Origin of the sequence: Actinoplanes sp. NPDC049599, assembly GCF_044465625.1 — a bacterium.
Lineage (GTDB): Bacteria > Actinomycetota > Actinomycetes > Mycobacteriales > Micromonosporaceae > Actinoplanes.
Window position 1 is genome coordinate 1 of sequence record NZ_JBITLX010000018.1, and the last position, 57,671, is coordinate 57,671.

General features: G+C 70.7%; 41 protein-coding genes (1 of these 41 running past the window's edge). 20 read left to right on the plus strand and 21 right to left on the minus strand.

The annotated features are described in order from the left end of the window. From ACIBQZ_RS27470 to ACIBQZ_RS27500, 7 genes are all read right to left on the minus strand, one after another. Positions 1 to 2,877: amino acid adenylation domain-containing protein (locus ACIBQZ_RS27470; RefSeq protein ID WP_396091673.1), on the minus strand; the 2,877-nt coding region annotated here is incomplete at its 3' end. A gap of 256 nt (positions 2,878 to 3,133) precedes the next feature. Continuing rightward, complete coding sequence (locus ACIBQZ_RS27475; RefSeq protein WP_396091674.1) at positions 3,134 to 4,327, minus strand: FAD-dependent oxidoreductase; 1,194 nt, start codon at positions 4,325 to 4,327, stop codon at positions 3,134 to 3,136. A gap of 12 nt (positions 4,328 to 4,339) precedes the next feature. Continuing rightward, positions 4,340 to 10,696, minus strand: a complete 6,357-nt coding sequence (locus ACIBQZ_RS27480; protein ID WP_396091675.1) for an amino acid adenylation domain-containing protein — start codon at positions 10,694 to 10,696, stop codon at positions 4,340 to 4,342. A 213-nt stretch (positions 10,697 to 10,909) separates the two neighbouring features. Beyond that, positions 10,910 to 12,514 carry an ABC transporter permease gene (locus ACIBQZ_RS27485; protein WP_396091676.1) on the minus strand — a complete coding sequence of 535 codons (1,605 nt, stop codon included), beginning with the start codon at positions 12,512 to 12,514 and terminating at the stop codon, positions 10,910 to 10,912. Next, entirely contained in the window at positions 12,511 to 13,428 is a 918-nt protein-coding gene (locus ACIBQZ_RS27490; protein ID WP_396091677.1) for an ATP-binding cassette domain-containing protein, read from the minus strand. The genes ACIBQZ_RS27485 and ACIBQZ_RS27490 overlap by 4 nt, the downstream gene beginning before the upstream one ends. A 43-nt stretch (positions 13,429 to 13,471) precedes the next feature. Next, positions 13,472 to 14,260, minus strand: coding sequence for an ABC transporter permease (locus ACIBQZ_RS27495; RefSeq protein WP_396091678.1), 789 nt, complete (start codon positions 14,258 to 14,260; stop codon positions 13,472 to 13,474). Next, positions 14,257 to 15,213, minus strand: coding sequence for an ATP-binding cassette domain-containing protein (locus tag ACIBQZ_RS27500; RefSeq protein ID WP_396091679.1), 957 nt, complete (start codon positions 15,211 to 15,213; stop codon positions 14,257 to 14,259). The genes ACIBQZ_RS27495 and ACIBQZ_RS27500 overlap by 4 nt, the downstream gene beginning before the upstream one ends. 240 nt (positions 15,214 to 15,453) lie before the next feature. Between ACIBQZ_RS27500 and ACIBQZ_RS27505 the strand changes: the two genes are divergently transcribed. Genes ACIBQZ_RS27505 through ACIBQZ_RS27515 form a run of 3 tightly spaced genes read left to right on the plus strand, consistent with a single transcriptional unit; the run spans position 15,454 to position 17,922 of the window. Next, entirely contained in the window at positions 15,454 to 16,401 is a 948-nt protein-coding gene (locus ACIBQZ_RS27505) for an ACP S-malonyltransferase (RefSeq protein WP_396091680.1), read from the plus strand. Between the two features lie 43 nt (positions 16,402 to 16,444). Continuing rightward, positions 16,445 to 16,690 (plus strand): acyl carrier protein, encoded by a 246-nt coding sequence (locus ACIBQZ_RS27510; protein ID WP_396091681.1) that lies wholly within the window; start codon positions 16,445 to 16,447, stop codon positions 16,688 to 16,690. After that, positions 16,687 to 17,922, plus strand: coding sequence for a beta-ketoacyl-[acyl-carrier-protein] synthase family protein (locus ACIBQZ_RS27515; RefSeq protein ID WP_396091682.1), 1,236 nt, complete (start codon positions 16,687 to 16,689; stop codon positions 17,920 to 17,922). The genes ACIBQZ_RS27510 and ACIBQZ_RS27515 overlap by 4 nt, the downstream gene beginning before the upstream one ends. A 61-nt stretch (positions 17,923 to 17,983) precedes the next feature. Here the strand turns inward: ACIBQZ_RS27515 and ACIBQZ_RS27520 are convergent, their stop codons facing one another. From ACIBQZ_RS27520 to ACIBQZ_RS27530, 3 genes are all read right to left on the minus strand, one after another. Further along, positions 17,984 to 18,598 carry an LmbU family transcriptional regulator gene (locus tag ACIBQZ_RS27520; protein ID WP_396091683.1) on the minus strand — a complete coding sequence of 205 codons (615 nt, stop codon included), beginning with the start codon at positions 18,596 to 18,598 and terminating at the stop codon, positions 17,984 to 17,986. A 299-nt stretch (positions 18,599 to 18,897) separates the two neighbouring features. After that, a complete protein-coding gene (locus ACIBQZ_RS27525; RefSeq protein WP_396091821.1) occupies positions 18,898 to 19,590 on the minus strand; it encodes a response regulator in 693 nt (230 codons plus the stop codon). Positions 19,591 to 19,820: 230 nt separating this feature from the next. Further along, positions 19,821 to 19,991: a type II toxin-antitoxin system Phd/YefM family antitoxin gene (locus ACIBQZ_RS27530; RefSeq protein WP_396091684.1), complete on the minus strand. Its 171-nt coding sequence runs from the start codon at positions 19,989 to 19,991 to the stop codon at positions 19,821 to 19,823. Between the two features lie 31 nt (positions 19,992 to 20,022). Between ACIBQZ_RS27530 and ACIBQZ_RS27535 the strand changes: the two genes are divergently transcribed. Together ACIBQZ_RS27535 and ACIBQZ_RS27540 are read left to right on the plus strand one after the other, a co-directional pair. Then, positions 20,023 to 20,724 (plus strand): RNA-guided endonuclease InsQ/TnpB family protein, encoded by a 702-nt coding sequence (locus ACIBQZ_RS27535; RefSeq protein ID WP_396091685.1) that lies wholly within the window; start codon positions 20,023 to 20,025, stop codon positions 20,722 to 20,724. A 141-nt stretch (positions 20,725 to 20,865) separates the two neighbouring features. Next, the gene (locus tag ACIBQZ_RS27540; protein WP_396091686.1) at positions 20,866 to 21,120 is read left to right on the plus strand and encodes a zinc ribbon domain-containing protein; all 255 of its coding nucleotides are present in this window, start codon (positions 20,866 to 20,868) and stop codon (positions 21,118 to 21,120) included. A gap of 182 nt (positions 21,121 to 21,302) precedes the next feature. Here ACIBQZ_RS27540 and ACIBQZ_RS27545 read toward each other — a convergent pair whose 3' ends face one another. Together ACIBQZ_RS27545 and ACIBQZ_RS27550 are read right to left on the minus strand one after the other, a co-directional pair. Continuing rightward, the gene (locus ACIBQZ_RS27545) at positions 21,303 to 23,690 is read right to left on the minus strand and encodes a non-reducing end alpha-L-arabinofuranosidase family hydrolase (RefSeq protein WP_396091687.1); all 2,388 of its coding nucleotides are present in this window, start codon (positions 23,688 to 23,690) and stop codon (positions 21,303 to 21,305) included. Positions 23,691 to 24,159: 469 nt separating this feature from the next. Then, entirely contained in the window at positions 24,160 to 25,305 is a 1,146-nt protein-coding gene (locus tag ACIBQZ_RS27550; RefSeq protein WP_396091688.1) for an acyl-CoA dehydrogenase family protein, read from the minus strand. A 113-nt stretch (positions 25,306 to 25,418) separates the two neighbouring features. Here ACIBQZ_RS27550 and ACIBQZ_RS27555 point away from each other — a divergent pair, with 113 nt between their 5' ends. Beyond that, entirely contained in the window at positions 25,419 to 26,915 is a 1,497-nt protein-coding gene (locus ACIBQZ_RS27555) for an aldehyde dehydrogenase family protein (RefSeq protein WP_396091689.1), read from the plus strand. Positions 26,916 to 26,923: 8 nt separating this feature from the next. Here ACIBQZ_RS27555 and ACIBQZ_RS27560 read toward each other — a convergent pair whose 3' ends face one another. Further along, complete coding sequence (locus ACIBQZ_RS27560; RefSeq protein ID WP_396091690.1) at positions 26,924 to 27,586, minus strand: GntR family transcriptional regulator; 663 nt, start codon at positions 27,584 to 27,586, stop codon at positions 26,924 to 26,926. 35 nt (positions 27,587 to 27,621) lie between these two features. Here ACIBQZ_RS27560 and ACIBQZ_RS27565 point away from each other — a divergent pair, with 35 nt between their 5' ends. From ACIBQZ_RS27565 to ACIBQZ_RS27575, 3 genes are read left to right on the plus strand one after another with little or no spacing between them, the layout of a single operon-like run. After that, positions 27,622 to 28,773, plus strand: a complete 1,152-nt coding sequence (locus ACIBQZ_RS27565) for a CaiB/BaiF CoA transferase family protein (RefSeq protein WP_396091691.1) — start codon at positions 27,622 to 27,624, stop codon at positions 28,771 to 28,773. Continuing rightward, entirely contained in the window at positions 28,773 to 29,801 is a 1,029-nt protein-coding gene (locus tag ACIBQZ_RS27570) for an LLM class F420-dependent oxidoreductase (protein ID WP_396091692.1), read from the plus strand. Before ACIBQZ_RS27565 ends, ACIBQZ_RS27570 begins: the two co-directional genes overlap by 1 nt. Beyond that, the gene (locus ACIBQZ_RS27575; protein ID WP_396091693.1) at positions 29,801 to 30,745 is read left to right on the plus strand and encodes an oxygenase MpaB family protein; all 945 of its coding nucleotides are present in this window, start codon (positions 29,801 to 29,803) and stop codon (positions 30,743 to 30,745) included. The genes ACIBQZ_RS27570 and ACIBQZ_RS27575 overlap by 1 nt, the downstream gene beginning before the upstream one ends. Here the strand turns inward: ACIBQZ_RS27575 and ACIBQZ_RS27580 are convergent. After that, positions 30,696 to 32,525, minus strand: a complete 1,830-nt coding sequence (locus ACIBQZ_RS27580) for an AMP-dependent synthetase/ligase (protein ID WP_396091694.1) — start codon at positions 32,523 to 32,525, stop codon at positions 30,696 to 30,698. The two genes, ACIBQZ_RS27575 and ACIBQZ_RS27580, sit on opposite strands and share 50 nt — an antisense overlap. Positions 32,526 to 32,662: 137 nt before the next feature. Continuing rightward, positions 32,663 to 33,868 carry a TetR/AcrR family transcriptional regulator gene (locus tag ACIBQZ_RS27585; RefSeq protein WP_396091695.1) on the minus strand — a complete coding sequence of 402 codons (1,206 nt, stop codon included), beginning with the start codon at positions 33,866 to 33,868 and terminating at the stop codon, positions 32,663 to 32,665. A 120-nt stretch (positions 33,869 to 33,988) separates the two neighbouring features. Here ACIBQZ_RS27585 and ACIBQZ_RS27590 point away from each other — a divergent pair, with 120 nt between their 5' ends. The 3 genes from ACIBQZ_RS27590 to ACIBQZ_RS27600 are packed head-to-tail and all read left to right on the plus strand — an operon-like array spanning position 33,989 to position 38,610. Beyond that, the gene (locus ACIBQZ_RS27590) at positions 33,989 to 35,203 is read left to right on the plus strand and encodes an acetyl-CoA C-acetyltransferase (protein ID WP_396091696.1); all 1,215 of its coding nucleotides are present in this window, start codon (positions 33,989 to 33,991) and stop codon (positions 35,201 to 35,203) included. A 16-nt stretch (positions 35,204 to 35,219) separates the two neighbouring features. Beyond that, entirely contained in the window at positions 35,220 to 37,361 is a 2,142-nt protein-coding gene (locus tag ACIBQZ_RS27595) for a 3-hydroxyacyl-CoA dehydrogenase NAD-binding domain-containing protein (RefSeq protein ID WP_396091697.1), read from the plus strand. A gap of 34 nt (positions 37,362 to 37,395) precedes the next feature. Then, positions 37,396 to 38,610, plus strand: coding sequence for an oxygenase MpaB family protein (locus ACIBQZ_RS27600; protein ID WP_396091698.1), 1,215 nt, complete (start codon positions 37,396 to 37,398; stop codon positions 38,608 to 38,610). Between the two features lie 15 nt (positions 38,611 to 38,625). Here ACIBQZ_RS27600 and ACIBQZ_RS27605 read toward each other — a convergent pair whose 3' ends face one another. Together ACIBQZ_RS27605 and ACIBQZ_RS27610 are read right to left on the minus strand one after the other, a co-directional pair. Further along, a complete protein-coding gene (locus ACIBQZ_RS27605) occupies positions 38,626 to 39,789 on the minus strand; it encodes a TetR/AcrR family transcriptional regulator (protein WP_396091699.1) in 1,164 nt (387 codons plus the stop codon). Between the two features lie 43 nt (positions 39,790 to 39,832). Further along, positions 39,833 to 40,882, minus strand: coding sequence for a LacI family DNA-binding transcriptional regulator (locus ACIBQZ_RS27610; protein ID WP_396091700.1), 1,050 nt, complete (start codon positions 40,880 to 40,882; stop codon positions 39,833 to 39,835). A gap of 236 nt (positions 40,883 to 41,118) precedes the next feature. Here ACIBQZ_RS27610 and ACIBQZ_RS27615 point away from each other — a divergent pair, with 236 nt between their 5' ends. From ACIBQZ_RS27615 to ACIBQZ_RS27635, 5 genes are read left to right on the plus strand one after another with little or no spacing between them, the layout of a single operon-like run. Beyond that, positions 41,119 to 44,415: a discoidin domain-containing protein gene (locus tag ACIBQZ_RS27615; protein ID WP_396091701.1), complete on the plus strand. Its 3,297-nt coding sequence runs from the start codon at positions 41,119 to 41,121 to the stop codon at positions 44,413 to 44,415. Beyond that, positions 44,412 to 46,901: a beta-L-arabinofuranosidase domain-containing protein gene (locus ACIBQZ_RS27620; RefSeq protein WP_396091702.1), complete on the plus strand. Its 2,490-nt coding sequence runs from the start codon at positions 44,412 to 44,414 to the stop codon at positions 46,899 to 46,901. Before ACIBQZ_RS27615 ends, ACIBQZ_RS27620 begins: the two co-directional genes overlap by 4 nt. Next, positions 46,901 to 48,304 carry a glycoside hydrolase family 43 protein gene (locus ACIBQZ_RS27625; protein WP_396091703.1) on the plus strand — a complete coding sequence of 468 codons (1,404 nt, stop codon included), beginning with the start codon at positions 46,901 to 46,903 and terminating at the stop codon, positions 48,302 to 48,304. Before ACIBQZ_RS27620 ends, ACIBQZ_RS27625 begins: the two co-directional genes overlap by 1 nt. Further along, positions 48,301 to 49,569 (plus strand): cellulose-binding protein, encoded by a 1,269-nt coding sequence (locus ACIBQZ_RS27630; protein ID WP_396091704.1) that lies wholly within the window; start codon positions 48,301 to 48,303, stop codon positions 49,567 to 49,569. The genes ACIBQZ_RS27625 and ACIBQZ_RS27630 overlap by 4 nt, the downstream gene beginning before the upstream one ends. A 26-nt stretch (positions 49,570 to 49,595) precedes the next feature. Next, a complete protein-coding gene (locus ACIBQZ_RS27635) occupies positions 49,596 to 50,645 on the plus strand; it encodes a cellulose binding domain-containing protein (protein ID WP_396091705.1) in 1,050 nt (349 codons plus the stop codon). Positions 50,646 to 50,656: 11 nt separating this feature from the next. Here ACIBQZ_RS27635 and ACIBQZ_RS27640 read toward each other — a convergent pair whose 3' ends face one another. Genes ACIBQZ_RS27640 through ACIBQZ_RS27655 form a run of 4 tightly spaced genes read right to left on the minus strand, consistent with a single transcriptional unit; the run spans position 50,657 to position 55,480 of the window. After that, positions 50,657 to 52,561, minus strand: coding sequence for a glycoside hydrolase family 127 protein (locus tag ACIBQZ_RS27640; protein ID WP_396091706.1), 1,905 nt, complete (start codon positions 52,559 to 52,561; stop codon positions 50,657 to 50,659). Positions 52,562 to 52,566: 5 nt separating this feature from the next. Then, positions 52,567 to 53,373 carry a carbohydrate ABC transporter permease gene (locus tag ACIBQZ_RS27645; RefSeq protein ID WP_396091707.1) on the minus strand — a complete coding sequence of 269 codons (807 nt, stop codon included), beginning with the start codon at positions 53,371 to 53,373 and terminating at the stop codon, positions 52,567 to 52,569. Beyond that, positions 53,373 to 54,233, minus strand: a complete 861-nt coding sequence (locus ACIBQZ_RS27650) for a carbohydrate ABC transporter permease (RefSeq protein WP_396091708.1) — start codon at positions 54,231 to 54,233, stop codon at positions 53,373 to 53,375. The genes ACIBQZ_RS27645 and ACIBQZ_RS27650 overlap by 1 nt, the downstream gene beginning before the upstream one ends. Further along, positions 54,230 to 55,480: an ABC transporter substrate-binding protein gene (locus tag ACIBQZ_RS27655; RefSeq protein ID WP_396091709.1), complete on the minus strand. Its 1,251-nt coding sequence runs from the start codon at positions 55,478 to 55,480 to the stop codon at positions 54,230 to 54,232. The genes ACIBQZ_RS27650 and ACIBQZ_RS27655 overlap by 4 nt, the downstream gene beginning before the upstream one ends. 292 nt (positions 55,481 to 55,772) lie before the next feature. Here ACIBQZ_RS27655 and ACIBQZ_RS27660 point away from each other — a divergent pair, with 292 nt between their 5' ends. The 3 genes from ACIBQZ_RS27660 to ACIBQZ_RS27670 form a co-directional block, all read left to right on the plus strand. Then, positions 55,773 to 56,762: a LacI family DNA-binding transcriptional regulator gene (locus ACIBQZ_RS27660; protein ID WP_396091822.1), complete on the plus strand. Its 990-nt coding sequence runs from the start codon at positions 55,773 to 55,775 to the stop codon at positions 56,760 to 56,762. 376 nt (positions 56,763 to 57,138) lie between these two features. Further along, positions 57,139 to 57,276 carry a hypothetical protein gene (locus tag ACIBQZ_RS27665; RefSeq protein WP_396091710.1) on the plus strand — a complete coding sequence of 46 codons (138 nt, stop codon included), beginning with the start codon at positions 57,139 to 57,141 and terminating at the stop codon, positions 57,274 to 57,276. Positions 57,277 to 57,378: 102 nt separating this feature from the next. Continuing rightward, positions 57,379 to 57,671: the 5' portion of a VIT family protein gene (locus ACIBQZ_RS27670; protein ID WP_396091711.1), read on the plus strand. It continues 412 nt past the right edge of the window; the window shows 293 of its 705 coding nt (coding positions 1-293); its start codon is at positions 57,379 to 57,381; its stop codon lies off the right edge, out of view.

A 57,671-nucleotide genomic window follows, 5' to 3' on the forward strand; every position in this document is an offset into this window, starting at 1 on the left:
CCCCGAAAACTCCGGCTCCGGCAACGCCAACCGATCCACCTTCCCGTTACCCAACAACGGCAACCGCTCCAACACCACAAACACCGACGGCACCAAATAATCCGGCAGGCGCTCGGCGGCAAACTCGCGGAGGTCGGCATTGGACAGACCGCCGTGCAGTCCCACCTCGAGGTGCTCCCCGTCGGCAAGGACCGACGGCTCCACTGTGGTCACATAGGCGACGAGCCGCGTGCCGCCCGCTCTGCCGCCGCGGGCTGTCACCACGGTCTGATCGACGGCGGGATGCGTGGCCAGAACCGCCTCGATCTCCGCCGGCTCCACCCTGATTCCACGGATCTTGACCTGGGCGTCGGCCCGGCCGACGAACTCCAGCTGCCCCTCGCGGTTCCACCGCACCAGATCACCGGTGCGATACATCCGCCCGCCCGGCTGGAACGGGTCCGCGACGAACCGGGAAGCGGTCAGGCCGGCCAGCCCCGCATAACCACGGCCCACCAGACCACCGACATACAACTCACCGACCACACCGGCCGGCACCAGCTGCAGGCCCGCACCCAGCACATAGGCCCGCATGCCGCCCAACGGCCGGCCCACCGGCACCGCGCCGGCGCCCGTCCAGGCCACCGGCACTTCGAACGCGGAGGCATAGAAGCTTTCCGTCTGCCCGTATGCATTGACGACTCGTACCTCGGGTATCACCCGGCGCAGCCTGCCGACCACATCGGAGCTCAGACTCTCGCCCGCGAACACCACCGTGCCCACATCCAGCTTCGCGCCGACCTCGGACAGCACCGCCGCGAACGCCGACGGCACCGTCGAGATCACCTCACCCGACCAGCCACCACGCTCTACCACCTGCAGAACGTCGGGCACGACCTCGACCACGCCACCGGAGATCAGCGTCGTGAAGAACTCAAAAACCGACACGTCGAACGACACCGACGTCGACCCGAGGACCCGCGCGCCTTCGGTGATGCCGGCCACCGGTGCCAGCTGCAGCACACCGTTGACGAGCCCGGCGTGGGTGATCTGCACACCCTTCGGCGTTCCGGTCGAACCGGACGTGTACATCACGTACGCCACGTTGCCGGGCCGAGCCGGATGTGAGTCTGTCGGCGTGCTGAGCTCGGTGTCGGACAGCAGCAGCGTCGGCGTGCCGGCCGGGGGAAGGCCGGCGCGGATGCCGTGCTCGGTGAGCAGGAGCACGGGGCGGGCGTCGGCCAGGACCGCGTTGATGCGCTCCGCCGGGTGGGCCGGGTCGATGGGCAGAAACCCGGCGCCCGAGGCGAGGACGCCGAGCAGGGCGACGGCAAGATCGGCCGAGCGCGGCAGGGCCACCGCGACAAGGGTTTCGGGGTGGGCGCCGTGCGCTCGCAGCGACGCGGCGAGCCGGCTCGCGCGCTGGTCGAGTTCCCGATAGGTGAGCCGGGTGTCCCCGCCGATGACGGCGAGCGCGTCCGGGGTGGCGGCGGCCTGCCGGGCGACGAGCCGGTCGACGGTCAGCCCGTCGGAGGGGACCGCGGTGAGGGTGGGCGCCTGGCGCATCCGACGGTGTTCGTCCGGGCTCAGCAGGTCGATCGACGCCACGTGCAGGTCCGGGTCGCCGGCCACCCGGCGCAGGACGCGGACGAAGCGCTCGGCGATGGCCTCGGCGGTTTCGTGCTCGTAGAGGTCGGTGGCGTATTCGAGGCGACCGTCCGCGCCGCCGTCGTGGCGGGAGATCATGTTGAAGAACAGGTCGAACTTGGCGGTGCCGGTGAACACGGGCCGGAAGGCGACCCGGAGGCCGGGCAGGTCGAGCACCGGCCACGGGATCTGCCAGGCGCACATGACCTGGAACAACGGGTGATACGCCGTCGACCGATCCGGATTCAACACCTCCACCAACCGCTCGAACGGCACATCCTGCCGGTCATACGCAGCCAACGCATCACCACGCACCCGACCCACCACATCACCGAACGACGGACCCCCCGACAAATCCACCCGCAACACCCACGTATTAACGAAAAACCCCACCAACCCCGCCAACGCCTCATCCGTACGACCCGCGATCGGACCCCCGATCGCCACGTCCTCACCCGCACCCAACCCCGACAACAACACCGCCAACGCCGCCTGCACCACCATCGACACCGTGGCACCCCGCTGCGAGGCAACCCCCTCCAAGGCATCAACCAGATCGGCATCGAGACGGAACTCGACGAGACCACCCCGATGGCTCGCCTCGGCCGGCCGCGGTCGGTCGGCAGGCAGGGTGATCGGCTGGGGAAGGCCGGCGAGCTTGCGGCGCCAGTAGTCGGTCTGGGCGCTGGCGATGCTGCCGGGACTGTCATCGGCGAGCATGTCCCGTTGCCAGAGGGTGTAGTCGGCGTACTGGACCGGCAGGTCGTCCCACTGCGGGGTGAGCCCGTCGCGCCGGGCGGTGTAGGCCTGGACGAAGTCGGTGGCGAAGGGACCGGCCGATTCGCCGTCGCAGGCGATGTGATGGACGGTGAGCACAAGATGGTGGTGGCGTTCGTCCTGGCGCAGCAGCACACCGTGCAGGGGAATGTCGTGGGCCAGATCGAACGGCTCGGTCACGGCGGCCGTGATGGCGGCCGGCACACCTGCCGGTTCGACGTCGCGGGTGGTGATGTCGAAGGAGACGTCGGTCAGGGGGAGCACAAGCTGGTGGGCGATGCCGTCGTCGTCCTGGACGATGACGGTCCGCAGGGTTTCGTGACGTCCGATGACGTCGCGCAGGGCCAGCGCCACGGCGGCCGGGTCGACGGTGCCGTCCAGCTGCAGGACGAAGGGCACGTGGTAGGTGGCCGACGGGCCTTCGAGCTCGTGCAGGAACCAGAGCCTGCGCTGCGCGAACGACAACGGAATCATGGGCGGCGGCTCTTTCCATGGTCATGGTGCGGGAGGTCGTTCACGAGGGGACCGCGCACGCCTTGTTCGGACGTCGGGGTGGAGGTCGCGGATCGGGTCCACGGCGCTCGGAGGCTGCCGGAATCAGTCCTGCGCCCGGATCGTAAGCAGCCGGTGAGGCCGGACTCCAGGATCGTGCGGGCGGTCCCGCCGGCGGGACATCATCGGGGCGCCGGCTAAGTTTGCGGGTCTTGACACCGGTGGCGCCGCGGGCCTGTTATCGGTCGGCGGCGACCAGGTCGAGAAGCTCTTTGTTGTAGAACTCCTCCAGCGTGCAGGCGCCCGAAAGGGTGCCGAAGTAGCGGTCGGTCAGGGTCTGGTCGGTGGAGATCGCCCGCAGCAGAGCGGTGCGGTTCTCGGGCAGGCGCAGCTCAGCAACGGTGAGGGTGCTGCGGTAGTAGTCGAAGAAGTAGTCATCGACATCGCGGCCGTAGCGGCGTAACGCCGCCGTGAGTGCCTTCTGATCGTGCAGCCGTGGTCCGATCCGGTCGGCCAGCGACTGCGCCTGCAGGAAGGCGTCGGTGATGCCCCGGGCGGTGATGGAGTCCTTGTGGTGCAGTGCATCGCCGACCAGGACCCACCCGGGACCGGTCGCCTGGCGGAAGAAGTTGCGCTGGTCGCCGGTGCCGTAGAGCCGTTCAACCTGCCGTGCGGCAGCCATCCGCTGGTGCAGGTGCGGAGCGGTGGTGCGGACGGCCTCCTGAAAGGACGCGGCGGCTGCCGTACGCATCCGGGGAAACTCGTTCTGCGGGAAGTAGGCCATCACCAGGGTGAGTGCGTCGTTGGTGGGGATGACGCCGATCCAGCGGCCGGGACGTTCGTACAGTTCGAAGCCGGCCGGGAGGCCCTCCCAGTAGCTGTAGTAGGTGCATGTGAGGTTCGGGTCCTCGATGACGGTGCGGGCATCGGCGAGGCGGGCCACAAGCGACCGCATCCCGTCGGCCCCGACCACGAGGGTCGCCTGCTCGGTGTGTTCCGGGCCGGCGCCGGTGCGGTAGCGCACGCCGGTGACCCGGTCGCCCTCCCGGAGCAGGCCGGTGACCGTGACGCCCTCACGCAGCTCGGCGCCGGCGTCGACGGCGGCCGCGGCCAGCACCGGATCGAGCCGATAGCGGCGCGGCGCGTATCCCGCCCGGTGCCCGTCGGCTGGTGGGGAGCAACCCGCCAGCCGGATGCCGGGAGCTTCGTAGCTGACGTGCGTCAACGGGGGGCAGCCGGTGTCCACGACTGCGTCGAGCACACCCCAGCGGCTCATCAGCGCCACGCCCGGCTGGTGGATGTAGTGCGAGGACAGGGTGTCCTGCGGGAAGCGGGCCTTTTCGAGAATGAGCACTCGATAGCCGGCGCGGGCCAGCAGCATGGCCGTCGGGGATCCGGCGCAGCGGGCGCCCACCACGATGATGTCGTACACGAAGTGTTCCTCTCAACCGGCGTTCGGGCCGCCGATGGTCGTCGTGTCCACCGTGCCGTCGCGGGTGAGCCTGCGCAGTGCGGGCCGGCGGGTCGGGGTGCGGTCCGCCCGTTCGCGGGACAACCCGGCGATGGTTCCGGCCTCGAACAGCCGGCGGATCGGCAGCTCGATGCCGAGCTCGCCGCGGATCTTGGCGACGAGCCGGATCGCGAACAGCGAATTGCCGCCGAGATCGAAGAAGCTGTCGTCGATGCCGACCCGTTCGACGCCGAGCACCTCGGCGAACATCCGGCACAGTGCCCTCTCGTGTTCGTCGCGGGGGGCGCGGTAGGGCGTGCGGCCGGGCTCGGCGCTGCGCGGTGCGTAGGTGCCGAGCAGGGGAAGGTCCGCGAGTTCCTGATCGGCCAGTTGGTCCAGGGTCACGGCCGGGTCGTCCGCGATCCGGTGCAGCAGCCGGGCCAGAGCCTTGGCGAGGACCGCCGCGTGGACGGGCCCGGCCGGACCGCCCCGGACACCGATGATGATCAAAAGCCGGGGTACGGCCTGCGCGACGATCGTCACCGGGTAGTGCGAATCGAGGAACGGCTCGTGACCGGCGAGGGCGAGTCCCTCGGTGGCGGCAGCGGCGGTGATGGCGGCCGGATCGACGGGATAGGACTCGTAGACGACCAGGCTGTCGAAGAGCGTTCCGAGCCCGGCGGCGTGCTGGATGTCCGCGAGTCCGCAGTGGTGGTGGTCGAGCAGGGCGGCCTGCCGATGTTGCAGTCGTCGCAGCACATCAGCCGTGCTGTCGCCCGGCTCGAGCCGAGCCCGGACCGGCATCGTGCTGATGAACAGCCCCGCCATGTCGCCGGAGCCGGGGAGGGTGGCGGGACGGCCGGACACGGTGGTCCCGAAGGTCACGTCGCCGGCGCCGGTGAGAGCGGCGAGCACCAGGGCCCAGGCGCCTTGCACCACGGTGTTCATCGTGATGCCCAGCGCAGCCGCGCGCTGCCGCAGCCGTTGTTCCGCTCCCGTGGGCAAGGGGACCTCGGCGCGCTCCAGTTCGGCCGCACCGGCCGGAGGCAGACCGCCGGGGTACACGAGGGTGGGTTGTTTCAGTCCGGCCAGTTCGGCCGCCCAGCGGCGTACGGCGTCGTCGGTGTTCTGAGCCTTCAGCCAGGTGAGATAGCGCTGGTACGGGGCGGCGACGGCGAGGGCACCGGCGTTGCCGTTGTGGTGGTACAGGTCCAGCAGGTCACGGAGCAGGATGGGGAGCGACCAGCCGTCGAAGAGGGCGTGGTGCGCGGTGAGCACGAGATCGGCGTGCTCGCGGTCGAGGGTGATCAGGGCCAGGCGCAGCAGCGGCGGTGCGGTCAGGTCAAAACGGTCGGCACTGTCGGCGGCCCGGAAGGCATCAACGGCCGCAGCCCGGTCGGCGCCGGTCAACCCGGTCAGGTCGAGGTGCTGCCAGGGTAGACGGACATCGGTGGGCACCACCTGAACCAGGTCGGCGTCGCCGCGCGACACGAAGACGGCCCGGAGGTTCGGATGACGGCTCAGCAACGCCTGGCCGGCGGCGCGCAATCGTTGCGGGTCGAGGTGGCCGCGCAGGTGGAACGTCAGCTGCATCTGGTAGGCGTCGAAGGAGCTGTCCGCAAGCATCGAATGGAACAGCAGCCCGGACTGGGTAGCGGTCACCGGCCACACCGCGCTGATCCGGCCGTACCGCGATTCCCAGTTCTCCAGGTCTCGCTGGGTCACCGTCACCAGCGGGGCGTCGGACGGGGTCAGGCCGCCGGTTCCAGGTTGCTGCGCATGCTTGGCCAGGGCTCGCAGCGCTGACTGCCACAGGGCGATCAGGTCGTGTGCCCGGTCGGCGGACAGCACACCGGAGGCGTACGAGAAAAGGCCGTTGATCTGCGGGCCGCTCTCGTCGCCGGTGACCATGACGTTGATGTCCAGGGCGGCCGGGGCCGGCATGGCCTTGTCCGGTGGGGTCAGCAAATCGGTGATGCCGCGCTGCGGGGACCAGCCGTCCGTTCCCGGTCGTGAGCCGCCTGATGAGGCGAACCAGCCCAGATAGTTGAAGCCGATCTGGGGTACGGCGCCGGCCGCCAGTTCCGGCCCGGTGCGGTCGTTCAGGTAACGCAGCAATCCGTACCCGATGCCCTTGTCCGGGATCGAGCGCACGTGTTGCTTGACGCGCTTGAGCGCCCGCCCGGCCGACGCCCCGCCGGCGAAGGCGTCGGCCAGATCCACGCCCTGCACGTCGAGCCGCACCGGGAACATGCTGGTGAACCAGCCCACCGTCCGGGACAGGTCGGCGCCGGGCAGCAGTTCCTCCTGCCGCCCATGTCCTTCGAGCCGGATCAGGGACGGCGCGGGACGTCCCAGATCCGCGCTCCACCGCGCCAGGGCCAGCACCAACGCTGTCAGCAGCACCTCGTCGACACCGCAGCGGAAGCGTTCGGTGACTGCGCCGATCACGGTGGCGGTCACGTCGGCCGGCACCCGTACCGGCGCCGGCACCATGGTGCCCATCGTGTCGACGGCCGGATCGAAGCGCCGCGCGCCGAGAACCGGATCCTCGGCGTTCTGCGCGGCACGCCAGAAGGCGAACTCCGCCACCCGCGCGGGATGGGTGGCTTCCTGCTGCAGGCCGAAAGCCCAGCGACGGACCGAGGTGCCCACGGCGGGCAGCGCAGCGACCTGGCCCTGCGAGATCTGCTCCCAGGCGGTCGCCAGGTCGGACAGCAGAATCCGCCACGAGACCCCATCGACCACCAGATGATGCAGGACCACGGCCAGGCGTCCCGGCCGGGTGCTCTCCCCGGTGTCGAACCACACGAACTGCGCCATCACCCCGCCGACCGGGTCAAGCCGCGCGGCGGCCGCCCGCATCTCGAGCGGCACCTGCCTCCCGTCGTCCCGGTCGCCGGCCCTGTCCGTGTCCGGCACCCGGCGCAGGAGTGAGGCCGCCGAGACCGTGCCGGGCTCGACCACCTCCATCGCGTCGGCGCCGGGCAGCAGTCGCGAGCGCAGCCCGTCGTGGCATTCCAGCACCGCGGCGATGGTGGCGATCAGACCTGCCTCGTCCACGTTCGGCGGCAGCCCCACCAGCATCGACATCGCGAACCTGGAGATCGGGCCGCCGGCGTCGGTCAGCCAGTGGGCGGCCGGCAGCAGCGGAGCGTGACCCAGCCCTCCCCCGGCCAGCTCTGCGGCGGGCCCGGCGGTGCCGGTGGCGGTGCCCGCCACGACGGCCAGTGCGGCGACCGTACGGTGCTGGAAGATGTCGCGGGCACCGACCTCGACGCCTCGCGCCCGGGCGCGGGCCACCACCTGGATCGAACGGATACTGTCGCCACCGACGGTGAAGAAGTCGTCATCGGCGCCGATCCGGTCGAGGCCCAGGACGTCGGCGAACACCTCCGCCAGCACGGTCTCCGTGGCGGTTGACGGCGGCCGGTAGACGACCTCGGCGATCTCGGGCTCGGGAAGGGCCGCACGGTCCACCTTGCCGTTGGCCATCAGCGGCAGCCGGGCCAGCACGGTCAGCGCCGCGGGCACCATGAACTCGGGCAGCCGGGCGGCCAGGTAGCCGCGCAGTTCACCGGGGGTCGGCCAGAGGTCGTCGTCGGCGCCGGCCGGAACCACGTACGCGGCCAGCCGGGCTGTCCCGGTCCCGCGACGTGCGACGACGACGGCCTGCGACACCCGCGGATGGGCGGTCAGCACGATCTCGATCTCGGCGGGCTCGATACGGAAGCCACGCACCTTGACCTGCGTGTCGGCGCGGCCGAGGTATTCAAGGTCGCTGTCGGCGTTCCACCGGGCCAGGTCGCCGGTGCGATACATGCGTTCGCCCCCGGCGCCGAACGGGCTCGCGACGAAGCGTTCGGCGGTGAGCGCGGGCGCGTGCAGGTAACCACGGGCGAGGCCCTCACCGGCGAGGTAGAGCTCACCCGGCGCCCCGGGCGCGACCGGAGCCAGGCCGGGACCGAGCACGTACGCGCGCATGTTGTCCATCGGTCGCCCGATGGGGACGGTCAGGCCGAGCCGGCCGTCCGGCTCGACCCGGTGCCGGGTGGCGAAGACCGTCGTCTCCGTCGGGCCGTAACCGTTCACCACGGTGATGCCGGGGCACGCCTGACGCACCCTCTCGACCGCTGTCGCGGGCACCACGTCTCCGCCGGCCCACACTTCTTGGAGCCCGGCAAGGCAGCCGGGGCGCTCATCGGCGATGACGGCGAACAGGCCGGCCGTGAGCCAGATCGCGGTGAGGTCGTGCACGGTGATCAGGTCGTGGAGCCGGTCGGGGTCGAGTTCCGCCTCGGGGGCCACGACGACGCGGCCGCCGTTGAGCAGCGGCGTCCACAGCTCGTAGGTGGAGGCGTCGAAGGTGTGCGGAGAGTGCAGCAGCACGCGGTCGTGGGCGCCGGTGCGGTAGTCGCGGGCCAGTGCCAGGGTGGCCACGTTGCGGTGGGTGACTTCGATGCCTTTGGGGAGGCCTTGCGAACCCGAGGTGTACATCACGTAGGCCACATCATCGGGGTGGCCGAGCGACGACGGTGGACAGGTGACACCGGTGGCGGCCTCGTCGGCGAGAGCATCGAACCTGAGCACGGCGGCGTCGGTCGCGGCGGGGAGTGCTGCCTCGGCGCCGGCGTCGGTGAGCACCAGGGCGGGTCGGGTGCCGGCGAGCATGAGGGCGACCCGGTCGCGCGGGTAGCGCGGGTCCACCGGCTGGTAGACCGCGCCCGCCCGGACCACGGCGAGAATCGCGGTGACCAGCTCGATGGAGCGGGCAAGCAGCAACGCCACGGTGTCGCCGGGCCGGACGCCGTGGGCTGCCAGCCGACCGGCCAGCGTTTCGGCCCGCCGATGCAGCTCGCGGTACGAGACGGTGCGGTCCCCGGCAGTCACGGCGGGCGCCTCGGGAACGGCCAACGCCCGCCGCCCGAACAAGGCGAACAGGCCCGTTCGGGGAACCGGCGCCGCCGTCTGGTTGGGTTCGTCGAGCACCGTGCGGCGTTGCTGCTCGGTCAGGACATCAACCGCGCCGATCCGGCTCTGCGGGTCACGCAGCAGCGCACGGATGTAGGAGAGCAGCCGCTCCGAGAAGAAGCGCAACTCGGCCATGCTGTACGCGTGCCGCGGCGCATCGATGCGGATGTTGAGGTCGCCGTCACGCCCGGTGGTCAGCACGGTGATCATCAACTCGTCCAGCGTCGGGAAGCACCCGCCGGCGACCCAGGCGGACGCCTCACCGAAGCGCAGCTCGCCCACGTCGGGGATGAAGTTGACGATGACTCCGACGGGGCTGCGCATCAGGTCCGGCAGGCCCATGCTGCGCCGGATGTCGGAGATCTGGTGCTGGGCGTGCCGGAAGATCTTGTACTTCTCCGTGGTGACGGCCTCTGCCAGGGCCGCGAACGTCATGTCGTCGGTGGTGGCCAGCCGCATCGGCACGAAGTTGGCGGCCAGGCCCGAGACCCGCCGGGCCGTACCGACCCGGTTGTTGACCACGACGGAGAACATGAACTCGGAGCCGCTGCCGAGGTGACGCAGGAAAACGGCGGTGGCGGCGGTCAGTGCGGTGGTGACCGGGACGCCGAGCTGCTCGGCCGCGGCCTGCCAGCGATGTGCCTCGGCCGCCGGCACCCGGGCGCCGACGTGGTGCACTCCGACCGCCTCCGCGACCTGCGACCATCCGGCGGGCTCGTCGGGCCGGGCGGAACGGTCAGCGGTGGTGCCGAGCCCGGCGGGCAGGCGGGTCACGTCGGGAGCGTGCTCGAGATACTCCTGCCAGAACCGGGCATCCTTCACGAACCGCTGCGAGGCCCGATATTTCTTGTCGTGCCGGGCGACGAGGTCGGCGCCGGCGTCCGGCCACGGTTGCGGGCTCTCCCCCGCGGCGAGGGCCGTACAGGTCTCGGCGACGGTGCGGGCCAACGTGATGAGGCCGACCCCGTCGATGACGATGTGGTGGACGCAGACCACGAACAACGAACGGCCCGGGCCTATGCTGATCAGGCCGAACCGGAACAGGGCATCGTGCTCGAGGTCGAAGGGACGCCCGACGATATCGGCGACGACCTCGTTCGCGGCGGCCTCGGCATCGGCGGCTCCACCGACGTCCCTCAGCTCCAGCGCGATGTCGCCCGGCTGACGGTCCAGCACGGCCAGGCCGTCCTCGGCCTCCCGGAAATTGATCAGAAGCCCACTGCTGTGCGCGAGGACGTGCTCGAGCGCGGACGTCAGCACCTCGGCATCGAGCCGGCCGTCGACGGCCCACCAGCCCGCGATGTTGTTCCGCACCTCGGGCGCCAGCTTCTGGGCGAGCCAGAGTCCCACCTGCATCGAGGTGGCCATCGCTGCAGACAAGGCACTCACCTTCCGGGATGTCCGGTACCGGTCGAACGCTGGAACGTCCGCTCCGGCGACCTGGTCACCCAAACACAGGGGCCCGACGCGGGTGAATGTCCGAGCCCGCGCGCGGTCACCATGTCCCGCCGGCGGGACGGACCGGCCGGTCCAGGACGTACTCACGGCCCGGTGACGGGGGTGCACCGGGCCATGAGCGTTTCGGCGACCGGATCAGCCGGTGGAGCTCAGGTCACGCCGCCGGAACAGCGCCAGACCCAGTCCCGTTGCGACCAGCGCGGCGAGCACCATGCCGGTGAGCACAACCGGCTCGACAGGCTTGAGCGGCACCAGGGCGGGCAGGTTGAACAGCGACAGTTTGCTGACCCAGGCCGGCAACTCGGCGAAGCCGCTGAACAGCGTGATGAACAACCCGCCGGCGAAGGCGATCCACGCCGCCCGCGCTGCCGCGGCCGACAGGCCGAACAGCAACGCGGACAGGGCCGCGAACAGCAGCGGAATCGGCAGATAGTTGAAGGTCGCAGCCGTCAGCTGACCGGCCAGGGACGGGTCGCCCAGCGCCGACGAGCTGGTCAGGGCCAGCGCCATGCCGCCGGCGACCTGGGCAATCGAGGCCGACACCGCGGCGACGCCGAAGGCCGCGCCCATCCAGCGGAGCCTGCTGACCGCGGTGGCGAGCACGAGCTCTCCCCGGCCGGATCTCTCCTCGCTGCGCATTCTCGACACCGAGCTGATGGCGAGGACCGAAGCCAGGATCGACACGTAGACCAGCATGGTGGCCAGGAAGCCATCGACCACGTTGAGCTGGTCGTTGCCGATGGCCTTGACGGTGTCGGGGTTCTCCCGCACCATGCGTTCCACCTGGCCGCCGAGCGAGCCGTAGAACAGCCCGAGGAGCACGGCCGCCAGGGTCCAGGCGATGATCAGGCCGCGTTGCATCCGCAGGGTGAGCGCCAGCGGGCTGCGCAGGCTCGTTCTGGCGTCGGCCGGCCCGCGCCGGGGCGCCACCAGTCCTGCGCCGACGTCGCGGCGGGCGGCCAGGGCGTAGGCCAGGGGCACGAGCACCGCGACGGTGACCAGCGGGATGAGCAATGGCCACCACCTCAGGTCGACGAAGGGTCGGGTCTGGAAGAACCAGGTCGTGGGTGACACCCAGGACGGCGGGGTCCCACCGGCCGCGGCGACGTCGCCGCTGACCCGGGTCAGGTAGAGCGCCGCGATGACGAGCACGGTGAGCCCGGTGGCGGTCCGCGCGTTCTCGGTGATCTGAGCGAAGACTGCCGCGATAGCGGCGAACACCATGGCCGTCAGGGTGATGCCGACGCCGACGGCGATCGAGTCGACGGCGGCCAGGCCGCGCAGGACGAGCACCAGGGCGACCGCGGCGCCGGTGAGCGCGTCGGCGATCAGGCAGGTGAGCATCGCCGCGGTGATCGGGGCGCGCCGGCCGACCGCGTTGGCTCGCACGAGCTCGGCCCGACCGGTCTGCTCCTCGGTGCGGGTGTGCCGCAGGATCATGAGAACGTTGACCACAGCCAGCACGAGCAGCAGCGCGGGGAGGATCTCGTTGACCACCATCGGTCCGATGGTGTAATCGCGCAGCCCGTAGCCGGGGCCGCCGAAGAAGACCCCTACCGGGGTTCGCATGAGGTCGGCTCGCTGCTGCCGCTGGGCGTCGTTGGTGTAGGTCTCGGCGAAGGTGGGCAGCGCCAGCGCGGTCACCCCGGCGAGGGCGACGACGCAGAGCAGCAGGCGGGTGCGGTCGCGGCGCAGCGCGAACCGGGTCAGCACACCGGTGGCCGCGAAGGTCCGGCTCATCGGGCAGCCGCCGGCACGTTCTCGCGCTGGTCGCCGTATTCGCGCAGGAACAGCTCCTCCAGTGAGGGAGGGTTGCTGACCAGCGAGACGACGCCGTACCCGGCGAGCCTGCTCAGCACCTCGGGCAGGCTCGTGTTGTCCACCGTGAAGTGCAGCTGGTCGCCATCGAGGGTCAAATCGTGGACCCCGGGCTCACCGCTGAGCGCCCTGGCGTCGCGCTGGGTGGTGGCGACGATCGTCGAGCGGGTCAGGTGGCGCAGATCGGCGAGAGTGCCGGACTGTACGACTTGGCCGCGCCGGATGATCGTGACGGTGTCGCACAGCTTCTCGACCTCGGCGAGGATGTGGCTGGACAGCAGCACCGACCGGCCCTGGTGTTTGACCTCCTCGATGCATCGGGTGAAGACGGCCTCCATGAGCGGGTCGAGGCCCGAGGTCGGCTCGTCGAGGATGAGCAGCTCGGCGTTCGACGAGAGCGCCGCGACCAGCGCGACCTTCTGCCGGTTTCCCTTGGAGTAGGTGCGCGTCTTCTTGGTGGGATCGAGCTCGAAGAGCTCGAGCATTCTTCGCTTGGCCGCCTGGTCGGCGCGACCGCGCAGCCGGGCGAGCAGGTCGATGGCCTCGCCCCCGGTCAGGCCGGGCCAGAGGGTGACCTCGCCGGGCATGTAGGCGATCCGGCGGTGCAGGTCGACGGCGTCGATCCACGGATCGCCGCCCAGCACGCGGGCCTGGCCGCTGTCGGCGCGCAGCAGGCCGAGGAGCACCCGGACCGTGGTGGACTTGCCGGCTCCGTTGGGGCCGAGGAATCCGGCCACCTCGCCGGGTCGGACGGTGAGGTCCAGCTGGTCGAGGGCCTTGACCGAGCCGAACGTCTTGGTGACGGAACGCATCTCGACCACCGGCTGCGATGTCATGGTGTTCATTCCTTCTTCGTGGGGTGTCAGGTCAGTGGCGGGGTCAGCGCACGGACTTGCGCCGGTAGAGCGATCGGGACCAGACATAGCCGACTACCGCTATGCCGACCGACCAGCCGATCGCCAGCCAGACGTCCGTGCTGTCGGGGGTGCCGGCGAGCAGGTCACGGACGGAGTTGATGATCGGGGTGAACGGTTGGTACTCGGCGAACCAGCGGATGCCCACCGGCAGCGATTCGACGGGGACGAAGCCGCTGCTGAGCACCGGGAGCAGCATGAGGAACATCGGCAGGTTGCTCGCCGTCTCGACTGTCTTGGTGACCAGTCCGAACGCGACCGCGAGCCAGGCCAGGGCCAGCGAGACGAGCACCAGCAGGCCGAGAAGGGCCAGCCAGTTCAAGAAGGTGGCCTGCGGCCGGAAGCCGATGAGCACTGCGACGGCGAGCACGGCCGCCATCGCGAGGATCGCCTGGATCACCCCGCCGTAGACGTGTCCGGCCAGCACGGAGGCACGGCTGATCGACATCGTGCGGAACCGGGCGATGATGCCCTCGGTCATGTCCATGGCGACCGAGATGGAGATCGCCTGCGCGGTGGCGGCGCCCGACATCAGGACGATGGCGGGCGCGATGTAGGAGAGGTATTCGCCGCGGCCGCCACCACCGCCGAGGCCGGCACCCAGGGTGCCGCCGAAGACGTAGACGAACAGCAGCAGGATCACGATGGGGGTGCCGATGATCAGCATCGTCATGCTCGGGTTACGCCGCATGTGCAGCAGATTGCGGCGCAGCATCGTGGTGGAGTCGGCCACCGCATAGGTCATCGAGCTCATCGGGTGGCCTCCTTGCGGGCCTCGGGACCGGTCAGGGCGAGGAACACGTCGTCGAGGTCGGGGGTGGTCAGCGACAGCCGCTGTGCCGGGATCCGCGCCTGCTCCAGACGGTTGAGCACCTCACGCAGAGCGGCGATGTCACCGTTGCTGGGAACGCTCAGCGTCAGATCGGCGTCGTTGCGGATCGCGCCCGGCAGCGTCGCGGCGGCGGCATCGAGCGCCGCCACGTCGGGCAGTTCGAGTTGGATGTGGCCACCGGGCACCAACCGCTTGAGTTCCTCCGGGGTGCCCTCGGCCACGATCCGCCCGTCGTCGAGGACTGCCACGCGATCGGCGAGTTGATCCGCCTCTTCGAGATATTGGGTGGTCAGCATGATGGTGACGCCGTCGGCCAGCAGGCTGCGAACGATGTCCCACATGGTGCGCCGGCCGCGCGGGTCGAGTCCGGTGGTGGGCTCGTCCAGGAAGATGATGCTGGGCCGGCCGACCAGGGTCATCGCCAGGTCGAGCCGGCGCCGCATGCCACCGGAGTAGGTCGAGGCAGGCTTCTTGGCCGCGTCGGTGAGGTCGAAACGGTCGAGCAGCTCGGCCGTACGCGCGCGGCCGTCCCGGCGAGGCTGGTGTTGCAGGTCGGCCATCAGCATGAGGTTCTCCTCGCCGGTCATGAGCTGGTCGACGGCGGAGAACTGCCCGGTGACGCCGATGGCGGCGCGCACCTTGTCGGGCTCGCGCAGCACGTCGTGGCCGGCCACGCGCACCTGCCCGGAGCCGGGGGTGAGCAGGGTGGACAGGATGTTGACGGTGGTCGTCTTGCCCGCCCCGTTGGGACCGAGCAGGGCGAAGACGGTGCCGGTGGGCACGGTGATGTCGACGCCGTCGAGGACGGTGTGGTCCCCGAAGGACATCCGCAGGTCAGCGGTCTCGATGGCGGGCGACATGGGCGACCCGGGCATGGCGCCCTCCTTTGGTCGGTGCCGGGAAGGGACGAGCGCGGCTCGCCCTCTACTAATATGTATACGTATACCCTACACAGATGGCGAAATGTCGCAAGTCCGGTTCACCCTCAGCGATTAGGCCTTCACCGATCTACGGGTCAAGGTGGACGACGGCGTCCCGCCGGCGGGACGGCGGGACGCGCCGCTGACCCCTCGCGCGCCTTGTCACAGCGGACAGGCGCCACCGATGCTCGATCGGTGCTTGCCATCGTTGCCCCAGGACAAGGCAGCCAGGTCCCCGGATTCCTCTCGACATGGATGGCCGTTGCGCCGTTCGCCGACCGGATGAGGTGGTACTCCGCGGTCTGCGGACTCGACCTGGCTCAGTTCGGCACCACCGCCGATGCCGCCACCATCAGAGACACCGCCATCGCACAGCCCCTCCTGGTGGCCGCCGGCCTCGCCGCGTGGCGGACCCTGTGTCACGCCGCCGCGGGTCCGTTGCGCGCCGAGCTCATCGCTGGACACAGTGCGGGCGAGCTCACCGCAGCCGCGGTAGCCGAGGTGATCAGCCCGGAACAGGCGATGATCCTCGCTCGCGAACGAGCCCGCGGCATGGCGGAGACCGCCGCCCGGATCGATTCCGGCATGGCCGCCGTGGTCGGCGGCGACCCCGACGAGGTGGCGGCCGCCATCAACCGGTGCGGCCTGTCGGCGGTGACCTACAACGGCCCGGGCCAGATCGTGGCGTCGGGTGCCCGGCCCGGCATCGAGCGCCTGCTGGCCACCCCACCGCCGCACACGCGGGTGGTACGCCTGGAGATCTCCGGCGGCTTCCACAGCGCGCACGTCGCGCACGTCGGTGATCGGCTTCGGGCCCTGGCGCACGGCATGGAGACCCGCGATCCCGGCACCGTTCTGCTGTCCAACCGTGACGGCCGCATCGTCAGCACCGGGCCGGAGGCGCTGCAGCTCATCGCCGACCAGGTCAGCGCGCCGGTGCGCTGGGACCTCTGCATGCGCCGGATGGACGAGCTGGGCGTGACCGGCATGCTCGAACTGACTCCGGCCGGCACCCTCACCAAGATCGCGCGACGGGCTCTCCCCCGGGTGGACACGTTCGCGCTGCGCAGCGTCGACCGGCTGGACGACGCGTGTGCATTCGCACTGCACCACACCCGCACAGCCTCGGGACTTGTGCCCTGACAAACCGTCCGACCGCATCCACTCCACCGAAACGGAGGCCGCCATGGCCACTCTGGCCGAGATCAGCATCGAACTGCCGAAGATCGTTCATGACGTCGCCGGCGTGCCGATCGAAGACATCCAGCCCGCCAAGAGCTTCACCGAGGACCTTGACATCGACTCACTGTCGATGGTCGAGATCATGGTCGCCGCCGAGGAACGCTTCGGCGTCACGATCCCCGACGAGGATGCCCGGGAGCTCACGACCGTCGGCGAAGTGGTCGCCTACATCGAGCGCAGCCAGCAGTGAACCGCCAGGTCGTCGTCACCGGACTCGGCGCGGTGACCCCGCTCGGGCCGGACGTCGCCTCCACCTGGGAGGCCCTGCTCGCGGGACGATCCGCGACCACGGCACTGCACGACGAGCGATTCGAGGGCCTGCCCGTACGCATCGCGGCGCCGGTGCCGGGCGATCCGGGCGCCGACCTGTCGCGGGTCAGCGCACGGCGCCTCGACCGATACGAGCAGTTCGCCATGCGCGCCGCCCTGGAGGCCTGGGCGGACGCGGGCCTCGCCTCCGGGACGGTGGCCGCAGACCGGCTGGCTGTCACCATCGGCTCCTGCATCGGCGGCCTGCACACCACTTTGGACACCTACGACCGGCTCAAGGCCGCCGGCCCCCGCCTGGTGTCGCCCTTCACCATCGGCAAGATGATCCCGGACGGGGCCGCCTCCTGGGTCGCTCTGGAGCTCGGGGCCAAGGCCGGCATTCAGACTCCGGTCGCGGCGTGCGCAACCGGCAACGACGCCCTGCGCGACGGAGCCGCGCTCATCCGCTCGGGTAAGGCCGACGTGGTGGTGGCCGGCGGCGCTGAGGCAGCGATCCACCCCCTGGTGCTGGCGGCCTTCAGCGCCATGCGCGCGCTCTCGCCGTCCAACGACGAGCCCGCACGCGCTTCCCGCCCCTTCGACAAGGGCAGAGACGGATTCGTGCTCGGCGAGGGCGCGGCGGTCATGGTTCTCGAATCGGCCGATCATGCGGCAGCTCGGGGGGCACGCGTCTATGCACGCCTTGCCGGTGCGGGCTCGTCGGCCGACGGCCACGACTTCGCCCAGCCCGATCCGAGCGGCGCGGGACAGGCCGACGCGATCCGCGAAGCCATGACCGACGCCGGCCTCGACGCCGCCGCGATCAAGCACGTCAACGCCCACGCGGCGAGCACCCCACAGGGCGATCTGACGGAGTCGGTGGCGATCAGCTCCGTGCTGGGGCGGCGTGCCGGCGGCGCCGTGGTCACCGCGTCGAAGTCCGCGTTGGGGCACCTCATGGGCGCGGCGGGAGCCGCGGAGTCGATCGCCACGGTGCTGGCCCTGCATCACCGGGTCGTCCCGCCGACGATCAACCTCACCGACCTCGACGACGAGATCGATCTGGACGTCGCACGCGAACCACGGAGCTTGCCGGAGGGGCCGCTGGCCGCCTTGAGCAACTCATTCGGGCTGGGCGGCCACAACGTCGTCGTGGCGTTCAGCACCACCTGAGGGCGCCGCGGACCCGGGACCGGTGAGGGCATCGACGCGGATGCCCTCACCCCGTCTGCCGCTATTGCGCCACGACGCGCAGGTCCGGGGCGAAGTCGTGAGTCGCCGACCGCAACACGTGGGCCACCCACTCATTGACGCTGAGCCCGTAGGAGTCCGCGATGCGGACGCAGGAGTCGAACTGCTCGGGCGCGAGTTCAACGTGGATGGCCGCGGCCTGCTCCGAGCCCGCGGACGGCTCCTGCGTGCCGCCCTCGGCCGCCTCCCGCTCGGCCAGGCTTGCGCGCACTTCCCGGCGCAGCCGGTTCCGGGACCAGTGCTCCTCGGCCGCCTTGCGCAGCCAGTAGTCCTGCTCGGGCCCGGCCAGGCCGGCCACCTCGGCGTGATGGGCGATGCTGAGTGACTCCACCCGGCGCTCGTGCGGGAACTTGCGAGCGATCCAGGCATAGTTGCGCAGGGTCTGATAGTCCAGACCCGTGCGGCTGATCGCTTCCCGATAGCGGCCGCTGAACGCGGTCTCGCCGAAGATGAGCCAGTCGGCGAGCCACCAGGCCGACGAGTTGGAGGCCTCATGGAGCTGCATCCCGATCTTCTCCCACACGTGCTGGGAGAGGCCGCGAGGAAAGCTGATGCCGGACTTGAGCAGAGTCACCGGACCGGCGAGTTGCAGCACCATCGCCGATCGCCCGTCCGGTAGTCGTCCGGTGCGAACCGGATCAAGGTGACTCTCCACTGCTCGAACCATTGACGCCCCCATACGATTGTCCGTTTTACCCGGCGCGGGTGCGAAGATGAACTCACCACGCTCGCGCGGAGCCGAAGCTCACATCGCCACTCAACAGCAGTTCGGGTCGAAGGCTATCAATCATCGCGCTCGGAAAGAAGCGAGCCTCAACCCCTATAGCATCTATAGTTTGTTAATGCGCTCGAGGCGCACTCATCCACAAAAAGACACCGGACCGCGGGGCATGCTCGTCAGGATTGGAAGCGATACCCCACACCGGATTCCGTCAGGAAGTGCCGTGGACGTGCCGGGTCCGCCTCCAGTTTGTGCCGCAACCGGGCCATGTACTGACGCAGGTAGCCCGCTTCCTGCGCATACTGCGGACCCCACACCTCGGTCAGCAGGCGACGATGCCCGAGGACACGGCCGGGCTGCCGCAGGAAGGACTCCAGGAGCCGCCACTCGGTGCGCGTCAGCCGGACGTCGCCGGAAGAGGCGCTGACAATCCGAGCATCGAGGTCGACGCGATATTTCCCGACAAAGAGCACGCGCGACTCTTTCCGCGCCGGACGGGGCCTGCGAACAATCGCTCGAATGCGCGCGAGCAATTCGTCGTCGACAAACGGCTTGGTCAGATAGTCGTCGGCCCCGGCGTCCAGGGCGCGGACTTTGTCCTGCGCATCTTCCCGGCCGGACAGAACAATGATCGCGGCGTGATCGCCGAGCCGCGGGATGAGATCGACGCCCCCGACATCGGGAAGCCCGGGATCAAGGAGCACCACCTCGGGACGGAAGTCAGCCGCAGCAGTCAGGGCCGAAGGACCATCGCCGGCCGTCGTCACGTCATACCCGCGCGCCCGCAGGACGATGCTCAGCGTGCGCGCCATGAGGCGTTCATCAACGACAAGGATGCGTCTCGCCGGTGATCGACCACCCGCCTGCAAAGCGCGCGGGTACGCGATTGTCGGCCAATAGCGACGACTGAACACGGGTCCGTCAGCGGCATACCGCATGGCCCTCCCCCGAGAACGCCCCGATACACGTATACCTATAACATACTCGTGCGTAGGGGGTCACGCTAGTCGGGTGCTACCGGGATGCGGGCCGGTGCTCCGGCCTTCCGGCCGGGGGTGAAGGCCTGCACTGGGAGGGCCGCCAAGGCCCGAGCAGTGCCTTAAACCGGGCGGTTCTGCTGCTCGATGTACCACTGGTAGGGCACGAGCACAGCGCGCGGTTCGTCGTTCTTCGCCAGGATCGTGTGCTGGCCCGCGTAATGGGCCGCGTCGATCAACTTGCCGATCTCCTTGCGGGCGTCGCTCACCGCGACCTGGGGTGTCTCGCTCATCCTGCTATCGTATATTTGGTACGTTTTGTACGTGCGGCTCCGTTACAACTACCGGGTGTACCCGGACGCCGTCCAGCGCGAGGCGCTGGCTCGGTCGTTCGGGTGCGCGCCCGGGTGGTGTTCAACGACGGGCTGCGTCTGCGTCAGCAGGCCCGCGAGAACGGCGAGAAGTAACGTCTCGGACGCAGAGCTGTCCCGGCGCCTGATCACCGAGGCGAAGACCACCCCGGAACGGGCGTGGCTGGGCGAGGTCTCCTGCGTCGTGTTGCAGCAGGCCCTCGCCGATCTGAACACCGCGTACCGCAACTTCTTCGCCTCGATCACCGGCAAACGCGAGGGTCGCAAGGTGGCCCCACCCCGGTACCGGTCCCGCATGGACAACCGGCAGGCCATCCGGTTCACCAGGAACAGCCGGTTCAAGGTGCTCGACAACGGACGGCTGCGGCTGCCGAAGTTCGGCGATGTTCCGGTCCGCTGGTCGCGGAGCCTGCCGTCCGAGGCCGGCTCGGTCACGGTGATCCGGGACGCGGCCGGGCGGTACTTCGCCTCGTTGGTCGTGCAGACCACCGAGGACGAGACACTGCCGCCGGTCGGCTCCGAGGTCGGGATCGACCTGGGGCTGACCCACTTCGCGGTCATGTCCGAGGGCACGAAGGTCACGGCGCCGAAGTTCCTGCGCCGGGCGGCCCGCAAACTCAAGCGGCTGCAACAGGCACTCTCCCGCAAGCGGTAGGGCAGCAACCGTCGCAAGAAGGCCGTCGTGCAGGTCGCTCGCGCTCATGCGCGGGTGGCCGACACCCGGCGGGACTGGCAGCACAAGCTCTCGACACGGATCATCCGCGACAACCATGCGGTGTAGGTCGAGGAGCTGTGCGTGGCCGGTCTCGGCCGGACCCGGCTCGCCAAGAGCGTGCACGACGCCGGGTGGGCGAGCTTCACCGGCATGCTGGAGGACAAGGCCGCCCGGTACGGCAGGGCGTTCGGCCGGGTGGACCGGTTCTTCCCGTCCACCCGGATGTGCTCGGCGTGTGGCCGGATCAACGAGAAGATGCCGCTCGAGGTCCGGGCGTTCCCGGCGGCAGATCAGCCGGGTGCCGGCCAGCAGGCATCGGGTCGAGGCAGTCGGTGAGTCCGACGGGTTCCGCGCCGTCGCGCAGGCTGCCGTCGCCGTCCAGCGCCGCCACCCCAGTCGCGGGCGGCGACGATCACGACACCGAGCGAGAACCCGATGTCGATTCGTTGACAGAACCGGCGGTCGTCCTCACGGGACGACCGCCGGTCACGGATGAAGGTAGCTACGGGGACAACGGCCTAGCGCTGCAGGGTGAGCAGGCCCGGTCGCCACGGCAGGTTGTTGTAATCGCCGCCGGCGTTGGGGTCCTTGCCCTGGTACAGCAGTTGCAGGTTGCAGGGATCGACGGTCTTGGTCTGGTCGGGGTTGCTGCGCACCAGGTCACCGTGACTGATGTCGTTGGTCCAGGTCGCACCGCTGTTCGCCTTGCCCGCGAACGGGTTGCTCTCGGTCGCCGCCTGCGGGGTCCACGTGCCGCCCAGGCTGCTGGAGGTGAAGGACCGGAAGTACCGGCCCTGGCTCCCGATCGCCTCGACCAGCATCAGGTACTGGTTCTGGCCCTGGACCTTGTAGACCTCGACGCCCTCGAACAGGTTGTTCGTCGAGTCACTCATGATCGTGGTGTACGACGAACCGAAGCTGCCCGGGAAGTTCCCGATCGGCATGCTCTGCCGGTAGATCTTGCCGTTGTCGCCGGCGAAGAACAGGTACATGTTCTGGCCGTCGCCGATCAGCGTCTGGTCGATCACGCCGTACGGAGCGTCGGTGAGGGAAGCGGTCGACAGGGTCTGCGCCGAGGACCAGCCGTTCGCGTTGGCCGGGTCGCTGGAGGTCTTGTAGCTGAACGCGGTCGGACCCCACTGGTAGGCGAGCACCCAGATGTTCTTCGGGGCGAAGTACAACAGGGTGGGCGCCACCGTGCCCTGGCTCATCCCGTTCTGGCTGGCCGAGGCCATGTCGGACCAGTTGGTGAACAGGCCGAAGTTCATCGAGCCGTACGAGCCGTTGTTGACGTTCGACGCGTAGACCAGGTGCTGGCCGTTGTAGACGACGTTGGTGAAGTCCTTCAACGAGGTCCACCCGTTCTTCGGGGCGGCCAGCGAACCGGTCGACGTCCAGCGATAGCTCGACGGCAGCGTGCAGGTGCCACCGGTCGGCGGCGGCGTGGTCGGCGTGGTGGTGCCGCCCCCGAGGGAGACGAGCTGGAACTGCTGGTTCGCTTGACCGTTGCAGTCGTACAGCTGGACCTGCTGGCCGTTGCCGGTGCCCCAGACGTCCAGGCACCGCCCGGACTGCACGCCGGTGATGGTGCCGTTGGCGTTGACGTTCCACTGCTGGTTCGCCTGCCCGTTGCAGCTGTAGATCTGAATGGCCGCGGAGTTGCCGGAACCGGCGGCGTCCAGGCATCTGGTGCCGTACACAGTCAGCTGTTTGCTGGCGGTGTACGTCCATTGCTGGTTGGCCTGGCGGTTGCAGTCGTACAACGTCACGCGCGTGCCGTTGTTCTGCGTGGCGTTCGGCACGTCGATACACCGGCCCGACTGCGTACCCCTGATCTCGTTGGCGCCGGTCCCGGGGGCGGGCGTCGATCCGGAGGGTGTCGGGCCGCTGGGGGTGGGGGTGACGGCGTTGAGCGCGTTGAGGACCGACGAGTAGGCGGCCTTCTTGTTGCCCGAGCCGTCGAACAGCAAGGGGCTCTCCCCCGAGCGCCACGAGTCGCTGTCGCGCACTCCCCACACGGTGATGCCCAGGCAGCGGGGCACGTTCAGGCAGGCCTGGGTCAGGCCGGCGTACTGGGTGGTGGAGGCGTTGGTGACGTCGACCTCGGTCAGCGCCACGTCCACGCCGGCGTTGGCGAAGTTGGTCAGCGTGGTCTGGAAGTTGCCGGGCAGCGAGCTGCCACCGGTGAAGTGGGTCTGCAGCCCCACACAGTCGATGGGTACGCCGCGGGCCTTGAAGTCCTTGATCATGTTGAGCACGCCCACGGTCTTGGCGTACGTCGCGTTCTCGATGTTGTAGTCGTTGTAGCAGAGCTTGACCGACGGGTCGGCGGCGCGCGCGGTGCGGAACGCCACCTCGATCCAGTCGTTGCCGGTGTTCTGCAGGTTGGAGTTGCGCCGGCTGCCGTCCTCGTTGAACGCCTCGTTGACGACGTCCCAGGCGGCCAGCTTGCCCTTGTAGTGGGCCATCACCCCGTTGATGTGATCGATCATCGCCTGGCGCAGGGCGCTGCCGCTGATGCTCTGCCACCAGCTCGGCTGCTGGGCGTGCCACGCGAGGGTGTGGCCGCGCACCTTCATGCCGCGCTGGGTCGCCCAGTTGTAGATCTGGTCGCCGGAGCTGAAATTGAACTGTCCGCGCTGAGGTTCGGTCGCGTCCGGCTTCATCTCGTTCTCGGCCGTGATCATGTTGAACTCGCGCCCGGCGACCGTGGTGTACGTCGAGTCACCCAACCGACCCGCCGCGATCGCGGTGCCGAAGTAGCGGCCCGACTGGGCTGCGGCGGCACCCAATGTGCCGGCCGCCGCGTCCGCGGCCGGGATGAGGACCGCCGTGCCGGCCGCCGCCAGCAGACCCGTCGCGGCGGCCAGCCCGACCCGGTACCAGTTGGATCTCTTCAAGCTCATGGCACTCCCTCTTGACCTCGCGCTCGGACGGACCATCCACGCCCTCCGCCGCGCACGCGCCGACCCGCAGCCGGGGTGCGGCCGCCTTCTTGATATGGGGTGTTCCAGTTGCCGGCGTCGGACGCGCGCATGGCTCGCGGGGCGGTGAACAGCCGCCCTGGGCGCGACGTCGCGACGTCGCGCTCGCGAGGTTGCGACCAGGTGCGGCGAGCCGATCGCGGACGTCCGGAGTGACGCAGCCGCGAACCGCAATCTTCCGAAATCTTCCGGTAACTTTCGGCGAACGCTACTCGGGAGAATGCCATTGGTCAATGTCTTGTGAAGCCTTGCCATTCACCATTGCCGTGAACCGTCGGGGCGTAGCGGTGCATTTATTGGCAAAAGCATCGGTCCACAGATTGGCCGAGAGGAGAACCGCAAAAAGTGTTACGACCGGAACTATCGAGGAGTCGCGAAAGTTTCGACCCGGTCAGAGCCCGTAGGTCTTGCCGATGATGTCCCGCTGGATCTCGCTCGTGCCACCGTAGACAGTGGAGATCAGCGTCGCGCGGACGTGCCTCTCCATGTCGTACTCGGTGGCATAGCCGTACCCGCCCATCATCTGCATGCCCGCCAGCGCCACCTCGCGGGCGACCTCGGTGGTCTTGAGCTTCACCATCGAGCTCTCCCGCGGCAGGACCCGGGACGGATCACGGTCGATCTGCCGCGCGGTGTGGTACACGAGCAGCCGACAGCATTCGATCTCGGTGGCCAGGTCGGCGATGCGATGACGCAGCACCTGGAACGTGCCGATCGGGCGGCCGAACTGCTTGCGCTCGCGGACGTAGCCGAGCGTGTCGTCGAACGCCCGCCGGGCGGTGCCGAGCATCAACCCGGCCAGGATGAGCCGTTCCAGGTTGAGCCCGGCCATCAGTTGCCGCCAGCCGGCGTCCACCTGCCCGACGACCGCATCGGCGCTCACTGAGCAGTCGGTGAAGTACAGGTCGTTGACCTCCCGGCCGCCCATCGTGTTGATGCCGTTGATGCGCAGGCCGGCGGCGTCCGCGGGCACCAGGAACATGGACAGCCCGTCGTGGTCGCCGGGTTTGCCGGCGGTGCGGGCGACGAGCAGGATCGCGTCGGCGATGTGCGCGTTCGAGCACCAGGTCTTCTGCCCGTTGATCACGAAGCCGCCGTCCGGGCCGGGCGCGGCCCGGCAGGCGAGCGCGGCGACATCGGAGCCGGCACCGGGCTCGGACATCGCGATCGCGTACGTGCGGCCCATGGCCACGCCACCGAGCACAGTCTGCCGCTGGGCCGCGGTGCCGAACCGCTCCACCGCCCCGGCCACGATGGCCGACGTGGCGAAACCGCCGACCGGGACCAGCCCGTATCCGATGTGTTCCAGCAGCAGGCAGGTGTCGACCATGCCGCCGCCCGCACCGCCGTACTGCTCGGGGATGGTCACGCCGAGCCAGCCCAGGTCGGCCATCTTCTGGTAGAGGCCCTGGTGGTGCGCATGCCGGCCGCCGTCGGTGAGTTCGTCGCGCTGCTGCCGGGTGCCGGTCTCGCGCTTGCAGAAGTCGGCAAGGGCCGAGGCGAAGGCCCGCTGCTCCTCGCTGAGATCGATAGTCATGCCTGACCTTTCGAGCGTCCACTCAGGTGGTGGCGGGTATTGACAGAGAAAGTAACATATCAAATATCAAATCGAGACCGCGTTTTCGGCGGCCCTGCACGACGGGAAGCGCCATGGCAACCACCACGGATCGGCCCGCCCACCTGCGCTCGCTGTCCCCCACGACGGCCGAGGTGCTCGGCGAGTACGAGATCGCCGACGACAACGCGGTGCGGGCCGCTGTCGCCCGGGCTCGCGCCGCCACCGAGGGCTGGACCGGGCTGGGCTTCCGCGGCCGCCGGGCCCGCCTGCTGGCCTGGAAACACACCATCGCCGCCGGCCTCGAGGAGCTGGCCGCGCTGATCGCCGCCGAGACCGGCAAACCCGTCGGCGACGCGGTCCTGGAGGTGATGCTCGCCGTCGAGCATCTGCACTGGGCCGCCCGCAACGCCGGACGGGTGCTACGCCGGCGGCGGGTCCGCAGCGGCCTGCTCGCCGCCAATCAGGCCGCCACCCTGGAGTACCGGCCCCTCGGCGTCGTCGGTGCGATCGGCCCGTGGAACTACCCCGTCTACACCCCGCTCGGCTCCGTCACCTTCGCGCTGGCCGCGGGGAACGCCGTGGTTTTCAAGCCGAGCGAGCACACCCCGGGCACCGGGGCCTGGCTGGGCGCCGCCTGGGCCCGGGCGGTGCCGGATCAGCCCGTGCTGCAGATCGTGATCGGTGCCGCCGAGACCGGCGCGGCGCTGTGCCGCTCGGGCGTGGACAAGGTGGCCTTCACCGGCTCGGCGGCGACCGCCCGCCGGGTGCTGGCCGCCTGCGCGGAGACGCTGACGCCGGTGGTCGTGGAGGGCGGCGGCAAGGACGCAATGATCGTCGCCGAGGACGCGGACCTGGCCGCCGCCGCCCGCGCGGCAGCCTTCGGCGGCTTCGGCAACGCCGGCCAGACCTGCGCGGGCGTCGAGCGGGTGTACGTCGTTCGCGGCGTGTACCAGGACTTCCTGGCACGGCTGAGCGCGCTGGCCCAGGCCGCCGAGCCCGGCGCGCGGGAGCCGGCGGCGTACGGCCCGATGACCACGCCCGCCCAGATCGACATCGTTCGCCGGCACGTCGAGGACGCCGTGGCCCGGGGCGCACAGGCGGTGGTGGGTGGACCGGCCTCGGTCCGGCCGCCGTACGTGTTCCCGGTGATCCTGACCGAGGTGCCGGAGGAGAGCCCGGCGATGACCGACGAGACGTTCGGCCCCGTGCTCGTGGTCAACCCGGTGGACAGCCTGGACGAGGCCGTCAGCCGCGCCAACGCCTCCCGGTACGGCCTGGCCGCCTCGGTGTTCTCCGCCGACCGGCGCACGGCGACCGCGGTGGCCCGGCGGCTGCGCACCGGTGCCGCCTCGATCAACTCGGTGCTGGGCTTCGCGGCCGTACCGTCGCTGCCCTTCGGCGGGGTGGGCGACTCCGGCTTCGGGCGGGTGCACGGCGCCGACGGGCTGCGCGAGTTCAGCCGGGCGCAGTCGCTGACCCGGCAGCGCTTTGCCCCGCCGCTCGATCTGATGCGCCTGGACCGCGACCCGGCCGTGCTGGCCCGCGCGCGCAAGCTCTTCCTCCTGCGGCACGCCGGACGGGCGCGGTGAGGCGCCCGCTATCCCCAGATGCCGAGGTCGTCGAGGTGCTTGACCAGACGCTCCGCGCCGTCGGTGAAGTGCCTGGTCATCGCGGCCCGGGCGGCGGCCGGGTCGGCTGCCGCGAAGGCCGCCAGCAGCTCCTCGTGCGCGGCCCGTGTGCCCGCCCGCCAGTCCGGGTCCGCGGAGTAGAAGCGGGCCGGCGTGTACCGGGTCGCGGTGTGCAGGAACCAGCTCAGCTTGCGGGCCTGGGCCATCCGGTTGACCAGGCGGTGGAACTCGTACTCCGCCCGCTCGATGTCGGCCACCCGGCGGGCGCGGATGGCCCGCGCCAGCGCCCGGTCCGCGAGGACCAGCTCGGCCAGTTGCGCCTCGGTGATCCGGGCGGCGACCCGGGCGGCCAGCTCGCCGGCGATGTCGCCCTGCAGCTGGAAGACGTCGAGGATGTCCTGCTGGGAGAGCGGCGCGACGACGTACCCCTTGCGGGGCTCCAGCTCCACCATGTCCTCGCCGCGCAGGGTCAGCAGCGCCTCCCGCACCGGCGTGATGCTCACGCCGAGCTGGGCGGCGACCTCCTCCAGCCGGATCCGCGTGCCGGGGCGCAGGTCACCCGACATGATCCGGCCGCGCAACGCGGCGGCGACCTCCTCGGAGAGCTGCGGTCGTTCCGCCGGCAAGACCATGGCCACACCGTATCAAATATCAAAAACGCGGAGGAATGGTGACCGGTCCGCTGCACGGGCTGCGGGTGGTCGAGCTGGCCGGCATCGGGCCGGCCCCGTTCGGCGCGATGCTGCTGGCCGACCTCGGCGCCGACGTGGTCCGGGTGGACCGGATCGGCCCCGGTTCACCGATCTCCGGCGACCCCCGCACCGATCTGCTCAACCGCGGCAAGCGGTCGATCGCGGTCGACCTGAAACGACCGGCCGGGGTGGCCACCGTGCTCGCGCTGGCCGGGCGGGCCGACGCGCTCATCGAGGGCTGGCGCCCGGGGGTGGCCGAACGCCTCGGCGTCGGCCCCGGCCCGGTGCTGGCCGGCAACCCCAGCCTGGTGTACGGCCGGATGACCGGGTGGGGCCAGGACGGGCCGCTGGCGCGCCGGGCCGGCCACGACATCGGTTACCTCGCGCTGGCCGGCGGGCTGCACCCGATCGGGCGCTCGGGTGGGCCGCCCCAGGTGCCGCTCAACCTGGTCGGCGACTTCGGTGGCGGCTCCCTCTATCTGGTCGTGGGGTTGCTGGCCGCCCTGCGCGAGGCGGCACGCACCGGGCGGGGCCAGGTGGTCGACGCGGCCGTGGTGGACGGCGTCGCGCACCTGACCACCATGTACTCCGGGCTGCTGGCCGGCGGTGGCTGGCGGCCCGAGCGCGGGCGCAACCTGCTGGACACCGGCGCCCCGTTCTACGACGTGTACGAGACCGCGGACGGCGAGCACATGGCGGTGGGCGCGCTCGAGCCGCAGTTCTACGCCGAGTTCCTCCGGTTGCTGGGCCTGCCCGCGGACTCCGGCACCGACCGGCACGACCCGGTGCGGTGGCCCCGGTTGCGGCGCCGGATCGCGGCGGCGTTCGCCACCCGCACCCGGGCGCAGTGGTGGGCGGTCTTCGCGGAGACCGACGCCTGCGTCGCGCCTGTGCTGTCGCTGACCGAGGCGCCGCACGACGCGCACCTGACGGCGCGCGGCACCTTCACCGACCGGTACGGCGTCCGGCAGCCGACGCCGGCGCCCCGCTTCTCGGCCACTCCCGCCGAACTCGGCGGGCCACCGCCCGTGCCCGGTCAGCACACCGACGAGGTCCTCGCCGACTGGGGAGTACCGGCGGCCGCGGACAGCGCGGCCGTTCAGCAGGCGACGATGGGAGAGCACTGATGCGACTGGGTACCGCGATGACGTACGCCGGCGACGCGCGCGCGGCCGCGGACGAGGTGGCCGGCTGGGAGCAGGCCGGGCTCGACGTCATCTGGGTCGCCGAGGCGTACGGCTTCGACGCACCGACGATCATGGGCTACCTCGCCGCGAGGACGGAACGGGTCGAGATCGGCTCGTCGATCCTGCCGGTCCACTCGCGTACCCCCGCCCTGCTGGCGCAGACCGCCGCGGGTCTGGACGCCGTCTCGGGCGGCCGGGCCATCCTCGGCATCGGCGCCTCCGGCCCGCAGGTCGTCGAGGGCTGGCACGGTGTGCCGTACGACCGGCCGGTGGCCCGCACCCGGGAGATCATCGAGATCTGCCGCGCGGCCTGGCGCCGCGAGGTGCTGGTGCACGACGGCATCTACACCCTGCCGTTGCCGGCCGCGCAGGGCACCGGACTGGGCAAACCGTTGAAGATGCTCACCCGCCCGGTCCGCGAGCGCATCCCGATCCATGTGGCCGCGCTGGGCGAGCGGAACGTCCGGTTGGCCGCCGAGCTGGCCGACGGCTGGATGCCGTTCCTGTACGTGCCGGAGAAGGCCGCCGCCACCTGGGGCGACGCCCTGGCCGCCGGCGCCGCTCAGCGGCCGGCCGGGCTGGGTCCGCTGGACGTGGTGGCCGGGGGTCCGCTGGCGATCGGCGACGACGTGACCTCCTTGCGGGAGCTGGCCCGCCCGCTCGTCGCGTTGTACGTGGGCGGGATGGGCGCGCGCGGCCGCAACTTCTACCACGACCTGGTCAGCCGATACGGCTGGGCCGCCGAGGCCGACAAGATCCAGGAGCTCTACCTGTCCGGCCGCAAGCAGGAGGCGGCCGCGGCCGTCCCCGCCGAGTTGCTGGAGCTGACCAGCCTCATCGGTCCGGCCTCCTATGTGCGGGAAAGAATCGCGGCGTTCGCCGAGTCCGGCGTCACCGTGCTCAACGTGACGCCGGTCGGCGGCGATCCCCGTCGCCAGCTGGCCCTGGTCAAGGAGATGATGCCCTGATGACCGCCGGGCGACGCCGCTGTCACCGCTTGCACCGGATCGCCGCTCTCGACCCGGAGCGCGACCACCTGGAGATCTATCAGCTGTCGGCCGGCCTCGAGTTCCCCTGGGACTACACCCGGGCGCTGGAGTTCGCCTTGTTCCGCACGTACTGCGTGCCGAGCATCTCGCGGCTGCTGGCGGCGACCGGGAAGTTCCGGGAGCGCCCGCAGCGACGCTACGACGACACGGCGCTGCTGATGGCCGAGATCGCGGCGCACGGCTACGACTCGCCGCGCGGCCGGGAAGCGCTGCGGGTGGTGAACCAGGCGCACGGCCGGTACGCGATCAGCAACGACGACATGCGGTACGTGCTCTCCACGTTCATCTACGATCCGATCGACTGGCTCGACCGGTACGGCTGGCGGGCGCCGCACGACCACGAACGGCTCGCGGCGTTCCACTACTACCGCGAGGTGGGCAGGCGCATGGGCATCCGGGACATCCCGGCGGACTACGCCGAGTTCCAGGCGTTCAAGCGGGAGTACGAACGGCGCACCTTCGTCTTCTCGCCGGCCAACCGCGAGATCGGCGAGTACACAGTGGAGCTGTTCGCCTCCTGGTTCCCGCGGTTCCTGCGGCCCGCCGCCCGGCTGGGGGTGCGCGGTCTGCTCGACGAGCCGATGCTGCGCGCGTTCGGCTTCGATCCGGCCCCGCGCTGGGTGTCCGCGCTGGCCCGGACCGGCCTTCGAGCCCGGGCCCGCGCCCTGCGGTTCGCGCCGCCCCGCCGTCGTTCGGTGCTCGGGGAAGCGCCGCACAACCGCAGCTATCCGGGGTATCCCGCCGGCTACCGCCCGGCCGACCTCGGCGCGCCCGCTCCCCCGGCGGACCTGCCGGCCGAGTTGCAGCGGCCTGCTAACCGTCGTACAGCGCCTCGATCGTGTCCGAGTACCGATCCCGGATGATGCGCCGGCGCAGCTTCAGGGTGGGGGTCAGTTCGCCGGATTCGGGCGTCCAGGCGGACGGCAGGATGCGGAACGCCTTCACCTGCTCCGGCCGGGAGAGCGAGGCGTTGGCGGCCTCGACCGCCGCGCTGATCTCGGCGACCAGGAGCGGATCGGCCGCCACCGACGGCAGGTGCGCGTCGGCGACACCCCGCCCGGCTGCCCAGGCCGGCACGGTCTCCTCGTCGAGCACGATGAGCGCGGTCACGCACGGCCGGCCGTCGCCGACCGCCACGGCCTGGGCGATCAGCGGGTGCGCCCGCAGCAGGCTCTCGATCCGGGCGGGCGAGATGTTCTTCCCGCCGGAGGTGATGATCAGTTCCTTCTTGCGGTCGGTGATGGTGAGGTAGCCGTCGTCGTCCAGCGTGCCGACGTCGCCGGTGGCCAGCCAGCCGTCCGCGTCGGTGACCGGCTCGACACCGCCGTCCGCGCGCAGATAGCCGGTGCAGACCAGGGGTCCGCGGACCAGGATCTCGCCGTCCTCGGCGATGGCGAGTTCCATGCCCGCGTTGACCCGGCCGACCGTGCCGGTGCGGAAGTGGTCCGGCGTGTTGATGGTGGCCGTGCCGGTCGTCTCGGTCATCCCCCACACCTCGAACACGTCGATGCCGAGGCTCGCCAGGAACAGCAGCACCTCCACCGGGATCGGCGCGGCCCCGCTGCCCGCCCAGAGCACGTTGTCCAGGCCGAGCCGCGCCCGGATCGGCCGCAGCACGGCGCTGTCGAGCGTGGCGAGCCTGGCGGCCAGCTCGGGCGGGACCGGCTGCTCCGCCGCGCGCAACCGGTACGCCTGCTGGGCGACGGACCGGGCCATGTCGATCGTGGTCCGCACCGACGGGTCCGCGCCCGCCAGTTGCGCCTGCACACCGGCGGCCATCTTCTCCCAGACGCGGGGCACCCCGAAGAACGAGACGGGCCGCAGGGCCGCCAGCCCGGCCAGCAGCTGCGCCGGATCCGGGCAGATGGTCACGTGCCCGGCCCGGTAGACCGGTTGGTAGATGCCGAGGATGCGTTCGGCGATGTGCGCCAACGGCAGGTACGCCAGCGAGGCGGCGTGGTCCGGGGTCACGACGGTGGCTTCCAGCACCACCGACTGGTAGATCACGTTGTGGTGGCTGAGCAGCACACCCTTCGGATCCCCGGTGGTGCCGGAGGTGTAGAGCAGGGTCACCGGCTGGTCCGGCCGGACCTCCCGCCAGCGTTTCTCGAAGGCCGCCGGGTCGGCCCGGTGCGCCGCCGCGCCCCGGCCGGCGACCTGGCCCAACGCCACGACCCGGCCGTCGTCGCCCACCCCGGCGTCGTCCACGACGACCACGTGGCGCACCTGGGGCAGCTCGGCCAGGATCGGGGCCCAGCGGGCGAGCTCGGCCGCGCCCTCCAGCACGATGATCTCCGCCCGGCTGTGCCGGGCCAGGTAGTGGAGTTGCCCGCCGGCGAGCGTGGCGTACACGGTCGAGGGCACCGCGCCGAGGTGCGTGGCGGCCAGATCGACCAGCCAGTGCTCGGGCCGGGCGGACATCATGATCAGCATGCGGTCACCCGTCCGCAGGCCGAGTTCGGCCAGCCCGGCCGCGAGCGCCGCCACCTCGTCGCGCAGCTCCCGCCAGGTCAGCGTCCCCGGCTTGCCGAGCGTGCTGAGTGCCGGCAGGTCGGGAAACTCGGTCGCATTGCGGTGCAGCAGCGCGGGAACGGTCAGTCCCCGGGCGGTGTCGGCGCACCGCCGCGCGAGAGGGGTGTCCATGACATTGACCTCCTTCAGCCGTCGACCGACTGTAAACGCCGGTTAACTTCACGGGAAGAGGAGTTCGTTCAGATGGCGCATAGCCACAGCTCGGCCCGCAGACGTTGTGCGAATCCCGGATAACTTCTTGGCCCGCGTCAGGCGGCGAGCACGGTCTGGACGAGCCGGACCAGGTGCCGGTCCATCCCCGAGCGCCGATCGAAGCGGACCCATCGGCTCAGGTCGGTCACCACGTTGAGCGCGGCGTGCACCAGCACCCGCGTCTCCGCGGCGGGCAGGTCGGGCCGCACCGCCCCGAGCAGGCGCACCCACTCCTCGACGTGCAGCCGCTGCACCTTGCGCAGTTCGTGGCGGTCGGCCTCCGGCAAGTTGTTGTTCTCGGCCAGATACACCGAGACCAGGTCGCTGCGCTCGAAGGTCAGATCGACGTACGACTCGCTCATCCGGCGCAGGGCGTCGGCGTTGTCGGCCGCGCCCGCCAGCGCCGCCGCGGTGGCCTCGGCGACCCGCTCGGAGGCGCGGTAGAAGGCCGCGGCCAGGATGTCGGCCTTGCCGGGGAAGGAGCGGTAGACACTGGACGCGGTGATCCCCGCGGCGCGCCCGATGTCCTCGATGCTGACGGCGTGGTAGCCGTACCGCCGGAAGAGCCGGATGGACTCGGCCAGCAGGACCTCCCGGCGGGCCCCCACGCGCACCGCCGGCCGGCTCGGGGCCGGATCCGGCGGCAGCGCCGCCGGGGTGGGCGGCTCGCCGCGCAGCACCGCCCAGGCGACCCGGCACAATGCCTGCTCGGCGCGGCCCTTGGCGATCGCGGCCCGGTGCGTGCCGAGGCTGCCGAAGACGCTGAGCGCGGCCCGGACGAGTGCGTCCGCCTCCGGCTCGGCGAGTTCGGTGCGAACGGCCGTCAGCGGGCGGGCCAGTCGCTGGACCAGCACACCGAGATCGGACCCGAACTCCCGGCGGTGCTCGTCGGTGAGATAACGCCATTCCCACTGGTAGAGACCGGCGGCGCGGCGACTCTCCACGGCCAGCCGGGCGAGCGCGCCGAGCAGCGCGTCCAGCCTGGCCTCCGGGTCCCGGCCGGCCGGCTCACCGGTGGCCGCGAGCGCCGCCGCCATGAGCCGGCGGGTGGCGAGGACCAGGATCGCGTACTTGTTCGGGAAGTGGCGGTAGATCGCCGGGCCGCTGATCCCCACCGCGGTGGCGATCTCGCCGAGGCTCACCCCGTGGTAGCCGCGCTCGCAGAAGAGCTCCGCCGCGGCCAGGGCGAGCTGGTCCTTGCGGTTCCTCGGCCGCTTCCGGCCATCGGCGTCCGCCGGCTGGTTCACCGCTGCGATGGGCACCGCCCCAGCGTACCGGTCGGCGCAGTGATCGATGATTCGCTGACGTGCTCGCTCCACAACCTTGACACAAAGCGGAAACGTCGGCAAAAGTTAATCGTAATTCGCATCCAGGAGGTGGCGATGACGACCGAGGCATTCCTCTACGACGCGGTACGCACCCCCCGGGGGCGCGGCCGGCAGACCGGGGCGCTGCACGGCGTCAAGCCGATCTCGCTGGTCGTCGGCCTCGTTGCTGAACTGCTCCGCCGGTTTCCCACGATGGATCCGCGGGAGATCGAGGACCTCGTGCTCGGCGTGGTCTCCCCGCTGGGCGAGCAGGGCGCGGACCTCGCCAGGACCGCGGCGATCGCGGCCGGGCTGCCGCACGAGGTCGCGGGCGTGCAGCTCAACCGCTTCTGCGGCTCGGGCCTCGAGGCGGTGAACATCGCCGCGCAGAAGGTCCGCTCCGGCTGGGAGGACCTCGTGCTGGCCGGCGGCGTCGAGTCGATGTCACGGGTGCCGATGGGCGCCGACGGCGGCGCCTGGGCGATGGACCCGGAGACCAGCCTGAAGGCCGACTTCATTCCGCAGGGCATCAGCGCCGACCTGATCGCGACCCTCGACGGCTACACCCGCGAACAGCTCGACACGTTCGCCCTGCGATCCCAGCACCGGGCCGCGGAGGCCTGGTCGAACGGATACTTCGACCGTTCGGTGGTCCCGGTCCGCGACCGCAACGGCCTGCTCGTCCTCGCCCACGACGAACACGTCCGCCCCGACTCCACCCCGGCCGGGCTGGCCGCCCTCGCACCGTCCTTCGCCGCCCTCGGCGACCAGGCCGGATTCGACGCGGTGGCACTGCAGAAGTACCACTGGGTCGAGAAGATCCGGCACGTGCACACGGCGGGCAACTCCTCCGGCATCGTGGACGGCGCCGCGCTCACCCTCATCGGCTCCGCCGACGCGGGCGTCCGGGCCGGCCTCACCCCGCGGGCCCGGATCGCCGCGGCGGCGCTCAGCGGCGCCGACCCCACCATCATGCTCACCGGCCCGGCGCCGGCGTCCCGCAAGGCCCTGTCCCGCGCCGGGCTCACCGTCGACGACCTGGACCTGGTCGAGATCAACGAGGCGTTCGCCGCCGTCGTCCTGCACGTCATCGACGACCTCAAACTCGACCCGGAGATCGTGAACGTCAACGGTGGCGCCATCGCGATGGGTCACCCGCTGGGCGCCACCGGCGCCATGATCCTCGGCACCCTCGTCGACGAACTGGAGCGGCGGGGCGGCCGCTACGGCCTGGCCACCCTCTGCATCGGCGGCGGCATGGGCATCGCCACCGTCGTCGAACGGCTCTGACCCCCGGAGGAACCGCATGACCGACAGCATCCGATGGCACCGTGGCGAGGACGGAATCGTCGTGCTCACCCTCGACGACCCGGGCCGCGCCGCGAACACCATGAACGACGCCTACGTCCGCAGCATGGCGGCGACCGTCACCCGGCTGGAGGCCGAGCGGGACGAGATCACCGGCGTGATCATCACCTCGGCGAAGAAGTCGTGGTTCGCCGGCGGCGACCTGGACAAGCTCCGCGCCGTCGGAGCCGACCGGGGAGCCGAGGCGTTCGCCCTGGCCACCGAGGTCAAGGCTCAGCTGCGCCGGCTGGAGACCTTCGGCCGCCCGGTGGTCGCCGCGCTCACCGGCTCAGCGCTCGGCGGCGGGCTGGAGCTGGCGCTGGCCTGCCACCGCCGCATCGCGCTGAACCGCCCGGGACTCGAGGTCGGACTCCCCGAGGTCACCTTCGGGCTGCTCCCGGCCGGCGGCGGCGTCGTCCGTACGGTGCGGCTGCTCGGCCTCACCACCGCGCTCACCCGGGTGCTGCTGCGCGGCACCCGGCACCGCGCGGCGGCCGCCCACGAGCTCGGCCTGCTCGACGACCTGGCCGGCACCGAGGAGGACCTGCTGGCCGCGGCCCGCGACTGGATCCGCGCCAACCCCGCCGCGGTCCAGCCGTGGGACGTCAAGGGCGACCGGATCCCCGGCGAGGTTCGCGCGGATCACCTGCCCGCCCTCACCGCCACCCTGCGCAAGCAGCTCAAGGGTGCTCCCTACCCGGCGCCGCGCAACATCCTCGCCGCCGCCGTCGAGGGCACCCAGGTCGACGTGGACACCGCGTTCACGATCGAGAGCCGCTACTTCGTCGAACTGGTCACGGGCCCGATCGCCAAGAACATGATCCAGGCGTACTTCTACGACCTCAACAAGGTCGGCTCGCGCGACACCGGAGACGCGCCGCCCGCCCGGCGGGTGGGCGTCATCGGTGCGGGCATGATGGGCGCGGCGATCGCGTACGTGTGCGCCCGGGCCGGCCTGACCGTGGTGCTGCGCGACGTCTCCCTGGAGGCGGCACGCCGGGGCAAGGCGTACGCCGAGGGACTCGTCGCTCGCGGGCGGATCTCGGCGCCGGACGCCGCCGAGCTGCTGGCCCGGATCACGCCCACCGCGGACTCGGCCGACCTGGCCGGCGTGGACCTGGTGATCGAGGCGGTGTTCGAGGATCCGGCGCTGAAACGCAAGGTTTTCGCCGAGATCGAGGACGTGGTCGCCGCCGATGCGCTGCTCTGCTCCAACACCTCCACCCTCCCGATCACCATGCTGGCCGAGGACGTGCGCCGCCCGGCCGACTTCATCGGCCTGCACTTCTTCTCGCCGGTCGACAAGATGCCGCTGGTCGAGGTGATCCGCGGCGAGAAGACCAGCGAGGACGCCGTGCGCCGCGCGCTCGGCGTGGTCCGCCTGCTGCGCAAGACCCCGATCGTGGTCAACGACAGCCGGGGCTTCTTCACCAGCCGGGTGATCGGCACGTTCACCAACGAGGGCGTCGCGATGCTCGCCGAGGGCGTGCCGCCGGCCAGCATCGAACAGGCCGCGAGCCAGGCCGGCTACCCCGTCCCGGTGCTCGCGTTGATGGACGAGCTGACCCTCACCCTGCCGCGCAGGATCCGCCGCGAGACGGCCGCCGCCGTGCGGGCGGCCGGCGGCACCTGGACCCCACATCCGGCCGACGCGGTGATCGACCGCATGATCGACGACTTCGGGCGACCCGGCCGCTCCGCCGGCGCGGGCTTCTACGAGTACGCGGACGGCAAGCGCGGCGGGCTCTGGCCCGGGCTGTCGGTGTTCGCCCGGCCGGGCCCCGCGGTGCCGTTCGAGGACCTGATGGAGCGTCTGCTCTTCATCGAGGCGATCGAGGCGGTCAAGTGCCTCGACGAGGGCGTTGTCGCCTCGGTGCCGGAGGCGAACATCGGCTCCCTGCTCGGCATCGGCTACCCGGGCTGGACCGGCGGTGTCGTGCAGTACATCCGTCAGTACGCCGGCGGGCCCGTCGGGTTCGCGGCGCGGGCCCGGGAACTGGCCGAGCGCTACGGCGACCGGTTCACCCCGCCGCCGTCGCTTGCCGAGCGGCTCACATCCCTCTATGTTAATGGAGAATCACATGCACGTTACCACTCATGAGGAGTCATAAGGCCGATCAGGAAGAGGTAAGCTAATGCAGAATCTCAGCAGAAGACGGGTACTGACCCTCGGCGCCGCGCTGGGCCTGGCGGGTGTGGCAGACCCCGCCACGGCGTGGGCGTGGTCGTCCGCCGGCTCGATCGCCGCGACCGACTCGGTCACCGACCCGTGGTCGGTGTGGGACGACGCCACCGACCCGCTCGTCGCCTCGCTCCTGGAGCACGGTCAGATCCCGGCCGTCAACACCGCGTTCGCGTCGTGGGTCAGCAACGGCGATCCGCTGCCCGGCGGGCTGCCCGCCGACCTCGTCGCCTACCTCCGGCAGGTCAACACGCTGCCGTCGTGGGCCGACCGGAGCAAGCTGAACCGCGCCGCCCAGTTCAACAAGCGCATGAGCATGTACCTGTTCCTGCTGTACGGCCTGGGAAGCGGAATCATGAGCACCGTGATCCCGCGGGAAGCCCGCAACGTCTACTACTCCGCGGGCGGCGCCGAGATGAAGTCGCGCGCGGCCAAGACCTTCACCTACGGCTACGACCTGAGCGCGCTCGACGCCTTTCAGCCCACGGGTCACTTCGTGGTCACCTCCAACAAGACGCGCCTGACCCACGCCGCCGTGCGACACCTGCTCCCGCAGTCGGCGGCCTGGCGCGCGGTCACCGACGACCAGGACTTCATCCCGATCAGCAACGGCGACATCCTGATCACCTTCCACAGCCTCGGCACCTTCGTGTACGGCAAGCTGAAGTCCTGGGGCATCCGGATCTCGCCCGCGGAGGAGGACGCTTTCCTGCACATGTGGCAGGTCGCGCTGCACCTGCTGGGCGTGCGGGCGGACTTCATCCCCGCGACCTGGGCCGCCGCGAAGGAGCAGTCGTCCTACGTGCTGACCCCGCTCCTCGCGCCGACACCCGAGGGCATCAACCTGGCGGACATCCTGCTGGGACTGACCTCGCAGGTCGACCTGGGTGTCACCAAGGGCTTCCAACGGGAGTTCGTGCGCTACCTGCTCAGCGACAGGATCGGCGACTGGCTGCGGCTGCCGCGCGACTACGCGTCGCGGGGCCTGATCGAGCTCGGCTGGCCGGCGTACGTCGCGTTCCGCGAGGGGCTGTCGCCGATCATGCCGAGCGGGTTCTCCCTGTTCGACCAGCTCGTGCGCGGCCTGGCCATGCTGTTCCTCAACAACGGCACCTCGCCGAGCTACACCCCCATCACCATCCCGACGGGGAACCGGCCCGGCTCCTGAACCCGTGGTCCCTTCTCACCGGGTCAGGGCGCCGATGACCAGAGCGGTCACGGCGTCCCGGTGGCCGGGGGCGTCCTGCCATCGCAGAGCGCGTCCGGCCTCCACCACGACACCGAACCCCGCGTGCACCAGCAGCCGGGCCTGGCGCGGGTCCAGCTCCGGGCGGACCCTCCGCACCTGCTGCTCCCAGACGGCGATGTGCTCACGCTGCGCGACGATCAGAGGCCGCCGCAGGTCAGCCGGCAGGCCGGCGGCCTCCGCCTCGGCGACGCTGGTGAGCGCGTTGTGCTCGAAGCTGTAGGCCACGTACGCCGCCGCCAGCGCGACCACGGCCTGACGCGGGTCCGCCGCCCGGTGCAGGCTCCGGTCCACCGCCTGGGCCAGCAGGCCCGCCGCCTGCAGGCACGCGGCCACCAGGATGTCGACCTTGCCGGGATAGTGGCGGTAGATCGCGGACGGGGCGAGCCCGGCGGCCTGACCGATCTGCGCGGTTGTGACGGTGGCGAACCCGTCCCGGGCGAACAACGGGACGGCCGCCGCCAGAATCTCGGCGGGCCGGGTGCGCGGCACGGGCTGGGCAGGCAGTTCGACCAGGCGCGCGCTGCCCGCGGCCGCCGCCGGATCGGTTCCGGCCACGCCCATGGCGGATGCCAGCAGCAGCTCCTCGGCCCGGCGCTGGCCGATCGAGCTGTGATGCATCGTGATGGACCCGATCGCACCCAGGGCCGCCACGGCCCGCAGGCGCTCGTCGGGCAGCGGGTGCTCGCGCCGCACCATCTCGGCCACCCGGCTCACCACGTGCGCGAACTTGCTCCGGAGCAGCCGGCGATCCGCGCGCTCGAGGTAGCGGGCCTCCCACCGGTACAGCCCACCCGACGCGCGGTGGGCGGCCGTGACCCGGGTGACGGCGGCGAGCACCTCCCGCAGCGACGCGTCCGGCGGCGACTCGTCGACCGCCGCGACGAGCCGGTCCACCATGACGTCCGCGCACTCGGCGAACAGCGCGTACTTGTTCGGGAAGTGGCGGTAGAGCGCCGCCGCGCTGATGCCCACGCCGGCCGCGATCTCCTCCATGGAAGCCGCGTGGTAGCCCCGCTCGCTGAACACCTGGCCGGCCGCTTCGACGATGAGCTGCTTGCGGTTGCGCGGCCGGGTGGCCGCAGCCGGGCCAGCGGTCACCGGGGCACTCGGGCGGACGAGGGCGGACACGAGGCCATGGGTGCTAGTGAATCACAACACGATCGACGCCTCCGGGCGCCGAGGCGATCCCGGTGGACTCGCGGACGACCAGCCGGGTCGGTTCGCGGATCACTCCCGAGCTCGGCGCCCCGTCCAGGGCGGCGAACAGATGCCGGACCGCGGACGCGCCGAGTTGTTCCAGGTTGAGGTCGACCGTGGTCAGCGGCGGCCGGCACTCCGCGGCGATGACCTCCCAGTTGTCGTAGCCGACGACCGCGATGTCGCCGGGGATCGAGCGGCCGAGGTCGCGCAGCGCCTCGGTGACCCCGTACGCGATCTGGTCGCTGCCGCAGAAGATCGCGTCGACGTCGGGGTGGCACGCGAGCAGCGCGGCCGCGGCGTGCCGGCCCCAGCGCTGGGACCACTGGCCGAACATCGGCTCGCCGGCGGGCTCGAGCCCGGCGGCGTCGAGCACCTCCCGCAGCGCCGCGGCGCGGTCCCGGGCGGCCCGGTACGTGGGGTCGCCGGTGATGTGGGCGATCCGTCGCCGCCCCAGGGAGACCAGGTGCTGCGCGGCGAGCCGGGCGCCGCCCGGGTCGTCGGCCACGATGGAGACGTCGGCCGGGTCGTCGGACTCGCAGTAGACGTAGACCACCGGGACCGGGATGTCGCGGGTCAGCGAGGGCCGGATGTCGTTGGCGTCGCCGAGCACGATGAACCCGTCGACCTGCCGGGCGAGCAGCGTGCGGATGTAGTGCCGGCGGCGGATCGCGTCACCGCGGGCGTCGCAGAGCAGCACGCTCATCTGCTCGTTGCCGAGGGCGTTCTCGGCGCCGAGCAGGACCGGGATGGTGAACCGGGCGGCGGACAACTCGTCGGTGAGCAGGCCGATGGTCCGGGTGTTGCCGGAGATGAGCCCGCGGGCCAGCACGTTGGGCTGGAAGGACAGTTCGTCCGCCGCGAGGATGACACGTTGCCGGGTCGCCGGGGCGACCTCGTCGCGGGCGTTCAGCGCCTTGGAGGCGGTGGCCACCGAGACGCCGGCGCGCGCGGCGACGTCGGACAACGTGACCCCGGACCGCCGCCGTGCCATGGACTGCCCTCCGAAAAGTTTCGGCAAGCGTAACGGCGGCCCGGCACCGGCGCCAGCCGCGCACGATCATGAAACAGCCCGGAAATAGACCGTTGACAATTGATTTACCCGCTGCCAGGATTTTCCGAAAAGGTTTTCGGATATTTCGGAGCCGTGTCGCCGCTGGGCCGCGGCGGTCCGCTCACGACGCGGGTCCGGCCACCCCTTATCCCCTCGGAGAAACCGGAGGTGACGCGATGCCGCACGCCCGCTGGAGACCTGGACTGGCATCCGCGCTGACCATCGTCCTGACCGCCACCGTCGCCACCGTGCTCGCCGCCCCCACGCCCGGGTACGCGGCACAGACCATCGGCTATCCCGTCTTCTCCGGCACCACGATCCCCGCGCCGCCGGTCGGGCTGAGCACCGGCAACACGATGGCGGCCATCTTCGACGCGGAGAGCGCCGGCACCGACTACTGGATGGACCGGCTGCTGGCCCGGCAGGGCAACGACCCGGCCGGCACCTGGCTGATGAGCCGCGGCCGGGGGCTGTTCATGAAGACCCACAACCCGGGCACGCTGGGCTTCGGCGGCCAGGTCGCGTACTGGGAGAGCATCAACGACCAGAGCGCGTTCACGGTGACGGCGTCGCCGGGCACCTTCACCGAGCAGGTGGCGCAACGCCGGCAGGCACCGAGCCACTTCAGGAGCGTGCACACCAGCGGCTCGGTGCGCATCGACCAGACGAAGTTCATCACCCACCAGAACGTCGCCGTCGCCAACCTGACCGTCACCAACACCGGCAGCACGGCCACCACCGTGCAGCTACGGGTCACCTCCCCCTACGCCACCACCGGCAGCGGCAACGAGCTGACCGGGCAGGTCAGCGCCAGGAACAACCTGACCACGCTCTACCCACGACTGTCCGCCGACGGGTTCACCGCCACCAGCGGCGGGCTCAACCGGTCGGTCACCGTCGCCGCCGGGGCCACCGTCACCACGAAGGTGCTGATGGGATTCGTGACCAACGAGATCCCGGAGTCGCTGACCGAGTACACCGCCTACCGGGGGTATTCGGCGGCGACTGCCTTCGCCACCCACGTGCGCGAGTACAACCGGTGGTGGGCGCAGAACGTGCCCTATCTGGACGTGCCCGAGCCGGCCCTCAAGAAGAACATCTACTACCGCTGGTGGCTGATGCGCTTCAACTACCTCGACGTGGACATCCCCGGGCAGGACTTCCAGTTCCCCACCTCGGTCGAGGGCGCGCTGGGCTACAACAACGCCATCGTGCTGACCCAGCCGATGCACATCGACGACCTGAAGTACCTGCGCGATCCGGCGTACTCCTACGGGCCGTGGCTGTCGGTCGGGCAGGTCTCCAAGGGCGGCCGGTTCGTCGACAACCCGGGTGACCCGGAGAACTGGTCGAACAGCTACACCCAGTACGTCTCCGAGGCGGCGTGGAAGGCGTACCAGATCCACGGCGGGCAGCCGGCCATCGCGGGCAACCTGGCCCGATACGCCGAGGGTGACGTCAAGGGCCAGCTGTCCTACTACGACCACGACAACAACGGCCTGATCGAGTACGACTGGGGCGCGCTGACCGGCAACGACGCCGACGCCGTGTCGTTCCACTGGCGGGCCGGCCAGTTCGACCGCACCGAGTCGGCGTACGTCTACAGCAACGCGCTGGCCGCCGCGCAGGCGTACGAGGTGGCCGGCAACAGCGCGAAGGCGACCGAGCTGCGGGCGCTCGCCGAGCGGGTCCGCGCCGCGATCGTCAACGTGCTGTGGAACCCCACCCGGCAGGTCTTCGAACACCGGCACGTGGCGACCAACACGCTGGTGCCGTGGAAGGAGATCAACAACTACTACCCGTTCTCGGTCGGCGCGATCCCGAACACCGATCAGTACAAGCAGGCCCTGCGGCTGTACGCCGACCCGGCCGAGTACCCGATCTTCCCGTTCTTCACCGCGAACCAGAAGGACAAGGCAGCGGCCGCCGCGGCCGGCTCGCCCGGCAGCAACAACTTCTCCACCATCAACTCCACAGTGCAGTTCCGGCTCTACTCCTCGGTGCTGCGCAACTACCCCAACCAGTGGATGAGCGCCGAGGACTACAAGAAGCTGCTCTACTGGAACGCCTGGGCGCAGTACGTCGGCGGGGACACCCGGTGGCCGGACGCGAACGAGTTCTGGGCCGACTGGAACGCCGGCACCAGGACGATCGACTACCGGTCCTGGATCCACCACAACATCCTCGGCAGCAGCAACTGGACGGTCATCGAGGACGTGATGGGGCTGCGGCCACGCACCGACAACCAGGTCGAGCTGAGCCCGATCGGGATCGGCTGGTCGCACTTCGCGGCGAACAACATCCGCTACCGCAACGCCGACCTGTCGGTGGTCTGGGACGACCCGGCCGACGGGGTCACCCGCTACCCGGGCATCCCGCAGGGCTACTCGGTCTTCCTCAACGGCACCCGGGCGTTCACTGTGGACCGGCTGACCCGGGTGCTCTACAACCCGGCGACCGGCGCGGTCACCCTGCCGGCCGGCGGCGTGGTCTCCTTCAGCACGGCGGTCGGCGGCATCCAGGCGCCGGCCCAGGTCGTGCAGAGCAGCGACCGGATGGTCGACATGTTCGCCAAGGCGGGCACCGACCTCACCTCGACGCTGCCCAACTACGCCCGCGGCGCGGCCACCACCGCCTCCTACACCGCCGGCGGCACGGCCGGGGCGAACGCGGTCGACGGCTACCCGATCAACGAACCGATCTGGGGCACCTACGGCTCGCCGAACGGCTCGGACACCCTGGAGGTCAATCTCGGCCAGACCCGCCGGATCGACGAGCTGCGGCTGTACTTCCGCAACGACCGGGCCACCAACCGGTACCGGCCACCGTCGGCGTACCAGGTGCAGTACTGGAACGGCAGCGCCTGGGTTGCGGTCGCCTCGGCGGTCAGGACACCGGGCACCCCGCGGGCGAACTACAACCTGGTCCGCTTCGCCGCGGTCGACACCACCCGGGTCCGGGTGCAGGTCACCCACGCGTCCGGCTACCGGACCGGGCTGACCGAGCTCCAGGTGTACGGCCGCGGCGGCGGTCCCGCCCCCGGCCCGGTCAACCGGGCCGGCGGCGCCACCCCGGCGGCGTCGTACACGTCGGCGTGGGAGTCGGTGGCCGCGCTCAACGACGGCATCGACCCGCCCTCGTCCAACGACACCGTCAACCCGCGCTGGGGCACCTGGCCCAACACTGGGGAGCAGTGGGCCGAGCTGACCTGGCCGGCCGCGCAGACCCTGGACAGCGCCGACGTCTACTTCTTCGATGACAACGGTGGCGTCCGGCTGCCGGCCTCGTACAGACTCCAGTACTGGACCGGCACGTCCTATGTAGATGTGGCCGCGACCGGCGCGTACACCATCGGCCTCAACCAGTACAACCGGGTCGCGTTCAGTCAGGTGAGCACAACCCGGCTGCGTGTGGTGCTGCAGAGCGGGGCCGGCTCGGTCGGCCTGCTCGAGGTCAAGGCGTACGGGCCGTGAAGCCCGCGAAAGCACCTTCCGTTTCCCGCCGGACCCTGCTGCGGGCCGGCGCCGCCGGCACGGCGATCCTCGGCGGCACGGCCACGGGCGCGCTCACCCTCGGCGGCGCGGCCGGCGCCCGCCCCGACACCGGTGTCTCCGCCTACCCGTTCCCGCTCAGTGCCGTCCGGTTGCCCGCGGGCAGCCCGTTCGCCGCCAACCAGGCCCGGACGCACGCGTACCTGACGTTCCTCGACCCGGACCGGCTGCTGCACACGTTCCGGCTCAACGTCGGGCTGCCGTCCTCGGCCACCGCGTGCGGCGGCTGGGAGTCCCCCACCACCGAGTTGCGCGGCCACACCACCGGCCACCTGCTCACCGCGCTCGCCCAGGCATACGCGTCCACCGGCACCACCGCGTTCCGGACCAAAGGCGACGGCATCGTCACGGTGCTGGCCCAGTGTCAGGCCCGCGCCGCGGCAGCCGGGTTCACCGCCGGTTACCTGAGCGCGTTCCCGGAGAGTTTCATCGACCGGGTGGAGGCCCGGCAGGCGGTCTGGGCGCCCTACTACACGCTGCACAAAATCATGGCCGGGCTGCTCGACATGCATCTGCTGGCCGGCAACGCGCAGGCGCTGACCGTGCTGCGCGGCATGGCCTCCTGGGTCAAGGCCCGCAACGACCGGCTGACCCAGGCGCAACGGCAGAACATGCTCGACACCGAGTTCGGCGGCATGAACGAGGTGCTGACCAACCTGTACCAGGTGACCGGGGAACCGGCGCATCTGGCCGCGGCCCAGCACTTCGACCACGCCGAGGTCTTCGACCCGCTCGCCGCCGGGGTGGACAGCCTGAACAACTACCACGCCAACACCCAGATCCCGAAGGCGCTCGGCGCGATCCGCGAGTACCACGCCACCGGCACCACCCGGTACCGCACGATCGCGGCGAACTTCTGGGACATCGTGACCCGCGACCACACGTACGTGATCGGCGGGAACTCCAACGGCGAGTACTTCAAGGCGCCCGGCCGGATCGCCACCGAGCTGTCGGACACCACGGCGGAGTGCTGCAACTCGTACAACATGCTCAAGCTCACCCGGCAGTTGTTCTGCACCGACCCGGCGCGCGCCGACTACTTCGACTACTACGAACGGGCGCTCTACAATCACGTGCTGGCCTCGCAGGACCCGGCGTCGGCGCACGGCTTCCAGTGCTACTACGTGCCGCTGCGGGCCGGCGGGATCAAGACCTACAGCAACGACTACCAGAGCTTCGTCTGCTGTCACGGCACCGGCATGGAGAGCAACACCAAGTACGGCGAGAGCATCTACTTCCACGACGGCGCCGAGCGGCTCTGGGTCAACCTGTTCATCCCGTCGGTGCTGACCTGGCCCGGCCGGGACCTGACCGTACGGCAGGAGACGGCGTTCCCGCAGCAGCCGTCGACCCGGCTCACCATCACCGGCGCCGGCCGCATCGACCTGCGCGTCCGCATCCCCTCCTGGGCGGCGGGCGCGCAGCTGCGGCTCAACGGCACACCGCTGACGGTGCCCGCCGCCCCCGGCACGTACGCGGTCCTGGACCGCACCTTCGTCTCCGGTGACGTGGTCGACGTCAGCCTGCCGATGCCTCTGCGCCGTGCGGCCACCCCCGACAACCCGGCCGTGCAGGCGGTGCTGGTGGGCCCGATCGTGCTGGCCGGCGCGTACGGCACCACCAACCTGTCCGCACTGCCCACTCTGGACCCGACGGCTCTCACACCGACGGCGGATCCTTTGCAGTACACCGCGAACGGCGTGTCGCTGCTGCCGTTCCACCGGATGCACGGCCAGCGGTACACCGTCTACTGGACGGTGACCGGCGGCCCGCCGCTGCCGGCCTTCGTGGCGCACTACCGGTTCGACGAAACCAGCGGCGTCACGGCGGCCGACGCCACCGGTAACGGCTGGACCGCCACCGTCACCGGGGGAACGTGGACGTCCGGCCGTACCGGGAACGCGGTCCTGCTGAACGGCGGCAGCAGCCACGTCGCGCTGCCGGCCGGCCTCCTGGCCGGGGCGACCGCCTTCAGCATCGCCTGCTGGGTGCGGATCACCACCGCGACCACCTGGTCGCGGGTGTTCGACCTCGGCAACGGCACCGGGGCCAACATGTTCCTGACGCCGCGCTCGGGCTCGGGCACCGCCCGGTTCGCGATCACCGCCACCGGCGCCGGCGGCGAGCAGCGCATCGACGCACCCGCCGCCCTGCCGACCGGCGCCTGGGTGCACGTCGCCGTCACCAAGGCGGGCACCCTCGGCGTGCTGTACGTCAACGGCGCCGAGGTCGCCCGCAACGCCGCCATGACGCTGGGGCCGGCCGACCTCGGCCCGACCACCGGCAACTGGATCGGCCGCTCCCAGTACACCGACCCCTATCTGGCCGCCGCCGTGGACAACTTCCGGGTCTACAGCCGCGCGCTGGCCGCCACCGACATCGCCGCTCTGCACGGAGAGGGAATCTGATGCGCTACCGCACTCCCCTGGTGCTGCTGCTCCCGCTGCTGCTGGTGCTCGCACCGATCGCGGCGCTGCCGGCGCACGCCGCCAACCCGATCATCACCTCGGTCTACACCGCCGACCCGGCGCCGCTGGTGGTCGGCAACACCATGTACATCTACGCCGGCCGCGACGAGGCGCCCGCCGGGACCCAGAACTTCGTCATGCGCGAGTGGCGGGTGCTGTCCTCAACGGACGCTGCGAACTGGACCGACAGCGGCCCGCGCGCGTCCATCGCGACGTTCGGCTGGGCGGGCGCCGACGCGTGGGCCAGCGAGGTGGAACCGCGCAACGGCCGCTACTACTGGTACACCTCGGTCAACGGCAACGGCGCCGGCTGGATGAACATCGGCGTGGCGGTCGGCGACAGCCCGCTCGGCCCGTTCACCGACGCCAAGGGCGGGCCGCTGATCAGCGACAGCACCGCCAACTCCTCGGGACTCAACATCGACCCGACGGTGTTCGTCGACGACGACGGCCAGGCCTACCTGTACTGGGGTGGCTACTGGAGCCCGCGGATGGTCCGGCTGGCCGCGAACATGATCGACACGGTCGGCGCGGTGCAGACCCCGGTGGGGCTGAGCAACTACTGGGAAGCGCCGTTCATGTTCAAGCGCAACGGCCTCTACTACATGATCTACGCCGCCAACGACACCAACGGCTGCGTCACCTCCTCCAGCTATGCCTGCCAGCGCTACGCCACCGCCACCAACCCGATGGGCCCGTGGACCCACCGCGGCGTGGTGCTCGGCCAGGTGTCCTCGACCACCAACCACGCCGGGGTCGCCCAGTTCAACGGCCAGTGGTACATGGTCTACCACAACGCCAACGCGCCCGGCGGCGGCAACTTCCGGCGCTCGGTCGCCGTCGACCGGATGACCTTCAACGCCGACGGCACCATCCAGCAGGTCGTCCAGACCAGCACCGGACCGGGCCCGACGGTCACCAACCACGCGCTGACCGCGAGCCGGTCGACGTCCTACGTCTCGGCCTGGGAGAGCCTCGCCGCCGTCAACGACGGCTTCACCCCGGCGAACTCGGCCGACCGCAGCCACCCGGTCTACGGCAACTGGCCGGAACAGGGCACCCAGTGGGTGCAGTACGACTGGACCACGCCGGTGACCCTGCGCCAGGCCACCGCGTACTGGTTCGACGACAACCAGGGCATCGACCTGCCCGCGTCGTGCCAGGTGCAGTACTGGACCGGCAGCGCCTGGGCGAACGTGCCCGGCGGCACGGCCTGCGGCGTCGCGGCGAACACCGCGAACACGGTGACCTTCACCCCGGTCAGCACCACCCGGCTGCGCCTGTCGTTCACCTCCCGCGCCGGCTTCTCCACCGGCCTGCTCGAGTTCGGAGCCCTGTCATGAGACTGCGGACCTGCGCCGCCGCCACCCTGCTCCTGCTGCTCGGCACACCGGCCGCGGCCGTCGCCGCTCCGGGACAGAGCGACAACCTCTCCCGTACGGCCACGGTCACCGCGTCGACCACGTCCTCCTGGGAGAGCGTGGCGGCGGTCAACGACGGCATCGACCCGAGCACGTCCAACGACACCGTCAACCGCCGGTGGGGCACCTGGCCCGCCACCGGGGAGCAGTGGGTGCTGCTCACCTGGCCCACGGCGCAGACCCTGCGCTCGGCCGACGTGTACTTCTTCGACGACAACGGTGGCGTCCGGCTGCCGGCGTCGTGGCGGTTGCAGTACTGGACCGGCTCGGCCTACACCGACGTCGCCGCGGCGAACGGCTACCCGGTCGCGGCCAACCGCTACAACGAGGTGACCTTCAACCAGGTCAGCACCAGCCGGCTCCGGGTGGTGCTGCAGAGCGGCACCGCGTCGGTCGGCCTGCTGGAGGTGCGCACGTACGCGACGGCGATCGGCACCGGAACCGGAACCGGCTGGAACCCGCCGGCCGGCCTGGTCACCCCGCTCAACCAGGTCTGGGCCCACCAGGAGCAGACCTACCCCAACCTGTACGGCTTCCGGAACTACGGCTGGGACCAGGTCTTCGCCAACGGCGGCAGCATCAACTACTGCGTACGGTGGGACAGCAGCGCGCCGGTGAGCGCGGCCCTGCGCGACCGGATCCACGCCTCGCTGGCCCGGCAGTTCAAGAAGTGGATGGACGTGATGGCCGGCCACAACGGCTGGCCGTACGCCACGGTCCCGGTCAAGGTCGTCGGCTGGGCGGTCCGGGACCGGGCGACTCTGCAGTGGACGGACTCGTCGGTCGACGTCTACGTCAACAACATCCGGGAGAACGCCCCGCAGTGCTCGGAACCGTGCGGCCGGTTCTTCAACCAGGCCGGCACCTACCCGAACTGCCCCGGCGGGGCCGCCCACCACTACGACATGTCCCTGTGGCTGACGGCCGGCATGGGCGGCGGCGCGGGCGGTGACTGGGGCCAGCGCATCGGCAGCGAGTACTACGTCGGCGCCCTGGACTCCGACAACATCCACATCCTGCTGCACGAGATGGGGCACAGCTTCGGCCTCGACGACTTCTACGACTGGACCCCGTCCGGAGTCGGCGGCTTCCTGATGCAGGCCGGCAGCGCCACCCGGATCACCGACTTCGACGCCTGGATGTTGCGGGACTGGTGGCGGCACCTGAAGAACCGCTACGGCTACTGACGTCGACCAGTATCGAGAGGTGTGAGATGCGGACACAACGACGACGGACCGGCCTGGCCGTCGCAGCCTCGGCCCTGTGCCTGGCGGCCGGCGGGCTGACGACCGCGGCCACCGCCCGGGCCGCGGCGGCCGGATGCCGGGTCACCTACACGATCGGCGCCCAGTGGGCCGGCGGCTTCACCGCGAACGTGACGCTGACCAACCTCGGCGACCCGGTCACCGGCTGGACACTGCGCTGGAGCTTCGGCGGCGGGCAGACGGTCACCCAGGCGTGGAACGCCACGGCGACCCAGAGCGGCAGCGCAGTCAGCGTCACCAACGTGAGCTGGAACGGCTCACTCGCCACCAACGGCAGCACCTCGTTCGGGTTCAACGGCGCGTTGGGCGCCGTCAACCCGGCGCCGACAAGCTTCACGCTCAACGGCGTGGCCTGCACCGGCGGCGTGACCGACACACCCAGCACACCGCCGCCGGGCACCCCGCCGGTCCGGACCGTGCGCGTCTTCTGGCTCAAGCCCTCCGACGTGGCGTTCGACCAGCGCTACCCCACCGGCATCACCGGCGTGATGGTCGAGGCGCAGCGCTTCTTCAAGCAGCAACTGGGCAAGACGTTCACGCTCAACAGCCCGACCGTCGAAGTGGTCAACGGCCTGCACGACACGAACTGGTACATCAACAACAACTGCACCCCCGGCGGCGACCGCTACGCCTGCGTGATCTTCAACATGCAGGGCGAGCTGCAGCAACGCTTCGGCCTCAGCAACCCCGACAGCCGCTGGCTGATGGTCGCCGAGGCCAGCGCCGAGGAGGTCGGCCGGTCCGGCGGCGGCGCTCAGCCCGGCTGGGTCCTGCTCAGCGGCCACGACGCCGACGGCGCGGCCGGCAAGACCGAGCCGATGCCCCGCTGGTACGGCGGGATGGTGCACGAACTCGGCCACGCCTTCGGGCTTCCGGACGCCACCTCCACCGACGGCACCTGCATGTCCGCGTCGTTCTACGGCTACCCGAACTGCACCTTCAGCCAGAGCCAGAAGAACGGCATCCTCAACGGCCCGTACGGCAGCTTCCTGTCCTGACGTAGGTGAGGTCAGGGGTCGGTTCGCCCGCCGGCGAGGGGGAGCCAGACGCGCATGGTCGAGGGGCCACGGCGGGCCCATCGGTGATAGGGACGCAACGGGACGTCCAGGGGCCCGCTGACGACACTTTCTGACGCGGGACCGTACGGCCAGCCGGATGCCTGCGGCTGGACCGTACGGCCGGCGACGACCACGACACCGTCGCGCTCCTCGGCGTGCGGCAGCACCCGCAGAGCGTTCAGGTCGACGCCCGGGGGCAGGTCCACGGACTCGGCGCAGAGCACGATCGGTCCGCGTTCGACGGCGACACAGCCGCGGATGGCGTCGATGCGCGGGTCGGGCGCGGTGATGCGGGGCTGCACGGGCAGGTCGAGCACCACCACGTCGCCGGGGTGGAAGCGGCGGTGCACCCGGGCCCAGCCGGGCGACACCGGCCGGCCGTCGAGGGTGGCGCCGGCGGCCCAGCTCGGCACGCGCAGGCTCAGCGTCCAGGGGGATTCGGGTGTCTCGGTGATCCGGACGGTGATGCGCCCCTCGTCGGGGTAGCCCGTGGTGATCTCGCAGCCGTACCGGGTCGTGCGGATGGTGGCGGCGGCGTACTGATGGATCTGGAGTCCGTCGTCGTCGACGGTCGCCAGGTAGGCGGCCAGGCTCGCGTAGGTGCGGGCCAGGTTGGTCGGGCAGCAGGAGACGGCGAACCAGGGTGCGCGCAGGCTGGACGCCGCCCGCGGCAGGAGCGCGTCCGGGGCCGGCTCGGTGCCGGGAGTCCGCTGGTGCAGGGTGTTGGTGTAGAAGAAGCCCCGGCCGTCGTCGGCCGGGGAGGTGGCGATGACGTTGAACAGCGTGCGCTCGATGAGGTCGGCGTACGCCGGGTCGCCGTGTGCCAGCAGCAGCCGCCAGCTCAGCATCACCGACCCGATCGCCGCGCACGTCTCCGAGTAGGCCCGGTCGGGCGGCAGCATGAAGTCGTCGCCGAACGCCTCGTCCTGGTGCCGCGAGCCCATGCCCCCGGTCAGGTACGTGCGCCGCGCCACCGTGGTGCGCCACTGCCGGGTCACGGCGTCGAGCAGCTCGGTGTCCCCCGTCTCCACGGCCACGTCCACCGCGCCGGCGGCGAGATAGGTCGCCCGCACGGCGTGCCCGCGTAGGACCTCAGCCTCCCGGACCGGAACGTCGTCCTGGAAGTAGGCGCGCCCGAACTCGATGTCGGCGAGCACCCGGTGGCCGCGGCGCTCCACGAACAGGCGGGCCTGGTCGAGGTAGCGGCGTTCGCCGGTGACCCGGTACAGCTCGGCCAGCGCGGGCTCGATCTCCGGGTGCCCGCACACGGACGCGATCCCGTCCGGGCCGAACGCCGCGCAGACGTGGTCGGCGGCGCGCACGGCGACCCGGAACAGCTCGTCGGGCCCCGCGGTGCGGGCCCGGGCCACCCCGGCCTGGATGAGGTGGCCGAACGAGTAGAGCTCGTGTCCCCATTCCAGGTCGCTGTAGCGCGGGGCCTGGCCGGGCCGGCCGAAGTTGGTGTTCAGGTAGCCGTCGGGTTCCTGGGCCGCGGCGACCCGGCGCACGACGGCCCGGTACCGCCGGTCCAGGGCGGTGTCGCCGGTGCGGCCGTACTCCCAGGCCATGGCCTCCAGGAGCTTGTAGACCTCGGTGTCGGAGAACTCCCGGCCGCGCCGGGCGCCGGGCAGCCGGCCCTCGACCGCCGCGTCGAAGTTGCCGAGCCAGCCGGCGCGTTCCAGCCACTGCTCGATGTGCTCGAGGGAGGCCACCCGGTTGGTCTCCTGACGCTGCTGCCAGAACCCGGGCCGCAGGCTGACCTCACGCAGGCCAAGCGGTTGCAGTCGTCCGGTGCTGGGTGCGGCGGGCGTGGCCTTGTCGTTACGGGTGGTGCTGGGTGCTTCGTCGACTGTCACGTGTTTCAACCCTTGAGTGCGCCGGACATGAACCCGCGGACGTAGTGCCGCTGGAGGGCGAGGAAGAGCACGATGCAGGGCAGCGCGAGCACGACCACGCCGGCTTCGGTGGCGCCGTAGTCGACGATGCCCATCACCTGCTGGCGCATGTTCGCCACCGCCAGCGGCAGGGGCGCCTTGGCCGAGTCGCTGATCAGCACCAGCGGGGTGATGAAGTCGTTCCAGGCGGCCAGGAAGGCGAAGATGCCCACGGTCACCAGGCCGGGCCGGACCGCGGGCAGCAGGACGTGCAGCAGGGCCCGGAAGTTGCCGCAGCCGTCGATCAGCGCCGACTCGCGCAGCTCCCCCGGCACCGCCTCGAACGAGATGCGCATCATGAACACCGCGAACGGCAGCTGGAACATGGTGAGCACCAGCGACAGCCCGACCAGCGAGTTCTGCAGCCCGAGGCCGTTGAGCAGCACGTACAGCGGGATGAGCAGGGTCGCGTACGGGACCATCAGGATCGCCAGGGTGACCAGGAACAGGGCGTTACGCCCGGGGAAGGTGAACATCGCGAAGGCGTAGCCGCCGAGCCCGGACACCAGCAGGGTGAACGCGACCGTCATCAGCGACACCGCGGTCGAGTTGAGCAGGTACTGGCCGATGCCGGCCTGGTAGTTGGCGAGGGTCTCGTAGTTGCCCAGGCCCCAGCCGTGGTTCTGGGCGGTGCCGGCCTGCGGGCTGACCGACGCGACGGTCGCCCAGACGAGCGGGGACAGGAACAGCAGAGCCAGCGCGCCGGTGAGCACACGCGAGGGGGTGCGCAGCATCAGGTCTCCTTGCCGCGCAGGCCTCGGAACTGCACGACATTGATGATCAGCAGGGCGCCGAGGACCAGGATCGACAGCGCGGCCGCCCGGCCGAGGTCGTTGCGCCCCTGGAACGCGGAGTTGTAGACGAGCTGGACGATGGTGATCGTGCTGTTGTCCGGGCCGCCCTTGGTGAGGATGTAGAACTGGTCGAAGGCGAGCAGCGAGCCGGTGACGCACATGATCGTGCTGAGCGCCAGGGACGGCCGCAGCAGCGGCAGGGTGATGCGGCGGAACGTCTGCCGGCGGTTGGCGCCGTCGAGCAGCGCCGCCTCGTAGACGTCACCGGAGATGCTCTGCAGCCCGACCAGCAGCAGGAGCATGTAGAAGCCGGCGTAACGCCAGACGATCAGCGCCACCGTCGACCAGAGTGCCGAGACCGGCGTGCCCAGGAACGAGATCGGCTGGTCGGTGAAGCCCAGCAGCGGACTGCTCTGCGGGGAGTAGAGGGCGTAGAACAGCAGCGAGGCGGAGGCCAGGCCGAGGGCCGAGGGCACCAGGAACGACGTCCGCAGGAAGCCGGTCCAGCGGGTCGACTCCTGCACCAGCAGGGCGAGCCCGAGGGCCAGCGCGAGCAGGATGACCGTGGTGACCACCGTGTACTTGACGGTGAACCACACCGCCGGCCACAGCAGCCGGTCGTCCAGGGCGGACTGGAAGTTCTTCCCGGAGTTCCAGCCCCGGTCGCCGGTGAACAGCTTCCAGTCGGAGACCGACATGCGGGCCACGATCCCGATCGGGATCACGAAGAAGATCAGGACGAACACGGCGGTGGGTGCGGCGTACGCCCACCCGGCGGGGAGGCGGCCTCGTACCGTCACTGCTGGCCGAGAACCTGGGTGACGGCCTCGTTGTCCTTGTCCAGCGTCGACGCGTCGCCGTAGACCTGGTTGCGGAACAGCGTGACCCAGGGGCTGCCCGGGGCGTTGAACGCCTGCTGGAAGTTGATCGCCACCGGCACCTTGCTGCGGGGGTTGGCCGCGACCTCGTTGATCAGGGCGACGCGGGGGTCCTTGGCCGAGTAGCTGTTGCCGGTCAGGTCACTGCGGGCGACCGACGTGTTGTTGGCGGCCAGCACCTCGACCTGGGCCTTCTCGGACATCATCCAGGACAGGAAGTTCCAGGCCTGCTGGGTCTTCTTCGCGTCCTTGCTGACGCCGATCCCGTCGCCGCCGACGAAGGTGGAGGCGCCGCCGCTGATGCCGGGGATCGGTGCCACGCCGACCTTGACGGTCTTGTCGGCGGTGGGCAGCAGCGTCGCCGGGTACGGCATCACGCCGATCTTGCCCTGCTGGAAGGCCGCGACCCAGGTGGCGCCGGTCTCGTCCTTGGCGCCGGGGGCGATGGCGCCCGCCGCCTGAAGTTCACGCCAGGTGGCGTAGACCTGCTTCGCCGCGGTCCCGTTGAGCAGCGACGCGGTGCCCTCGGGGTTCATGACCTCCGCGCCGCTGGCCCAGACCATCGGGAACCAGGTGAAGACGTTGCAGCCGCCGCAGTTGCCGCCGAAGTAGGTGCCGTTGACGCCGGGCTTGTTCAGCTTCTGGACGGCGATGGCCTGGTCCTTGAACTCCTTGAGGTTCGCCGGGCCCTGCTCCGGGTCGAGGCCGGCCTGCCGGTAGAGGTCCTTGTTCCAGAACATGACCGACAGGTCGAGGACAAACGGCAGGACGTACTTCTTGCTCTCGTACGTGCCGGCGTCCAGGTGCGCCTTGTTGATCTTGTCGGCGTACGGCAGCTGGGCGATGCTGCTGGTCAGGTCGGCGAACAGGCCGGCCTTGGCCCAGTTGGGCACGTAGACGATGTCCGCGGCGAACAGGTCGGGCAGGTCGCCGCTGCCGGCCGCCGCACCCACCTTGGACACGTAGTCGTCGTTGGGCACGATGGTGAGCTTGACCTGGTTCTTGTGGCTGCCGTTGTAACCGTCGACCAGCGCCTTGGCCTGGAGCTCCAGCGGCGCGCGGGTCCACAGCGTCAGCTCGGAGCCGTCGTCGACGCCGTCGACACCGGCCGCGGCGGGCGCGGCACCCGGGCCCTTGTCGTCGTCGCCGCAGGCGACCAGCGCGGTCATGGGCAGCGTTGCCAGAGCGAGGCCGGCGATCGTCCTGCGGATGGGGATGGATATGTCGAACCGCACCATGTCCTCCGAAGAAAGTTTCGGGCCGTTTCGGTCAGGACATCGCGCCAGGTAACCTGGTCCCGCGATACCGCGCAGGACAGGGCAGCTGCAGGCGTTTTCCGGGGAGTCAGCGGAAGACCGAAAAGGTTTTCAAAAACGTAATACGGAGGAAAAACCGTTGTCAAGGGGTTCGGCCGGGCAGTACTCCACTGCGGACGGTCCACAGCACACCGGCCGAGCCACGCTGCGTGACGTCGCCAAGCTGGCCGGCGTCTCCATCGCGACCGCGTCCAAGGCGCTCAACAACCAGCCGCAGGTCCGCGCGGAGACCCGGGCCAAGGTGGTGCAGGCCGCGGCGCAGCTGTCGTTCTCGCCCAACACCCTCGCCCAGGGGCTGATCACGCAGCGCAGCGGCACGGTCGGCCTGCTCACCTCCGACCTCGAGGGCCGGTTCTCCATCCCGATCCTCATGGGCGCCGAGGACGCCTTCGGCTCCGGCCAGACATCGGTGTTCCTGTGCGACGCCCGCGGCGACGACCTCCGCGAACGCCACCATCTGCGGGCGCTGCTGTCGCGGCGGGTCGACGGGCTGATCGTCGTCGGTGCCCGCCCCGACGCCCGGCCGTCCCTGGGCCGCGACCTGCCCGTACCGGTGATCTACGCCTACTCCCCCTCGGCGGACCCGGCCGACCTGTCGCTGGTCACCGACAACGTCGGCGGCGGCCGAATGGCCGTGGACCACCTGATCCGCCACGGCCGCCGGCGGATCGCCCACATCACCGGCGACCCCTCCTACGGCGCCGCGCACGACCGCGCCCGCGGCGCCCTCGAACGGCTCGCCGAGGAGGGGCTCCCGCTCGCCGGCGACCAGGTCTGGTTCGGCACCTGGTCCGAGGCGTGGGGCCGCGGCGCCGCCCGCCTGCTGCTGCAACGCGACCCGGACATCGACGCCATCTTCGCCGGCTCCGACGAGATCGCCCGCGGTGTCCTCGACGTCCTGCACCAGGAGAAGCTCACCGTTCCCGCCCAGGTCGCGGTCATCGGCTTCGACAACTGGCCCATCCTGGCCGTCAACGCCCGCCCACCCCTGACCACGATCGACATGAACCTCGAGGCACTGGGCCGCCTCGCCGCCCAGCGCCTGTTCACCGCCATCCACGGCACGCTGGGCTCCGGCGTCGAGGCGATCGGCCCCCGCTTGATCATCCGCGAGTCCACGGCGCCGCTCGACTGAGCGCCGATCACGTTCGCTGGTTCATGATGCGTTCGGCTGAGGAGACCCAGCACCTCCGGCGAAAATAGGAGGATTCGGACGCCGAGCCGGCTGTTGCCACCGCTCCGCGTCGCCTCCCTGCCGCTTCGGAAGGAACTCCCATGGGCACCGTCAACGGACTACCGGCGCACATCCTGCTGGTGCACGCCATCGTGGTCCTGCTCCCGCTCGCCGCCCTGCTGCTCGTGCTGACGGCGGTCTCGCCCGCGGCACGCCGGCGCCTCGCCGGCCCGAACGCCATCCTCTCCGTGCTCGTCGTCGCCCTGGTACCCGTGACGACCAGCGCCGGCGCGCCTACCTGGCGCCGCTCTCGGTCGCCCTCACCAGGATCGTCACCGTGCTGGCCGTGGTCATCGCCGGTTTCGCCGTCTTCGACACCTACCGCATCGGCGACTCCGGCTCGAAGGCCGCATGGACCGACGGCTTCACCTCCGCACCCATCCAGGACGGCGCCGGCCGGCCCGACGGCGACTGACCGCCGGAGGAGCCGGTCCGCAACGGGCCGGTCGCCTCTGCCCCGGCCCGGCGAACCGGGGCACGATGGTCCTCATGCAGACCAGGGACGGAGCACACGGCCATGTCTCATCCCGGTGAACCGCACACCAGCGGGCTGTCCGGACGCCTGAACTGGCTACGCGCGGGTGTCCTCGGCGCCAACGACGGCATCGTCTCGACCGCGGGCCTGGTCGTCGGGGTGGCCGGAGCCACCCTGTCCAGCGGCCCGATCGCCACCGCCGGGGCCGCCGGGCTGGTGGCCGGCGCGGTCTCCATGGCCCTGGGCGAATACGTGTCGGTCAGCAGCCAACGCGACACCGAACGGGCCCTGCTCGCCAAGGAACGCACCGAACTCGCCGAGTCCCCCGACCAGGA

Coding starts and splice junctions, on each gene's coding strand:
- ACIBQZ_RS27485 (WP_396091676.1), bottom strand. CDS start 12,514: ATGAGCCGGACCTTCGCGGCCACCGGTGTGCTGACCCGGTTCGCGCTG.
- ACIBQZ_RS27490 (WP_396091677.1), bottom strand. CDS start 13,428: ATGACATCGCAGCCGGTGGTCGAGATGCGTTCCGTCACCAAGACGTTC.
- ACIBQZ_RS27495 (WP_396091678.1), bottom strand. CDS start 14,260: ATGAGCTCGATGACCTATGCGGTGGCCGACTCCACCACGATGCTGCGC.
- ACIBQZ_RS27500 (WP_396091679.1), bottom strand. CDS start 15,213: ATGCCCGGGTCGCCCATGTCGCCCGCCATCGAGACCGCTGACCTGCGG.
- ACIBQZ_RS27510 (WP_396091681.1), top strand. CDS start 16,445: ATGGCCACTCTGGCCGAGATCAGCATCGAACTGCCGAAGATCGTTCAT.
- ACIBQZ_RS27520 (WP_396091683.1), bottom strand. CDS start 18,598: ATGGTGCTGCAACTCGCCGGTCCGGTGACTCTGCTCAAGTCCGGCATC.
- ACIBQZ_RS27530 (WP_396091684.1), bottom strand. CDS start 19,991: ATGAGCGAGACACCCCAGGTCGCGGTGAGCGACGCCCGCAAGGAGATC.
- ACIBQZ_RS27545 (WP_396091687.1), bottom strand. CDS start 23,690: ATGAGCTTGAAGAGATCCAACTGGTACCGGGTCGGGCTGGCCGCCGCG.
- ACIBQZ_RS27550 (WP_396091688.1), bottom strand. CDS start 25,305: ATGACTATCGATCTCAGCGAGGAGCAGCGGGCCTTCGCCTCGGCCCTT.
- ACIBQZ_RS27555 (WP_396091689.1), top strand. CDS start 25,419: ATGGCAACCACCACGGATCGGCCCGCCCACCTGCGCTCGCTGTCCCCC.
- ACIBQZ_RS27560 (WP_396091690.1), bottom strand. CDS start 27,586: ATGGTCTTGCCGGCGGAACGACCGCAGCTCTCCGAGGAGGTCGCCGCC.
- ACIBQZ_RS27565 (WP_396091691.1), top strand. CDS start 27,622: ATGGTGACCGGTCCGCTGCACGGGCTGCGGGTGGTCGAGCTGGCCGGC.
- ACIBQZ_RS27570 (WP_396091692.1), top strand. CDS start 28,773: ATGCGACTGGGTACCGCGATGACGTACGCCGGCGACGCGCGCGCGGCC.
- ACIBQZ_RS27575 (WP_396091693.1), top strand. CDS start 29,801: ATGACCGCCGGGCGACGCCGCTGTCACCGCTTGCACCGGATCGCCGCT.
- ACIBQZ_RS27580 (WP_396091694.1), bottom strand. CDS start 32,525: ATGGACACCCCTCTCGCGCGGCGGTGCGCCGACACCGCCCGGGGACTG.
- ACIBQZ_RS27590 (WP_396091696.1), top strand. CDS start 33,989: ATGACGACCGAGGCATTCCTCTACGACGCGGTACGCACCCCCCGGGGG.
- ACIBQZ_RS27595 (WP_396091697.1), top strand. CDS start 35,220: ATGACCGACAGCATCCGATGGCACCGTGGCGAGGACGGAATCGTCGTG.
- ACIBQZ_RS27600 (WP_396091698.1), top strand. CDS start 37,396: ATGCAGAATCTCAGCAGAAGACGGGTACTGACCCTCGGCGCCGCGCTG.
- ACIBQZ_RS27610 (WP_396091700.1), bottom strand. CDS start 40,882: ATGGCACGGCGGCGGTCCGGGGTCACGTTGTCCGACGTCGCCGCGCGC.
- ACIBQZ_RS27615 (WP_396091701.1), top strand. CDS start 41,119: ATGCCGCACGCCCGCTGGAGACCTGGACTGGCATCCGCGCTGACCATC.
- ACIBQZ_RS27625 (WP_396091703.1), top strand. CDS start 46,901: ATGCGCTACCGCACTCCCCTGGTGCTGCTGCTCCCGCTGCTGCTGGTG.
- ACIBQZ_RS27630 (WP_396091704.1), top strand. CDS start 48,301: ATGAGACTGCGGACCTGCGCCGCCGCCACCCTGCTCCTGCTGCTCGGC.
- ACIBQZ_RS27635 (WP_396091705.1), top strand. CDS start 49,596: ATGCGGACACAACGACGACGGACCGGCCTGGCCGTCGCAGCCTCGGCC.
- ACIBQZ_RS27645 (WP_396091707.1), bottom strand. CDS start 53,373: ATGCTGCGCACCCCCTCGCGTGTGCTCACCGGCGCGCTGGCTCTGCTG.
- ACIBQZ_RS27655 (WP_396091709.1), bottom strand. CDS start 55,480: ATGACCGCGCTGGTCGCCTGCGGCGACGACGACAAGGGCCCGGGTGCC.